The following is a 43,574-nucleotide window of genomic DNA, read 5'->3' as shown; positions in this document are numbered from 1 at the left end:
GTCTGGTGGGATCGTATTTGTTTATAACACACAGAGTAAATCCCCACCGTGGCGCTCCGCCCCGCCCCCCCTGGCACAGGACGCGGCGGGCGCCCTCCACGACCGCGGCGTCGATGAAGCGCCCGTCCGGGAGGGCGAGCGCGCCCTCGGTGGTCTCCGCGGCCTTCACGACCTCCTCGGCCGCGGCGACCTCGTCGGGGTTCGGGAGATACGCCTGCTCGATGACCGGGAGCTGGCGCGGATGGATCGCGGCCCGGCCCAGGAAGCCCAGCGAACGGCCCCGCGCACAGCTCGCCGCCAGGCTGTCCAGATCGCGGATGTCGGGGTGGACCGACTGGGCCGGGGGCGGGAGGGCCGCCGCGCGGGCGGCGACCACGAGACGGCTGCGCGGCCAGTCCAGGCCGCATTCGTCCCGTACCCCCAGATCGGCGCGGAGGTCCGCCTCGCCGAGGGCGATGCCGTGGACGGCGGGGTCGGCCGAGGCGATGGCATAGGCGTGCTCGAGCGCCAGGGCGTTCTCCAGGAGCGGGAAGAGGGGGATGCCGGGCACCGCCTCGGCGATCCGGTGGATGTCAGTGGCGTGTGTCACCTTGGGAACACGGAAGCCGCTGAGCCCGGGGAGGGGCGCAAGAGGGGGGATGTCGTGGTGTGCGTGGATGCGGACATGGACCGGGACGGGATGCGGGTCGGTCAGCAGGTCGACGGTGGCGGCCAGGGCGTATGCCTTGCGCTCCGGTGCCACCGCGTCCTCCAGATCGACGATCACCACGTCCGCGCCCGAGACCAGGGCCTTCTGGACGACGGCGGGGCGGTCCCCGGGGGCGTAGAGCCAGGTGAGGGGGAAGGGCGTACCGCTCATACGGCTCCTTCGCTGCGCAGGGCGCCGATCTCGGCCGGGGAGAGACCGAGCTCGGCGAGGACCTCGGCCGTGTCCGCGCCGTGCGGCCGGCCGGCCCAGCGGATCCCGCCGGGCGTCTCGGAGAGCCGGAAGAGGACGTTCTGCATACGGATCGGGCCCAGCTCGGGGTCCGGGACCTCGGTGACGGTGTCCAGGGCGCGGTACTGCGGATCGTCCATCACATCCCGGATGTCGTAGACGGGCGCGATCGCCGCCTCCGCCTTCTCGAAGGCGGCCATGGCCTCGTCGCGGGTGTGGCGGGCGATCCAGGAGCCGACCGCCTCGTCGAGCACGTCCGCGTGGGCGGCGCGGCTCGCGCCGTCGGCGAACCAGGGCTCGTCGATCAGCTCGGGGCGGCCGACGAGCCGCATGACGCGTTCGGCGATCGACTGGGCGGAGGTGGAGACGGCGACCCAGGAGTCGTCCGCGGTGCGGTACGTGTTGCGCGGGGCGTTGTTGCGGGAGCGGTTGCCGGTGCGGGGCTGGACGTAGCCGAGCTGGTCGTACCAGAGGGGGTGGGGTCCGATGACGGAGAGCATCGGTTCGATGATCGCCATGTCGACGACCTGGCCGCGGCCGGTCGTGGTCCTGGCGGTGAGCGCGGTCATCACGGCGTACGCCGTCGCCAGGGCGGCGATCGAGTCTGCCAGACCGAAGGGGGGAAGGGTGGGCGGGCCGTCCGGCTCGCCGGTGATCGAGGCGAAGCCGCTCATCGCCTCGGCGAGGGTGCCGAAGCCGGGACGGTGGGAGTACGGGCCGAACTGGCCGAAGCCGGTGACCCGGGCCAGGACCAACTCCGGGTTGACGGTGGACAGTTCCTCCCAGCCCAGACCCCAGCGTTCGAGGGTGCCGGGGCGGAAGTTCTCGACGATCACGTCGGCGTCGGCGGCGAGCTTCAAGAGGGTGTCGCGGCCGCCGGGGGTGGAGAGATCGAGGGTGATGGTCCGCTTGTTGCGGCCGAGGACCTTCCACCACAGACCGACGCCGCCCTTGGCCGGGCCGTGGCCACGGGAGGGGTCGGGCTTGCGGGGGTGCTCGATCTTGATGACGTCCGCGCCGAAGTCGCCGAGCATCATCGCCGCGAGAGGCCCGGCGAAGAGCGTGGCGAGATCGAGGACCCGCAGGCCCTGGAGAGGGGAAGGGGTGGCGGAGCGGGTCATACGGCGTCGACCTCCTGGCCGGTGAGAGAGCCGTGTGCCGCGTCGATCTCGGAGCGGTACGGCATCGAGGACGAGGCGCCTTCGCGCTGGACGGAGAGCGCGGCGGCGCTCGAGGCCCAGGCCAGGGCCTCGCGCACCGCGCGGCCCTCGCCGAGGGCGACCGCGAGCGCGCCGACGAAGGTGTCCCCGGCGGCGGTCGTGTCCACGGCCCGGACACGGGGGGCGGACACGGTGAACGCTTCGCTGTCGCGGGCGGCATGCAGGCTGCCGGCCGCGCCCAGGGTGATGACCACCTCGGGGACGAGGGTGAGCAGCGCGGCGGCGGCGGCATGCGGGTCCGCGATGCCGGTGAGCGCGGCGGCCTCGTGCTCGTTGGGGACCAACAGATCGGTGACGGCGAGGAGTTCGGGGGGCAGCGGCTGGGCCGGGGCGGGGGTGAGGACGGTACGGACGCCGAGCCGGCGGGCTGTGGCGGCGCCCTCCGTCACGACGGAGAGGGGGAGTTCGAGCTGGAGGAGCAGGGCGTCGGCGGTGGCGATCAGCGCCTCGTCGCCGTGGTCGAGGGAGGTGACGGTGCCGTTGGCGCCGGGGACGACGACGATCGCGTTGCCACCCTCGTCGTCGACGACGATGTGCGCGGTGCCGGAGGGGCCCTCGGCGGTGCGCAGCAGGTCGGTGTCGACCCCGGACCCCTCCAGCGCGGCCCGGAGCCGTGCACCGAAGTCGTCGGCGCCGACCGCGCCGATCATCGACACGTCGGCGCCGGCCCGGGCGGCGGCGACGGCCTGGTTGGCGCCCTTGCCGCCGGGGATCGTACGGAACTCCCGGCCGGTGACGGTCTCTCCGCGGGCGGGGGCCTTCGGGACGAAGGCGACGAGGTCCATGTTGGTGCTGCCGAGCACCACGATGCTGGTCATGGGCGTACTGCCTCCAGATACGTCAGTTCGGCCAGGGAGTCGAAGCCGATGCCGTCGAAGGACGGGATCGAGGTCGAGAGCCGGTTCTTGAGGGGGGAGGTCCAGCGCTCGGGCAGCCGGTCGGGGTGGCCGGCGAGCAGACCGGCGACGGAACCGGCGGTGGCGCCGTTGGAGTCGGTGTCCCAGCCGCCGGAGACCGCCGCGCAGATGGAGCGCGTGAAGTCGCCGTCGGCGTGGGTGAGCGCGGCGGCGAGGATGGCGGCGTTGGGGACGGCATGGACCCAGTGATACCCGCCGAGGGTGGTGTGGAGTCGGTCCACCACGGCGTCGAAGTCAGGGGTTTCGCGGGCGGATTCGATGCCGAGGCGGACGGCGGCGGCGAGCCGGGAGCGGGGCGGGACGACGGACAGTCCGGCGGCCAGGGCCCGGTGCACATCGGCCGTGCCGGTGGCGGCGGTGGCGATCGTCGCGGCGACGAACATCGCGCCGTAGATCCCGTTGGCGGTGTGGGTGAGCGCCGCGTCCCGGTAGGCCTGCGCGGCGGCGCCGGCCGGGTCGCCGGGGTGGGTCCAGCCGTGCACGTCGGCCCGGATCTGGGCGCCGATCCACTCGCGGAAGGGGTTGCGGCGGAGGGCGGTCAGCGGGGGCTCGACGCCGTCGAGGAGGTTGCGGTAGGCGACGCGCTCGGCCGTGAAGGTGCGGCCGGCGGGGAGTTCGTCGAGCCAGAGACGGGCGACGTCGGCGGTGGTGAAGTCGCGGCCGTACCGCTGGAGGAGGAGCAGGTCGAGCAGGGGGTAGTTGAGGTCGTCGTCCTCGGGCATTCCGTCGATGTTCTCGGCGAGGGAGGTGGGAGCGGAGCGACGGTTCCAGGGGTGGGCGGCGAGCAGGTCGCGGGGGACGCCGACCTCGGTGAACCAGGTCGTGAGGGGCCAGTTGCCGGCGGCGCGGGCGAGGGCGCGGATGGCGGGGAGGGGGAGCTTCTCGACGGGCTTGCCGAGCAGGCACCCGGCGGCCCGGCCGAGCCAGGAGGCGTGGAGCCGGTCGCGCAGGGTGTCGTTCCCGCCCGGGGGCGGCGGCTCTTCGTACGCGGGAGGTCTGTGGGGGGTCAGTTCCTGGATGGCGGCCAGGGCGGTGGGTTCCGTGGCGGAGAGCGCGCTCGGGAGCGTGGACAGCTCGTCCAGGAGGTGTTCCGCCAGCGGGCGCAGGTCCGGGCGCGGGGTGGGCGACGCGCCCGCCGCCAAGGGGGCGGGCCGACCGCCGGCCGCGTGCCAGCGGGAAGCGATCGCCGAGGCGTCCCGCCCGTCCTCCGCGGCCTGGCGGAGTTCGTGGCCGACGAGGTCCTCCGGCTGGACCCAGGTGACGCGCAGGTTCATCGGGCCGTGCTCGTCAGCGCCGCGTACGCCGACTCGTGCGTCCGGCGGCGGGCCGTGTCGCGGGTGAAGACCTCGCGCGTGACCGCCGTCAGCGCCTGCGCCGGGGCATGCAGATCCAGTCGGCTCGCCTCGGCCACCTGCTTGGACCAGTCGGACGGGACGGCCGGCTCTCCTCGCAGCGCACCGACGATCGCCCCCGCCATCGTCGCGATCGAGTCGCAGTCGCGGCCGTAGTTGACCGAGCCCAGGACCGTACGCCGGTAGTCGCCCTCCCCGACCAGCAGCATCCCCAGGGCGATCGGGAGCTCCTCGATGGCATGGAGCCGCGACGGGCGGCGCGCGCCCAGCGACGGCGCGCGGTACTCCGGGCCCACCGTGTCGAACGGCGCCACCGCCTTGCGGAGCGGGACGAGGGCGGTCTCGAAGTCCGTGTGCCGGGAGGCGACTTCGCACACCGCCTCGATCGCCGCCCGGGTTCCGTCCTTCGCCAGGGAGAGCGCGGTGCCCACGACCGACTCCGGGGTCGCGCCCGGCAGGCACGCCGCCGCCACCGCGGCCGCGAACACGCCCGCCGCCTCCCGTCCGTAGGACGACTGGTGCGGCGCGGAGACGTCGAGGGCCTCCGCGTACGCGCCCGCCGGGTTCGCCGCGTTGACCAGGCCGACCGGCGCCATGTACATCGCCGCACCGCAGTTGACGATGTTTCCGCTGCCCGCCTCACGCGGGTCGACATGTCCGTAGTGGAGACGGGCCACGAGCCACTTCTCGGCGAGGAAGATCCGCTGGAGCGGGAGGGCTTCGGCCTCCAGCTCCGGGATCCAGCGCGGGGTGGTGAGCAGATCGGGGACAAGGTGCTCGGCCACGGCGTACGCGTCGAGGTGGTCGCGGACCTTCTCGTACACCCTGATCAGGGCGTGGGTCATCAAGGTGTCGTCGGTGACGTGTCCGTCGCCCTTGTGGTATGGCGCGATGGGGCGGGCCGTGCGCCAGGCGTCGCCGTTCCAGGGGCCGACGATGCCGGTGACCCGGCCGCCGTGGCGCTCAAGGATCTGTTCGGGGGTGTAGCCCTCGACGGGGCCGCCGAGGGCGTCGCCGACGGCGGCCCCGAGGAGACTGCCGGTGATCCGGTCATCCAGTGTGGGTGTCATGTCGGAATTGTCCACCCGGGGTGGCCAGTTCCGTGTCTCCCAGCAGCCCGGCGAGTTCGACGAGATCCGTGCCGGCGAGGCGGGGGAGCGCGCAGCCGGCGAGCGTGCGGCAGGCGTCGCGCCAGGTGGCGGGGAGGGAGTCGGCGCCGCCGAGCGCGCCGGTGAGCGCGCCCACGAGCGCCGGGGCGGAGTCCGCGACACGCGAGAGGCAGGCGGCGGCGGGGATCGCCGCGGACGCCTCGCCGCGCGCGGCCGTGGTGAGGGCGAGGGCGACCGGGACGGTCTCGGCGGCGGCGATGCCGTAGCTGTAGACGTGGTCGACGATCTGGTGCTCCAGGAGGGGGACGAGTTCGAAGGCGCTCGTCGCGTCCTGCGCCATCTTGACGGCCTGCTGGGCGTTGCGGCCGATCTCGGTGCCGGGCGGGAGTTGGGCGAGGGCCGCCTCCACGGCCTCGTCGACGGCCGCCCCGCCGAAGGCCTCGGCGATCGCCGCGGCCATCGCCCGGGCGCCGTGGACCCCGTCGCCGTCCTGGGTGTACCGGGCGTCGAACTCGGCGAGTTCGGCGGCGGCGGCCGGATCTCCGGGGTGGACGAGGGCGAGTACGGCGGCGCGGACGCAGGCGGCGTCGTCGAAGTAGTGCGGGTTGTCGTGGCCGGTGGCGGGCGGGCGCAGTCCGGTGGCGAGGTTGCCGAGGCCGGCGCGGACGGAGATCCGGGCACGGAGGGGGAGTACGGCCGACTCGACTTCGGGGGCGCGGTCGGCGGCGGCGGCGACCTGGCTCGCGAGGGAGTTCCAGGCGAGGTCGACGGCGGCGCGGAGGCGGCGCTCCGGGGGGAGGGTGGTGAAGAGGGGGCCGGTGGCGGCGAGGACCGCCTCGGCGGTGAAGACCGCCCACTCGGCGTCGTCGGAGGGGCCGAGGCGGAGGGGCTCGGGAGGCTGGTTGAGGGCGATGGGGACGGGGAGGGTGGTGGTGGCGTTCTGTTCGGCGAAGGTGTCGAGTTCGCGGGTGAGCCGTCGGGTCCATTCGGGCATGCGGGCAGCGCGGTGCCTGGCCGCGGGCCAGCCGGCGGCGTCGCCCGCGGCGAGGCCGAGCAGGAGACCCTCGATCCTGGCGCGGACGGGGGCGGCGACCCCGTGGGCTGACCGGGCCCCATGGGCGCCGCCCTCGTCCGGGGCGTCCGGTCTCGTGGGCGGTGCCCACCCTCCCCCGGAGCCGTCTCCGGGAGGCGCCCCCAGCCCGGCGGGGCGATGGCCCACAGCGGTGGTGACGACCGCGCTCACTGCGGAGGAGGCGGGGCGATCGCCCACAGCGATGGTGCCCACGGCGGTGATGGCGGCCGTGCTCACGGCGGTGCCCGCGGAAGGGGTGGCGGGGGCCGCCGGTGCCGCGGCGCCCGAGCCGTACGCGTGGTGGGTTTCCGTCATGCCGCTTCCTCCTCGTCCGCCGTCAGGAGGTCCGCGATGTCCAGGACGTGGTAGCCGCGCATCGAGGGGAGGCAGCTGCCCGTCACCGGGGCGATCGCCGTCGCCCATTCCTCCGGGATCGCCGACACGCCCGAGGCCGCGCCCGCCAGCGCGCCCGCGACCGCCGCCGTGGTGTCGGCGTCGCGGCCCATGTTGACCGCGGTCAGGACCGCCGTACGGAAGTCGCCGCGGGCCGCCGCGAAGGCGCCGAAGGCCAGCCCGACCGCCTCCGGGGCCAGGTCCGTCCATGGGTAGCCGCCGATGACGACCGCCGAGCGGACCGTCCGTTCGCGTGCCAGCGGGTCCGGTTCGAGACGCTGCGCGGCGACCACCGCGCGGCGCATCGAGCGGGCCGTCCAGGAGTCCATCGGGACGACCGAGAGCGCCGCCGCGATGACGGAGGTCACGGACGCGCCGGTCATCGCCGCCGCGACGCCCGCCGCGACGGCCTGGCCGCCGTAGATGCCCTCGCCGTCGTGGCTGACCGTGCCGTCGATGGCGACCAGCCGGGCGGCCTCCGCCGGGCGGCCGGCCGCGAAGACGCCGAACGGGGCGGCCCGCATGGCCAGTCCGTCCGACCAGGCGTGTCGGTGCTGGGCGGAGATCGGGGCCGCCAGGCCGCGGCGGAGGTTCTCCAGCGTGCCCCGCTCGCTGAACCCCGCGCCGCGGAAGGGGCCTTCGTCGAGGTCGGCGATCCAGTGGTGCCACGCCCGTTCCACATGCTGGACGGTCAGCGCCGAGCCGTGCCGGGCGAGCAGCAGGCCCGAGAAGATCGCGTACTCCGTGTCGTCCGTGCCGGCCGGACTGTCCGTCACGAAGCCCTCGATCCGGCCCCAGCGGCGGCGGATCTCCGAGGGGCGCAGGTTCTCGGCGGGTGCGCCGAGCGCGTCTCCGACCGCGAGGCCGAGCAGCGCACCTCTCGCGCGCTCGCGCGTATCGCATCCCGTCGTTCTTGTCCGGCTCACCACATCGCACCCCTTTCACGGTTCCTGAATCTGTGCCACGTGGGGGAGGCGATGACGTCGCAGAAACGTCTCTGTCACCCGGCTGACACCACGGAAGAGTGCAGCCGAAACGGTGAGGTGGGCCTTACTAAGTACGGCCTGCCTTGCTGGCGGGCCCCTTACATCGCGCGTATTTTCGAGGTGTTGGGGGCGGCGGGTGCAACCCGGCCCGCCGGAGAGCAAGGGGAGAAGCATGTCCATCATCGAAGTCCACGCACCACTGCACGAGGCCCACCGCGACAACCACACCCACCGCGATGTGAACGGCGGCTGGTTGCGCCCGGCGGTCTTCGGCGCGATGGACGGACTTGTCTCCAACCTCGCTCTGATGACCGGTGTCGCGGGCGGCGCGGTCTCGCAGCAGACCATCGTCATCACCGGCCTCGCCGGACTCGCGGCGGGCGCCTTCTCCATGGCGGCCGGCGAGTACACCTCCGTCGCCTCGCAGCGCGAGCTCGTCCAGGCGGAACTGGACGTCGAGCGCCGTCAGTTGCGCAAGCACCCGATCGACGAGATGGAGGAGCTCGCCGCGCTGTACGTCTCCCGGGGCGTCGAGCCCGCGCTCGCCCGCGAGGTCGCCATGCAGCTCTCCCGCGACCCGGAGCAGGCGCTGGAGATCCACGCCCGCGAGGAGCTGGGCATCGACCCCGACGACCTGCCGTCGCCGACGATCGCCGCGGTGTCCTCGTTCGCCTCGTTCGCGCTCGGTGCGCTGCTTCCCGTACTGCCGTATCTGCTCGGTGCGACCGCGCTGTGGCCGGCCGTGCTGCTCGCGCTCGTCGGGCTCTTCGCCTGCGGCGCGCTGGTGGCCCGGGTGACGGCCCGCAGCTGGTGGTTCAGCGGGCTGCGTCAGCTCGTCCTCGGCGGCGCGGCCGCGGCGGTCACGTACGGACTCGGCATGCTCTTCGGGGCGGCGCTCTGACCTTCCGGCCGGACTCGGCAGGCCGTCGGCTTCGACGGTCCTGCGCTCCGATCTCGTGGCCGTACATGGGGGAGGCCCTCGTCCTGCGGCGAGGGCCTTCTCCATGCATGCTGGCTGTGACGTATATCCCCTGGGCGGATCCACCGCTCCGATGAGACACTATGCACAGCGCGACATACCTAGCCGTTACCCGGCGGTTTCGAATCCATGACCACCGGGCATGAGGCGTAAGCGCCGCGGGCAATGAGGCCCGCTCTGCGACGGGTCGCCGGAGACCCCCCGGAAGATCGATCCGTCCCCTTGGGGCACCCGTTGTCCCCATGCCACACAGGTGAACCAACACCACCGCTCTGTGTCAGCGGTGTCCGCATGTTGGAATGAGCTATCCACTTTCCGAGAAGCCAGCCATCATGTAACCTGCACGAAATTTCGCGGAGGGCCAACGTCGTCCCTCGGCTGCTGCATATGCCACGACGACGACGGGAGAGCCGATGCGTTCCGACGCCTGGTCGCCCATGGACGGTCGCCCCGCTCCGCAGGGGATGTACGACCCCCGTAACGAACACGACGCCTGTGGTGTCGGGTTCGTGGCCACCCTCACCGGTGTAGCCAGCCACGCGCTGGTCGAGCAGGCGCTGACCGTACTGCGCAATCTCGAGCACCGAGGCGCCACCGGCTCCGAGCCCGACTCCGGAGACGGCGCCGGCATCCTTTTCCAGGTCCCGGACGCCTTCCTGCGCGAGGTCACCGACTTCGACCTCCCCACCGCCGGCGCCTACGCCGTCGGCATCGCCTTCCTCCCTGCCGACGGCTCCGCACAGGCCGTCTCGCAGATCGAGACGATCGCGTCCGAGGAGGGTCTGAACGTCCTCGGCTGGCGTGAGGTGCCCGTCGCCCCCGAGCTGCTCGGCGCCTCCGCCCGCGCCACCATGCCGGTCTTCCGCCAGCTGTTCGTCGCCGACGGCAGCAGCGAGGGCATCGCGCTGGACCGCAAGGCGTTCGTGCTGCGCAAGCGCGCCGAGCGCGAGGCCGGGACGTACTTCCCGTCGCTCTCCGCCCGCACCATCGTCTACAAGGGCATGCTGACCACCGGCCAGCTGGAGCCCTTCTTCCCTGACCTGTCGGACCGCCGCTGCGCCACCGCCGTGGCCCTGGTCCACTCCCGGTTCTCCACCAACACCTTCCCGAGCTGGCCGCTGGCCCACCCGTACCGCTTCGTCGCGCACAACGGCGAGATCAACACGGTCAAGGGCAACCGCAACTGGATGGTGGCCCGCGAGTCCCAGCTCGCCTCCGACCTCTTCGGCGAGGGCAAGCTCGACCGCATCTTCCCGGTCTGCACCCCGGACGCCTCCGACTCGGCCTCCTTCGACGAGGTCCTGGAGCTGCTCCACCTCGGCGGCCGTTCGCTGCCGCACTCGGTCCTGATGATGGTTCCCGAGGCGTGGGAGAACCACGACTCCATGGACCCGGCCCGGCGCGCCTTCTACCAGTACCACTCCACGATGATGGAGCCCTGGGACGGCCCGGCCTGCGTCACCTTCACCGACGGCGTCCAGGTCGGCGCGGTCCTCGACCGCAACGGTCTGCGCCCCGGCCGCTACTGGGTCACCGACGAGGGCCTCGTCGTCCTCTCCTCCGAGGTCGGCGTCCTCGACATCGACCCCGCCAAGGTCGTCCGCAAGGGCCGCCTCCAGCCCGGCAAGATGTTCCTCGTCGACACCGCCGAGCACCGCATCATCGAGGACGACGAGATCAAGGCCGGCCTCGCCGCCGAGAACCCGTACGCCGAGTGGCTGGAGACCGGCGAGATCACGCTCGAGGACCTCCCCGAGCGCGAGCACATCGTCCACACCCACGCCTCGGTCACCCGCCGCCAGCAGACCTTCGGCTACACCGAGGAAGAGCTCCGCGTCATCCTCGCCCCGATGGCCCGCACCGGCGGCGAGCCGCTCGGCTCCATGGGCACGGACTCCCCGATCGCGGCCCTGTCCGAGCGCCCCCGGCTGCTCTTCGACTACTTCACCCAGCTGTTCGCGCAGGTCACCAACCCGCCGCTGGACGCGATCCGCGAAGAGCTGGTGACGAGCCTGCACTCCTCGCTGGGCCCGCAGGGCAACCTGCTGGAGCCGACCGCCGCGTCGTGTCGCAGCGTCACCCTGCCCTTCCCGGTGATCGACAACGACGAGCTGGCCAAGCTCATCCACATCAACGCCGACGGCGACATGCCCGGCATGAAGGCCGCGACCCTGTCCGGCCTGTACCGGGTCTCCGGCGGTGGCGACGCGCTCGCCGCCCGCATCGAGGAGATCTGCTCCGAGGTCGACGCGGCGATCGAGGGCGGCGCCCACCTGCTCGTCCTCTCCGACCGGCACTCCGACGCCGAGCACGCGCCGATCCCGTCGCTGCTGCTCACCGCGGCCGTCCACCACCACCTCATCCGTACCAAGCAGCGCACCCAGGTGGGTCTGCTGGTCGAGGCGGGCGACGTCCGCGAGGTCCACCACGTGGCCCTCCTCATCGGCTACGGCGCCGCCGCCGTCAACCCGTACCTGGCGATGGAGTCGGTCGAGGACCTGGTCCGCGCCGGCACCTTCATCGAGGGCCTGGAGCCCGAGCAGGCCATCCGGAACCTGATCTACGCCCTCGGCAAGGGCGTCCTCAAGGTCATGTCCAAGATGGGCATCTCGACCGTCGCCTCCTACCGCGGCGCCCAGGTCTTCGAGGCCGTCGGCCTCGACACCGCCTTCGTCGAGAAGTACTTCAACGGCACGGCCACCAAGATCGGCGGCGCCGGCCTCGACGTCGTCGCCAAGGAGGTCGCCGCCCGCCACGCCAAGGCGTACCCCGCCTCCGGCGTCCCCTCCGCGCACCGCGCGCTGGAGATCGGCGGCGAGTACCAGTGGCGCCGCGAGGGCGAGCCGCACCTGTTCGACCCGGAGACCGTCTTCCGCCTCCAGCACGCCACGCGCAACAAGCGGTACGACATCTTCAAGAAGTACACGGACCGGGTGAACGAGCAGTCCGAGCGGCTGATGACGCTCCGCGGGCTCTTCGGCTTCTCCTCGGGCCGCGAGGCGATCTCGATCGACGAGGTCGAGCCGGTCTCCGAGATCGTCAAGCGGTTCTCGACGGGCGCCATGTCGTACGGCTCCATCTCCCGCGAGGCGCACGAGACCCTCGCCATCGCCATGAACCAGCTGGGCGGCAAGTCCAACACCGGTGAGGGCGGCGAGGACCCGGAGCGCCTGTACGACCCGGCGCGCCGCTCCTCCATCAAGCAGGTCGCCTCCGGCCGCTTCGGTGTGACGAGCGAGTACCTGGTCAACGCGGACGACATCCAGATCAAGATGGCCCAGGGTGCCAAGCCCGGCGAGGGCGGCCAGCTGCCCGGCCACAAGGTCTACCCGTGGGTCGCCAAGACCCGGCACAGCACGCCCGGTGTCGGTCTGATCTCCCCGCCGCCGCACCACGACATCTACTCCATCGAGGACCTGGCTCAGCTGATCCACGACCTCAAGAACGCCAACCCGGCCGCGCGCATCCACGTGAAGCTGGTGTCGGAGGTCGGTGTCGGCACGGTCGCCGCCGGTGTCTCCAAGGCGCACGCGGACGTCGTCCTCATCTCCGGCCACGACGGCGGTACGGGCGCCTCCCCGCTCACCTCGCTGAAGCACGCGGGCGGTCCCTGGGAGCTCGGCCTCGCCGAGACCCAGCAGACGCTGCTGCTCAACGGGCTGCGCGACCGGATCGTCGTCCAGACCGACGGCCAGCTCAAGACCGGCCGTGACGTCGTCATCGCCGCGCTGCTCGGCGCCGAGGAGTTCGGTTTCGCGACCGCGCCGCTCGTCGTCTCCGGCTGCGTCATGATGCGCGTCTGCCACCTGGACACCTGCCCGGTCGGCATCGCCACGCAGAACCCGGTCCTGCGCGACCGCTTCTCCGGCAAGGCCGAGTTCGTCGTCAACTTCTTCGAGTTCATCGCCGAGGAGGTCCGCGAGATCCTCGCCGAGCTGGGCTTCCGTACGCTCGAAGAGGCCGTCGGCCACGCCGAGCTGCTCGACACCAGCCGCGCCGTGACGCACTGGAAGGCGCAGGGCCTGGACCTGGCCCCGCTCTTCCACGTGCCCGAGCTGCCCGAGGGCGCGGTCCGCCACGCCCTGATCGAGCAGGACCACGGTCTGGAGAAGGCCCTCGACAACGAGCTGATCGAGCTCGCCGCCGAGGCGCTCGACGCGGCGACGGCCGAGGAGGCCCAGCCGGTCCGGGCCCAGGTCGCCATCCGCAACATCAACCGGACGGTCGGCACCATGCTCGGCCACGAGGTGACGAAGAGGTTCGGCGGCGCGGGTCTGCCCGCCGACACCATCGACATCACCTTCACCGGCTCCGCCGGCCAGTCCTTCGGCGCCTTCCTGCCGGCCGGTGTCACGCTCCGCCTGGAGGGCGACGCCAACGACTACGTCGGCAAGGGCCTCTCCGGCGGCCGTGTCGTCGTCCGCCCGGACCGTGGCGCCGACCACCTGGCCGAGTACTCGACCATCGCGGGCAACACCATCGCGTACGGTGCCACCGGCGGCGAGCTGTTCCTGCGCGGCCGCACCGGCGAGCGCTTCTGCGTCCGCAACTCCGGCGCGCTGGTCGTCTCGGAGGGCGTGGGCGACCACGGCTGCGAGTACATGACCGGTGGTACGGCCGTCGTCCTCGGCGAGACGGGCCGCAACTTCGCGGCCGGCATGTCGGGCGGCGTCGCGTACGTCGTCGACCTCGACCGGGACAACGTCAACTCCGGCAACCTGTCCGCCGTCGAGACGCTCGACGACTCCGACAAGCAGTGGCTGCACGACGTCGTGCGCCGCCACCACGAGGAGACCGGCTCGACGGTCGCGGAGAAGCTCCTTGCGGACTGGCCCGCGAACGCGGACCGCTTCAGCAAGATCATCCCGTCCACGTACAAGGCAGTGCTCGCCGCCAAGGACGCCGCTGAGCTCGCCGGTCTCTCCGAGGCCGAGACCACCGAGAAGATGATGGAGGCGGCGACCAATGGCTGACCCCAAGGGCTTCCTGACCACCGGGCGCGAAGTCGCCAAGACCCGTCCGGTGGGCGAGCGCGTCAAGGACTTCAACGAGGTCTACATTCCCGGCTCCCTGCTGCCGATCATCAGCAAGCAGGCCGGCCGCTGCATGGACTGCGGCATCCCGTTCTGCCACAACGGCTGCCCGCTCGGGAACCTGATCCCCGAGTGGAACGACTACGCGTACCGCGAGGACTGGTCGCAGGCGTCCGAGCGGCTGCACGCGACCAACAACTTCCCGGAGTTCACCGGCCGCCTGTGCCCGGCTCCGTGCGAGGCGGCATGCGTGCTCGGCATCAACCAGCCGGCCGTCACCATCAAGAACGTCGAAGTCTCCATCATCGACAAGGCGTGGGACAGCAACGACGTCAAGCCGCAGGCGCCCGAGCGCCTCTCCGGCAAGACCGTCGCCGTCATCGGCTCGGGCCCGGCGGGTCTCGCCGCCGCCCAGCAGCTGACCCGGGCCGGCCACACGGTCGCCGTCTTCGAGCGCGCCGACCGGATCGGCGGACTGCTGCGGTACGGCATCCCCGAGTTCAAGATGGAGAAGCGGCACATCAACCGCCGTATCGAGCAGATGCGCGCGGAGGGCACCAAGTTCCGCACGGGTGTCGAGATCGGCCGCGACATCACGGCGACGGACCTGCGCAAGCGGTACGACGCCGTGGTCATCGCCGCGGGCGCCACGACTGCGCGTGACCTGCCGGTCCCGGGCCGGGAGCTGTCCGGCATCCACCAGGCGATGGAGTACCTGCCGCTCGCCAACAAGGTCGTCGAGGGCGACTTCGTGGCCCCGCCGATCACGGCCGAGGGCAAGCACGTCGTCGTCATCGGCGGCGGCGACACCGGCGCGGACTGCGTGGGCACCGCCCACCGCCAGGGCGCGGCCTCGGTCACGCAGCTGGAGATCATGCCGCGTCCGGGCGAGGAGCGGGCGGCCGGCCAGCCGTGGCCGACCTTCCCGATGCTGTACAAGGTCACCTCGGCGCACGAGGAGGGCGGCGAGCGGGTCTACTCCGTCTCCACCACCCACTTCGAGGGCGACGAGGACGGCAACGTCCAGTTCCTGCACCTGGTCGAGGTCGAGTTCGTCGAGGGCAAGCTGACGCAGAAGCCGGGCACGGAGCGGAAGATCCCGGCGCAGCTGGTCACGCTCGCGATGGGCTTCACGGGTACGGACGTCGAGAACGGCCTGGTCGGGCAGTTTGGTCTAGACCTCGATGAGCGGGGTAACATCGCCCGTGACGCGGACTTCGCCACCAACGTCGGTGGTGTGTTCGTGGCCGGTGACGCCGGCCGCGGCCAGTCGCTGATCGTCTGGGCGATCGCCGAGGGCCGCTCGGCCGCCCGCGGAGTCGACCGCTTCCTGACGGGCGCGAGCGACCTCCCGGCCCCGATCCGCCCGACGGACCGAGCCCTGACGGTCTGACGGTCCCGTCCCCAAGACGTCCCGTACAACGACGTACGGAACTGAGCGCGGCGCCCCCCGAATGTCCCCGACCGGACGACTGGGAGGGCGCCGCGGTGCGTCCGTCTCGCGGGGCGGGTGAGGAGGGGTACGGGCGGTCGGGCCGACGGACGGAGTCCGGCGCAGCCGGTCGAAGCCCGGGAGGCCGTCCGTGGCCGAGCGGTGCGAGTCCGGCGTCGAGGAATGGGCCCGGACGACTGGGAGGGCGCCGCGGTGCGTCCCGGCGCCCCCGGTCTACTGGCTGCTCATCCGGTGCGGGTGCGACGGGTCCGTCGGGCAGACGAAGGCGCGGTACTCGTCGCGGGCCGCCCTGATTCCCGTCGGGCCGTGGAGGGAGAAGGACCGGCTGGCGCGGGCCTCGTCGTACGGCCGCCAACTGGGCGCGCCCCCGCCCGAGTCGATCGTCAGCAGCAGCCGCATCTCCGTGCCGCACACCCCGCAGTACACCCGTATGAGATCCGTCCTGTGCCAGGAGTCCCAGCCGCCGATCTTCCAGCCGGGCGCGAGGGACAGGTCGTACTGGTACAGCGGCGCCGCGTCCCCGGCCCGCTCCGTGAACGCGTCCTCCCAGGCCTGGATCCGCTCGTCCAGCTCCTTCGGCAGGTAGTCCGCGAAGGGATAATCGACGACCCGCTCGGGGAAGAGCACGCACGGGGTCGGCAGGTACTGCGTCCGCTCCACGATCGGCGGTTCCGGCTGCTCCGGCAGAGCCTCCCGTACGTCCGCCGTCCGCCGCCAGATCAGCCGTGTCGACGGGCCGAAGTCGTGGGCGGAAGCGTCGTCATGTCCGGTGAACGGGCACCACAACACCTGGAGCAGGTCCGTCCCCGCCGGGGCGAAGGGCGCCAGGTCCGGCACGTCGCGGGCGTAGAACTGGGCGAGGGCGAGCAGCGGCAGCGGGGACCCGTCGTGCCGGTCCGGCTGGTACGCCGCGTCCGACATCTCGTCCAGCTCCACCCACTCGCCGGCGGTGTACGACGGACCGACGGCGTCGGCCGGCCGGGGCCGCGCCCATGCCGCCTCGACGATCCGCTCGTACCGCCGTGCCCGCTCCGGCCGTACGCCACGCGCCCGCCCGTGCGCCTCCCCGCACACCGGCCACGCCTCGTCCGCCGGCCACAGCAGCGGCCCGCCCACCGAGCTGTCCGCCGCTGTCGGCGTGCCCCGACGCGGATGCAGCAGGGTCGCCGTGCGGGCGTACGCGGTCAGTTCGGGGAACGGGATCGTGATGTCCAGCGGGCGGTACGGCGTGGTCGGTCTCACTCGCACAGGTTAACGAGCCACACCCGCGACGGTCTGGTGTCAACGAGCCAGGCCACCTCCCGCAGTTGATCACGTACGCTCGGCAGCAGCCGTACCGGAGGGGTCCGTACGGGAATCGGGGAGGGGGAGCCGTCCGTGGCCATGAGTCTGCGCAAGGTCGAGGAGACCGCGCCCGCGTTGGTGAGTCTCTACAAGTCGGCGGGGGTCTCCCTCCAGAAGCACGGGATGAGCGGGCAGCGCGTCGCCGTGTATCTGGTGGTCGACTACTCGGGCTCGATGAAGCCCTACTACCAGGACGGAAGCGTGCAGGCCCTGGCCGACCGGGTGTTGGGGCTCTCCGCCAACCTGGACGACGACGGGCGGGTGCCGGTGGTCTTCTTCTCCACCGACATCGACGCCGAGACCGACATCGCGCTCGCCGACCACCAGGGGCGGATCGACCGGATCGTCGCCGGGCTCGGCCACATGGGCAAGACCAGCTACCACCTGGCGATGGACGCGGTCATCGACCACTACCTCGACAGCGGGTCCACGGCCCCCGCGCTCGTCGTCTTCCAGACCGACGGCGGACCGATCAACAAGCTCGCCGCCGAACGGTACTTGTGCAAGGCGGCGAAGCTGCCGATCTTCTGGCAGTTCATCGGCTTCGGCGACCCGAGCAGCCGGCAGTTCGAATTCCTGCGGAAACTGGACGAGTTGGCCGTGCCGGCCAAGCGTCCGGTGGACAACGCCGGGTTCTTCCACGCCGGGAAGGACCCGCGCAAGGTCCCGGACGCGGAGCTGTACGACCGCATCGTCGCCGAGTTCCCCACCTGGCTCGCCGCGGCACGGGCGCAGGCCATCGTCCGGTCGTAGCGCGACGGAAAGGCGCTGGCGGGAGGGGTGTTGACCGGGTGATAGTGATGTCATGGCATCTCTTGTGCGACATGTGACGATCGACTGCGCCGACGCGTACGACTTGGCGACCTTCTGGGTCGACGTCGTGGACGGGAAGCTCGGAGAGGGGGACGTTCCGGGCGATGCGGAGGTGTTGGTCCTCACCGAGGGGGCGAACCTGCTCTTCATCCAGGTGCCGGAGAAGAAGTCGGTCAAGAACCGGGTCCACCTCGACATCCAGCCCCAGGACCGCACCCGCGACGAGGAGGTCGAGCGGCTGATCGCGCTCGGCGCGACGCTGGTCGGCGACCACCGGAACGCGGACGGGACCGGCTGGGCGACCCTGGCCGACCCGGAGGGCAACGAGTTCTGCGTGGAGCGCTCCGTCGCCGAGCGCACCGTCGAGCGCGCGGAGTAATCCAGACAGAGGATGTCCGGTATCCGGTGTTCCCTGGAACCATGGGACACACCGGAACCGTCACCTGGGCCGCCTTCGAGGCCGCCCAGCCCGAGTTCGCCGCGACCGTGCGGGAGCGCTTCGGGAAGTACACGCACCACGCCCTCGCCACCCTGCGGCGGGACGGCTCGCCCCGGCTCAGCGGGATCGAGGCGGACTTCCGCTTCGGTGAGCTGTGGCTCGGCATGATGCCCCGCTCGCGCAAGGCGCTGGACCTGCGCCGTGACCCGCGCTTCTCGCTGCTCGCCAACCCGGGCGCGGGGACGGACATGGGCGGGGGCGACGTACGGATCTCCGGGCGGGCGGTGGAGGTCACGGACGCCGAGACGGTCGACCGGTACGCGGAGGCGGCCGGTGCGCCGCTGCCGTTCCACCTCTTCCGGGTGGAGCCGGCGGAGGTGGTACGCACCTCTGTCGACGGCGAGGACCTGGTCGTCCGCACCTGGGCGGCCGGGCGGCCGGTGCGGACGATCCGGCGCGGCACGGACGACGCGCCGCCGCGCGAGGACTCATGAGCCGTCGTACGCCTCGATGACGCGGGCCCGGCACCAGGACGGGGTGCCCCAGGCGTCCCGGAGAGGACGGGCCTTGCGCAGCCAGAGGGAGAGGTCGAGCTCCTCGGTGTAGCCGATGGCGCCGTGGATCTGCAGGGCGGTACGGGCGGCGGCGTAGGCGGCCTCGCCGGCCGTGACCTTGGCGGCGGCGAGATCGGTGCTCTCGAAGGTGAGCGCCGCTCCGAAGAGGAGGGGGCGGGCGAACTCCAGGGCGAGCAGGGTGTCGGCCAGGCGGTGCTTGACCGCCTGGAACGAGCCGATCGAGGTCCCGAACTGGGTGCGCTGCTTCGCGTACGCCACGGTCCGGTCGAGGAGCGTGAGCCCGACGCCGAGCGCCTGCGCGGCGGTCGCGAGCACGGCCCAGTCGTGGGCGTGCGCGGCGGCCGCGGTCACGGCGCGTCCGGCGGCCAGCAGCTCCCCACCGGGGGCGGGCCTCGCGAGGCGGCGGGCGGGGTCCTGGGAGACGTGGACGTCCCGGTGCCCGGGGGCGATGTGCAGGTGGTCACCGCGGACGACGAGGACGAGATCGGCCCGATCGGCGTCGACCGCGCGCACGTCATGTCCAGGGGCCTGGGTCCCACCCACACCGGCGGGAGGTGTGGGCAGGGACAGGGTGGCGGTCGACTCGCCTGCGGCCATGGCCGGCAGCAGGCGTTTCGCCGGGCCCTCCTCTCCCCGCCGCGCCAGCTCCGACAGCAGCGCCGAGACGGCCACCGTCTCCACCACCGGCCCCGGTACCCCGTGCCGGCCCAGCTCCACGAACGCCGTCGCCAGTTCGACCGGCAGGGGGCCCACGCCCTCGTAGCGGTCCGGGATCGCCAGGGCGAAGACGCCGGCCTCCGCCAGGCGGGACCACAGGGCGCGGCCGGGACCGGAGTCGCCCGACGCCCATGCCCGTATCGCCGCAGGCGTCCCCGCCGCCGTCAGCATCGCGTCCAGCGAGCGCGCGAAGTCGCGCTGCTCCTCCGTCGGCAGGAATCGCATCAGCGCCGCCCCTTCGGCAGGCCGAGCAGCCGCTCGGCGATGATGTCGCGCTGGATCTCGTTGGTGCCCGCGTAGATCGGTCCCGCGAGGGAGAAGACGTATCCCTCGCCCCAATCGCCCTCCACCGACTCCCCGCCCAGCAGATCGAGCGCCGTCTCGTGCAGCGCGATGTCGTACTCCGACCAGAAGACCTTGTTCAGGCTCGACTCCGCCCCGATGGTCGCCCCCGCCGCGAAGCGCGACGCGCCGCCCGCCGTGAAGAGCTGGTACGCCCGCGCCCCGATCACCGCGTCCGCGACCCGGTCCCGGAGCCCCCGGTCCTCGCCGGTCTCGCGCCACAGCCGTACGAGACGGTCGGCGGTGGCCAGGAAGCGGCCGGGGGAGCGGAGCATCAGCCCGCGCTCGTTGCCCGTCGTGGACATCGCGATCCGCCAGCCCTGGCCCGGCTCGCCGATCACGTCCTCGTCGGGCACGAACACCTCGTCGAGGAAGAGCTCGGCGAAGGCGGGCTTCCCGTCGAGTCGTCCGATCGGCCGGACGGTCACGCCCGGCGCCCGCAGGCCGAACATCAGGTACGTCAGCCCCCGGTGCGGCCTGGCGGGGTCCGTCTCCGGGTCGGTGCGGAAGATGCCGAAGGCGCGGTCCGCGAAGGCCGCCCGCGAGGACCAGGTCTTCTGCCCGGACAGCAGCCAGCCGCCCTCGGTCCGTACCGCCCGCGAGGTCAGCGAGGCGAGGTCCGAGCCGGACCCGGGCTCGGACCAGGCCTGTGCCCAGACGACCTCGCCGGTCGCCATCGCCGGCAGCACCCGGGCCCGCTGCTCCTCCGTGGCGTGGTCGAAGAGGGTGGGCGCGAGGAGGTTGATGCCGTTCTGGGTGACCCGGCCCGGCGCCCCCGCCGCGTAGTACTCCTCCTCGAAGACCAGCCACCGGAAGATGTCGGCGTCCCGGCCCCCGTACCGCTCCGGCCAGGACACCACCGACCAGCGGTCGGCGGCCAGCTCCGCCTCCCAGAGGCGATGCGCGGCGAAGCCCTCCGCGGTCTCCAGGGACGGCAGCGGCTCCTCCGGCACATGGGCGCGCAGCCACTTCCGGGCCTCGGCCCGGAAGGCGTCCTCCTCGGCGCCGTACGACAGGTCCATCGGAGCCCCTCCCTCCAAGCTTCCCTAACAAGTGTTTGGTAGGTTAACGTACGGCCATGAGCAGCGTCGAGGAGTTCCGCGCGGAGATACGGGACTGGCTACAGGCCCACCTCGGTGGCGAGTTCGCCCGGCTGAAGGGTCGCGGCGGACCGGGCCGGGAGCACGAGGCGTTCACCGAACGCCTGGCCTGGGAACGGCACTTGGCGGCCCATGGCTGGACCTGCGTCGGCTGGCCGAAGGAGTACGGCGGCCGCGGCGCGAGCATCGAGGAACAGATCGCCTTCCACGAGGAGTACGCCCTCGCCGACGCCCCCGCCCGCGTCAACCACATCGGCGAACAGCTCCTCGGCCCCACCCTCATCGCCCACGGCACCGAGGAGCAGAAAGCCCGCTTCCTGCCCCCGATCCGCGCCGTCGAGGAGCTCTGGTGCCAGGGCTACAGCGAACCCGGCGCCGGCTCCGACCTCGCAGCCGTCCGCACCCGCGCCACCCGCGACGGGGACGCCTGGGTCGTCGACGGGCAGAAGATCTGGACCTCGCTCGCCCACGAGTCCCAGTGGTGCTTCGTCGTCGCCCGGACCGAACCAGGATCGAAGCGCCACGCCGGACTCTCGTACCTCCTCGTCCCCATGGACCAGCCCGGCGTCGAGGTCCGGCCGATCGTCCAGCTCACCGGCACCAGCGAGTTCAACGAGGTCTTCTTCGACGGCGCCCGCACCGACGCCGCGCACGTCGTCGGCGAGCCCGGCGACGGCTGGCGGATCGCCATGGCCACCCTCGGCTTCGAACGCGGTGTCTCCACCCTCGGCCAACAGGTCGGCTTCCGGCGCGAGTTGGAGGGTCTCATCGACCTCGCGCGGCGCAACGGAGCCCTCGCCGACCCCCTCGTCCGCGACCGGCTCGTCCGGGCCTGGACCGGGCTCCAGGCCATGCGGGCGAACGCCCTGCGCGGAACGGAACCCTCGATGGCCAAGCTGTACTGGTCCCACTGGCACCGCGACCTCGGCGAGCTCGCCATGGACATCTGCGGCGCCGCCTCCGCGGTCCTCGCCGCCGGGCCGTACGAACTCGACGAGTGGCAGCGGCTGTTCCTCTTCTCCCGCGCCGACACCATCTACGCCGGATCCAGCGAGATCCAGCGCAACATCATCGCCGAGCGGGTGCTCGGCCTCCCGAAGGAGCCGCGCCCATGACCCCGCCCGCGCCCGCCACCCCGCCCGCGTACGTCCCCGGCCACGGCCTGCTCGCCGGCCGCACCGCCGTCATCACCGCCGCCGCCGGAGCCGGCATAGGCGGCGCCACCGCCCGCCGCTTCCTGGAGGAGGGCGCCAGGATCCTGATCAGCGACGCCCACGCCCGCCGCCTCAAGGAGACCGAGGCCACGCTCGCCGCCGAGTTCGGCGCGGACCGGATCGACTCCCTGCCCTGCGACGTCACCGACGAGACCCAGGTCCAGCAGCTCTTCGACACGGCCGTACGCCTCCACGGCGGCCTGGACGCCGTCGTCAACAACGCCGGCCTCGGCGGCACCGCCGAACTCGTCGACATGACCGACGAGCAGTGGACCCGCGTCCTCGACGTCACCCTGAACGGCACCTTCCGCTGCACCCGAGCCGCCCTGCGCCACTACAAGGACACCGACGGCGGCGGGGTGATCGTCAACAACGCCTCCGTCGTCGGCTGGCGCGCCCAGGCAGGCCAGGCCCACTACGCCGCCGCCAAGGCGGGCGTCATGGCGCTCACCCGCTGCGCCGCCGTCGAGGCGGCCGCGTACGGGGTCCGCGTCAACGCCGTCTCCCCCTCCCTGGCCATGCACCCGCACCTGGTCAAGGTCACCTCGGCCGAGCTGCTCGCCGAACTCACCGAACGGGAGGCCTTCGGGCGGTACGCCGAACCCTGGGAGATCGCCAACGTCATCGTCTTCCTCGCCAGCGGCTACTCCTCCTACATGACCGGCGAGACCGTCTCCGTCAGCAGCCAGCACGCGTAGGACCAGAATGGACGTGTGCCGAACACTGCCAGCAAGAAGAAGACCCCGGTGAGCGCCTCGCCCGAGCGGCGCCGAGAACTCCTGGACACCGCCGCCGAGGTGTTCGCCGCCCAGGGCTACAACGCCACGACCGTACGCAAGATCGCCGACACCGCCGGAATGCTCGCCGGCAGCCTCTACTACCACTTCGATTCCAAGGAATCGATGCTCGACGAGATCCTCTCCACCTTCCTGACCGAGCTGTGGGAGGGCTACGACGCCGTCCTCGCCGCCGACCTCGGGCCCAGGGAGACCATCGAGGCCCTCGTCACCGAGTCCTTCCGGGAGATCGACCGGCACCGCGCCGCCGTCGCGATCTACCAGAAGGAGTCCCGGCACCTCAGCGCCCAGCCCCGCTTCCACTACCTCTCGGACTCGCAGGTGAAGTTCGAGAAGGCATGGCTCGGCACGCTGGAGCGAGGGGTCGAGGCCCGGGTCTTCCGCGCCGACCTCGACATCCGGCTCACCTACCGCTTCGTGCGCGACACCGTCTGGGTCGCCGCGTCCTGGTACCGCCCGGGCGGCCAGCACAGCCCGGAGGAGATCGCCCGCCAGTACCTGTCGATGGTCCTGGACGGTATCGCCGTACGTTCCTAGACGTCTGGAGGAGTTGTCATGGCCGAGGCCTACATCGTCGAAGCGGTCCGCACCCCGGTGGGCCGCCGCAAGGGAGGTCTGGCCTCCGTCCACCCGGCGGACCTCGGCGCCCATGTCCTCAAGGCCCTCGTCACCCGCTCCGGCGTCGACCCGGCCGCCGTCGAGGACGTGGTCTTCGGCTGCCTCGACACCGTGGGCCCGCAGGCCGGTGACATCGCCCGTACGGCCTGGCTGGCGGCCGGCCTCCCCGAAGAGGTCCCCGGCGTCACGATCGACCGCCAGTGCGGCTCCTCCCAGCAGGCCGTGCACTTCGCCGCGCAGGGCGTCCTCTCCGGCACGCAGGACCTCGTCGTCGCGGGCGGCACCCAGAACATGTCCATGATCCCCATCGCCTTCGCCTCCCGGCAGGCCGCCGAACCGCTCGGCCTGACCGAGGGTCCCTACGCCGGCTCCGAGGGCTGGCGGGCCCGGTACGCAGACGCGCCGGTCAACCAGTTCCACGGCGCCGAGCTGATCGCGAAGAAGTGGGGCATCACCCGCCGTGACCAGGAGGAATTCGCCCTCCGCTCGCACGAGCGCGCACTGCGGGCGATCGACGAGGGCCGCTTCGAGCGGGAGACCGTGGCCTACGGGGACGTGACCGTCGACGAGGGGCCGCGCCGGGACACCACCCTGGAGAGGATGGCGGGCCTGAAGCCGGTCGTCGAGGGCGGCACCATCACCGCCGCCTGCTCCTCCCAGGTCTCCGACGGCGCCGCGGCGATGCTCCTGGCGAGCGAGCGGGCCGTGCGGGAGCACGGCCTCACCCCGCGCGCCCGCATCCACCACCTCTCGGTCCGCGGTGAGGACCCGATCCGGATGCTCTCCGCCCCCATACCGGCGACCGCGTACGCGCTGAAGAAGGCCGGCATGACCATCGAGGACATGGACCTCGTCGAGATCAACGAGGCCTTCGCCCCCGTCGTCCTGGCCTGGCTGAAGGAGACCGGCGCGGACCCCTCCCGGGTGAACGTCAACGGCGGCGCGATCGCCCTCGGCCACCCGCTGGGCGCGACCGGCGTGAAGCTGATGACCACCCTCCTTCACGAACTGGAGCGCACGGGCGGCCGCTTCGGCCTCCAGACCATGTGCGAGGGCGGGGGACAGGCGAACGTGACGATCATCGAGAGGGTCTGAGGGCCGGCACGCGCCGTCCGGCCGGAGGCCGGCGCAGGCGCTCGAAGCCCGTGAGGCCCCCCGGGGCCGAGCGGTGCGAGGGGGCCGGTGAGAGGGAGGGGCCCATGTGCGAGGGCGGGGGGCAGGTGAACGTGACGATCATCGAGCGGCTCTGACCTCCGCACCGTCCCCGATGTGATGCTCGTCGCCGCCCCGCCCCTTCGGGTGGGGCGGCGTGCTAAGGTTCCTGAGTTGCTAGTTTTGGTACCCATGAACTTTATGTGCGCCTGACGGGAATGTTCCTTCAGGCGCGATTTTGTTTTCCGGACTCTCCGGGATGGGACCCTTACCTATTCAGGAGAAAATTATGGCCACCGGAACCGTGAAGTGGTTCAACTCGGAAAAGGGCTTCGGCTTCATCGAGCAGGACGGCGGCGGCGCCGACGTCTTCGCCCACTACTCCAACATCGCGACCTCCGGCTTCCGTGAGCTGCAGGAAGGCCAGAAGGTCACCTTCGACGTCACGCAGGGCCAGAAGGGCCCGCAGGCGGAGAACATCCTCCCGGCCTAATTGCCGGACGCGTTTCTCGCAGCCGGGACCCGCACCGCGCAGGTGCGGGTCCCGGCTCGTGCTGTGCTCAGGCCAGGAAGGCTTTTCCCATGACCCGCTCCGAAAGGCGGCCCCGTCGGGCCGCGGAATCCAGTTCCGGAACCCCGTCCGGAAACACCCGCCGCGGCTCCGCCGCCCCCAGGGGCAAGGCCAAGGGAGCCGGCCGCCGCGGACCGGCCACGCCTCCGCCGCCGCGTGAGTTCACCCTGCCCGAGACGCTGACGCCCGCGCTCCCGTCCGTCGAGTCCTTCGACGCCCTCGACATGCCGGCGGCCCTGGTCAAGACGCTGGGCGCCCAGGGCGTGACCGAGCCGTTCCCGATCCAGGGCGCCACCCTGCCGAACTCGCTGGCCGGCCGGGACATCCTCGGCCGCGGCCGCACCGGCTCCGGCAAGACCCTCGCCTTCGGCCTCGCCCTGCTCGCCCGCACCGCGGGCCGCCGCGCCGAGCCCAAGGCCCCGCTCGCCCTGGTCCTCGTGCCCACCCGTGAGCTCGCTCAGCAGGTGACCGACGCCCTCGCGCCGTACGCCACCTCGGTGCAGCTGCGGCTCGCCACCGTCGTCGGCGGCCTGTCGATCACCAAGCAGGCGAACTCGCTGCGCCGTGGCGCCGAGGTCGTCGTCGCTACGCCCGGACGGCTCAAGGACCTCATCGAGCGCGGCGACTGCCGGCTCGACCAGGTCGCGATCACGGTCCTGGACGAGGCCGACCAGATGGCCGACATGGGCTTCATGCCGCAGGTCGTGGCGCTGCTCAAGCAGGTCGAGCCGGAGGGTCAGCGGATGCTGTTCTCGGCGACGCTCGACCAGAACATCGACCGGCTCGTGAAGATGTTCCTCGACGACCCGGTCGTGCACTCCGTCGACCCCTCGGCCGGCGCGGTCACGACGATGGAGCACCACCTGCTCTACATCGCCGACGAGACCGACAAGAAGGCCGTCACGATGAAGATCGCGGCCCGCGACGGCCGCACGATCCTCTTCCTGGACACCAAGCGGTCCGTGGACCGGCTGGTCAAGCGGCTCCTCGCCAACGGCGTACGGGCCTCCGGGCTGCACGGCGGCCGCTCGCAGCCGCAGCGCAACCGCACCCTGGACCAGTTCAAGAACGGCCAGGTCACCGCGCTCGTGGCAACCAACGTGGCGGCTCGCGGCATCCACGTCGACGACCTCGACCTCGTCGTGAACGTCGACCCGCCGATCGACCACAAGGACTATCTGCACCGCGGCGGCCGCACGGCGCGCGCAGGCGAGTCCGGCAGTGTCGTCACGCTCGTGCTGCCCGAGGAGAAGCGGGACATGAGCCGGCTGATGTCGAACGCGGGCATCAGTCCCCGTACGGCACAGATCAAGTCCAGCGACGAGGAGCTGACGCGGCTCACCGGCGCCCGGGAGCCCTCCGGCATACCGATCGTCATCGAGGTCCCGCAGCCGACCCAGCCGGCGGCCGCCCGCAACGGCGGTCAGCGCTCGCGCCGCGGTGGCGGCGGTGGCGGCGGCCGTACCCGCTCCCAGGCCAACGGCCGTACGGGCACGGGCGGTTCGACCTCCCGCACCGGCGCGGGCGGTTCGACCTCCCGCACGGGTACGGGCGGTTCCGCCCCCCGCACGGGCACGGGCGGTTCGGCCACCCGTACCCGCAGCGGTGGCGGTGCCGGCGGCAGGGGCCGCCGGGGCGGCGGCGCCGCCTAGGGGCGTGCCCTAGTCGACGAGCCGGTCCTGGAGCCGCGACAGTGTGCGCAGCTCCAGGCCCAGGCCGTCGGTGAGGTACCGGAAGAGAGTGCCGTACGCGGTCCTCACCTCGTCGAGCGCGGTGTTCAGATACGCGGTCCGCACCTCCTGGAGGGGGATGATCAGGTCCGGGTTCTGCATCAGCCCGCCCTGCTTCAGCCCCTCCCGCACCTTCGCGTCGTACGCGGCACGGAAGGTGTTGGACGCCAGGTAGTCGCCGACGGCCGTCGCCTCCGGCACGCCCAGGGCCGTCAGCAGGAGATAGCTCGTCCAGCCCGTGCGGTCCTTGCCCGAGGTGCAGTGGTAGAGCGAGGGTGTCGAGCCGAGGCCGGCCAGCTCGCGGAGCGTGAGGCCGAGCTGGGCGCGGTTCGCCGCGCTGGTGACGAACGAGCGGTACACCTCGTTCATGAACGCGGCCGCCCGCCCGCCGCCGAGCATCTGCTCCTGGCGCACCGGGTCGCGGGAGCCGATCGCCGCGAGCAGCTGCCCGAACAGGCCGTTGTCCGTGACCGGCCGCGACACCGGGACGACCCCGGCCGGGAGCCGGTCCGCGCCGTCGTACTGGACCTCCAGCGGGATCCGGAAGTCGACGGCCCGCCCCAGGCGCAGCCCGGCGAGGGTCGTCACATCGGAGTCGGTGAGCTTGCCCAGGGCATCGGCCCGGTACACCAGGCCGTGCCGCACCCGGCCGCCGGTGTAGGTGAGGTAGCCGCCCAGGTCACGGACGTTGACCGCGCCCTGGAGCGGGATGTGGCGAACGGCCGTGGCGCGGAGGCGGCTTCCGGTCGCCGCCACGGCAGGGGCGGTGGCCGCCGCGAACGCTGCGGCGGTGGCGGTGCTCAGCAGTGCGCGTCTCGACAGAGGCATGACTGAACTCCCGTGAGGGGATGAGGGATCACCCTGGTGTTGGCAGGGTGCGGAGCACGTGCTCGGCCTCGGACATGACCCGCAGGACGAGTTCCTCGCAGCTCGGGAGGTCCTCGATCAGCCCCGCGACCTGTCCGGACGCCATGACACCGAGGTCGGTGCGGCCCTCGACCATGGACGCTTTGAGGAGCATGGGGGTGTTCGCGGCGAGCAGGACCTGGCTCCACGACAGGTCCTTGCCGTGTTTCATCGCGAGACCGTCGCGGATCATCCGCGACCACGAAAGCCCCGAGATCCGGCGGAAGCCGGCCGCGCGGCGGACGGCCTGCGCCAACGCCCGTACCCGGCCCGCCCGTTCGAGTGCGGCGACCATCTCCGTACGGAGCATCCGGTGCGGGAGTCCGTCGACGGCGGTCGTCACCGTCACGTCCTTGACCGTCGCGGCCAGGTATCTCTCCTTGACGGCGTCGGGGACGGTCGAGTCGGAGGTGAGCAGGAAGCGGGTGCCCATCGCGATGCCGGCCGCGCCGTAGGAGAGCGCGGCCACCAGGCCCCGGCCGTCGTGGAAGCCGCCGGCCGCGATCACCGGGATGTCGACGGCGTCGACGACCTGCGGCAGCAGGACGGTCGTGGCCACCTCGCCGGTGTGCCCGCCGCCCTCGCCGCCCTGCACGATCACGGCGTCCGCGCCCCAGGCCGCGACCTTCTCGGCATGCCGCCGGGCCCCGATGGACGGGACCACGACCACGCCCGCGTCCTTCAGCTCGGCGATCAGTTCCCGGGACGGGGCGAGGGCGAAGGAGGCCACCCGTACGCCTTCGTCGACGATGATCCGCACCCGCTCGCGGGCGTCGCCCGCGTCCGCGCGGAGATTGACGCCGAACGGCCGGTCCGTACGCGTCTTCACCTCACGGACCGCCGCACGCAGCTCCTCGACGGTCATCGTCGCCGAGGCGAGGATGCCGAGGGCGCCGGCGTTCGCGGAGGCAGAGACCAGCCGCGGCCCGGCCACCCAGCCCATGCCGGTCTGCACGATCGGGTACCGGACGCCGGTCAGCTTGGTGAGCGCCGTCTCCATCAGACCCGGACCTCCCGGTCCCGCAGCCCCTTCGGGTCGATCACCTCGCGGATCAGCCGCAGCTCCTCGGCGGTCGGCTCACGGGTGTGCGGGACGTCGTCCCCGATCACCAGGTCGAAGCCGGTGGCCTGGCGGACCTGGTCCACGGTGACGCCCGGGTGGACCGAGGCGAGCCGCATCGAGCGGTCGGGCGTCTCGAAGTCGAAGACGCCGAGGTCGGAGACGACCCGCGGGATCCGGTGGAAACGGCCGGCCCCGGCGGCGGCCGCGCGGTCGTAGCCGACGCCGCTGACCATGTCCACGCGCTCGACGAAGACCCGGGGCGAGTGCTTGGGGATCCAGTAACTCACCGGATTGTTCAGGGTGTTGACGGGGGCTCCGCGGACACCGAGGAGCTGGCGGGCGGGCCGGGACCAGTCGCCGATGCAGGAGATGTTCTGGTTGCCGTGCCGGTCGATCTGGCTCGCGCCCATCATGACGTGCCGCTTGCCGCCGGTGACCATCATGAGGTGGCGGCGGTACGGCAGCCAGCCCTCGACCTGCCCGTCGAGACCGACGAGCATCGCCTCGCCGTCGGTCAGCAGCAGGTCGGGGGAGAAGGAGCGTTTGGCGAGCCGGGCGCCGAAGGAGGAGACCGGGGCCATGGCGGCGGCGAGGATCTCGCCGTTGTCGCGCCAGGCCTCGGCGCAGGCGACGACGCAGTACTCGGCGCGGGTGACGGTCGTGGTCGTGGTCACTGCTGCTCCTCGTGCCAGGTGCGTACGGCCTGCTGGTAGTCGTCCTCGCTCTTCCCGGAGAGGAACCGTTCGGCGAACTCCGGCCAGGGGGTGGTGGCGTACAGCTTCTGGAAGGGCTCGTCGCGGGTGTAGTCGGGGGCGCAGGAGGTGAAGTGGGCGCCGTTCGGTGCCTCGACGACACCGGTGACGCTGTGCCGGCCGACGAGCAGGGACTGCGGGGCGGTGTCGGCGTCGAACCGCTCGACGATCCGTTCGCAGGAGATGTACGCGGTGTCGGCGGCCTCGCAGAAGAGGTCGTCGAAGTACGGGTCGGGGCCCAGGTACTGGCCGTTGCCGAGCCGGTCGGCGCGGTTGAGGTGGACGAAGGCGGCGTCCACGCGCAGGGCCGGCACGGCGACGAACGTCTCCCCGTCCTCGTAGGGCGAGGTGACCGTCCGCAGCTCGGGGTTGACCCTCATGACGTCCGAACCGAGCCCGGCCCGTACGGGCAGGAAGGGCAGCCGGTTGGCCGCGGCATGCAGGCCCCACATGAACATGGCCTCGTCGAGCTCCGTCAGCTCGAAGGCGCCGCGCTCGCGGGCGGCGCGGAAGTTCGGTTCGAGGGGGATCGAGTCCAGGGTGGTGAAGGCGGCGACGAGCTTGCGGATCCGGCCGGCGGCGGCCAGCAGGCCGACGTCGGGGCCGCCGTAGGAGACCACGGTGAGATCGGTGATCTCGGACCGGAGCAGCGCTCTGACCAGGGCCATCGGCTTGCGGCGTGAGCCCCAGCCGCCGATGCCGAGGATCATGCCGCTGCGCAGGCGCCCCACCACCTCGTCGGGGGTCATCGTCTTGTCGGTCACGAGCCGGCCTCCCTGGCCTCGTCCTTGCCGAAGGTGTCGCGGACGCGGTCGGCGACCCCGCTGAGGTTGGCCTCGAAGGTGAAGCCCTGCTCGAAGCGGTAGCTGCGGCGCACGTCCACGGGGTCGATCCCGTTGATCGCCGCCTTGGCGAGCCGGATCAGATACCCGTCCTTCCGGGCGATCTCGGCCGCCAACTCCAGCGTCGCGTCCAGGAGTTCCTCACGCGGCACGACCTTCCAGACCGAGCCGTGGGCATGCAGCTCGGCGGCGGTGGCGGTGCGGGAGGTGTAGTACAGCGCGCGCATCAGATGCTGGGGCACGAGCCGGGCGAGATGGGTGGCGGCGCCGAGTGCGCCCCGGTCCAGCTCGGGCAGCCCGAAGGTGGCGTCCTCGGAGGCGACGATCGCGTCCGCGTTGCCGACGAGCCCGATCCCGCCGCCCAGGCAGAAGCCGCCGACTGACGCGACGACCGGCACCTCGCACTCGTAGACCGCCGCGAACGCCTCCGCGCAGCCGCGGTTGGCGCCGATGAGGCTGCTGTGCCCCGCGTCCCGCTGCATCTCCTTGATGTCGACGCCCGCGTTGAAGCCCCGGCCGGCGGCGGCCAGCACGACACAGCGGACCTCGGGGTCCCGGCCCGCCGCGCGGACCGCGTCGGCGAGGTCGTACCAGCCCTGTACGGGAAGGGCGTTGACGGGTGGGAAGTCGACGGTGACGCGTGCGATGCCCTTGCCCGGGCTTGAGGTGGAGACACCCATGAGCGGATCAGCTACCTTTCCACCAAACATTTGTTAGGTGACTGCTTGGTGAGGAAAGGTAGCAGCCGATGGAGCTGGACGGGAGGGTCGCCGTCGTCACCGGCGGCACGCGCGGGGTCGGCGCGGGCATCGCCCGGGCGTTCCTCAGGGCGGGCGCGCGGGTGATCGTCTGTGCCCGCAGACCCCCGGACGAGCCCGTGCGGGACGGGGGTCGCGAGGCCGTCTTCACCCCCCTCGACCTGCGGGAACCCGCGGAGGTCGGCGCCTTCTTCGCGGGCGTCGACGAGCGGTACGGACGGCTGGACGTCCTGGTCAACAACGCCGGCGGAACGCCGTACCGGCTCCTCGGCGAGGGGGACGCCGAACGGCACGCGCGGGTCGTGGAGTTGAACCTCATCGCCCCGCTGACCGTCTCCCTCGCCGCGTACGAACTGCTGCGGGCCTCCCGCGGCGCGATCGTCATGATCGGCAGCGTCAGCGGGACCCGGCCCTCGCCCGGCACGGCCGCGTACGGCGCCGCGAAGGCCGGCCTGGAGAACCTGGCCCGCTCGATGGCCGTGGAATGGGCCCCCGAGGTGCGGGTGAACTCCCTCGTCCTCGGCATGGTCCGCACGGAGCTGTCCCACGTCCACTACGGCGACGAGGAGGGCGTCGCCGCCGTCGGGGCGACCGTGCCGCTCGGCCGGCTCGCCGAGCCGGCGGACGTGGGGGAGGCGGCCGTCTTCCTGGCCTCCGACCGGGCCGCGTACGTCTCGGGGGCCTCGCTCCTGGTGCACGGGGGCGGCGAGCGCCCCGCGTTTCTGGATGCCGCAACTGTCAACAAGGAGAGCTGAGATGGGAATCTGTGACGGCCGGGTCGTGATCGTGACGGGCGGCGGACGGGGGCTGGGGCGCGCCCACGCCCTGGCCTTCGCGGCGGAAGGGGCCAAGGTCGTCGTCAACGACCTGGGGGTCGGGCTCGACGGCTCGGCGGGGACGGATTCGCCCGCCGGGCAGGTGGTGGAGGAGATCCGCGCGGCGGGCGGCGAGGCCGTCGCGCACGGCGGCGACGTCGCCACGGAGGAGGGCGCGGCCTCGCTGGTCGCCGCGGCCCTGGACTCCTTCGGACGGCTCGACACCCTGGTCAACAACGCGGGATTCCTGCGCGACCGGATGCTCGTCAACCTCGGCGAGGACGACTGGGACGCGGTCATGCGCGTCCATGTGAAGGGCCACTTCCTGCCGCTGCGGCACGCGGCCGCGCACTGGCGGGCGGAGACGAAGGCGGGGCGCGAGCAGGCGGCCCGGGTCGTCAACACCACCTCGGGAGCAGGGCTGTTGGGCAGCGTCGGGCAGGGTAACTACGCGGCCGCCAAGGCCGGCATCGTCGGCCTCACCCTGGTCGCGGCGGCGGAGATGGGACGCTACGGGATCCAGGTCAACGCGATCGCCCCGGCGGCCAGGACGCGGATGACGGAACAGGCGTTCGCGGGCCTGGAGGGCGTACCGGAGGACGTGTCGCCGCTGGTGGTCTGGCTGGGCTCGGCGGCCTCGGCGGGTGTGAGCGGCCGGGTCTTCGAGGCCGAGGGCGGCCGGATCACCGTCATGGAGGGATGGCGGCCCGGACCGACGGCCGACAAGGGGGCCCGCTGGAGCCCGGCGGAGGCGGGGGAGACGGCGCTGAAGCTGCTGGCGGAGGCGGAGGTGCCGCGGCCGGTGTACGGCTCTAGTCGGTGAGGCGCTTCGTCGCGGCGCGCTGGCGGTCGGTCGCGCCGGTCAGGAAGCGGGTGACGGTGAGCAGCTCCTCGGTGGTGAACTCCTCGTAGAGTTCGTGCACTTCGCGCGCCCAGTCATCGAAGAGCGGGGCGAGCTCGGCCAGCTTCTCGGGCCGCGGCTCGATCAGCACCCGGCGCTTGTCCGTCGGGTGCTTCACTCGGCGCACGAAGCCCTTGCGCTCCAGACGGTCGACGAGCCCCGTCACGGAGGCGGGCGCGAGGCCGGAGTGCTCGGCCAGCTCCTTCGCGGTGAGCGCGCCGTGGCGCTGGAGGAGGTCCAGGGTCTTGGTCTCGGTGGGGCCGAGGTCCTGCTTGGCCGCGACCGCCGTGTGGAAGGCGACGGACGCGGCGCTGGAGTCGCGTCCGGCGACGGTGAGGGCGGCGATGACCTCGGCGCGCTGGTTCTGCTCGCTCATGGCCTCATCCTAGCAAGTATTTCGTTCGCCCGAACGAAAGACTTGCGATCACGGACGGGCGTGTGCCAGATTTTATTTCGTTAGGTCGAACGAAATAAATCCCGGGAAGGGGCGCGCGATGTCCGCGACCACCGTCTCCACCACGACCAGCGGTGACTCCGTCGCCGTCCACCCGCGCCGCTGGGCCGCAGCCGTCGTCATGATGGTCGCCGCCCTGATGGACCTGATCGACGTCACCATCGTCAATGTCGCCCTGCCGTCCATCGGGCACGGGCTCGGCGCCTCCGAAAGCGCGCTGCAGTGGACCGTCTCCGCCTACCTGCTGGGCTTCGCGGCCACCCTGATCGTCGCCGGGCGGCTCGGCGACCGCTACGGACGCAAGGCGCTCTTCCTCGCCGGCACGGCCGGCTTCGGGCTCGCGAGCCTCGCCTGCGGAATCGCCCAGACGCCGGGCCAGTTGATCGCCGCGCGGGCCGTGCAGGGCGTGACGGCGGCCGTCCTGATGCCGCAGGTCCTCGGCTCCTTCCACGCCCTCTTCCAGGGCAAGGAGCGCGGCAAGGTCTTCGGGATGTACGGGGCCGTGGCCGGCTTCGCCTCCGCCGTCGGTCTGCTTCTGGGCGGGGTGCTGACGGACGCCGACCTCTTCGGGCTCGGCTGGCGGAGCATCTTCCTCGTGAACGTGCCGGTCGCCGTCGTGACCCTGGTCGCGGCCGTGGTCCTCGTGCCGTCCACCCGGGAGCGTTCCGCCGCCCGCCCGCCGCTGCTCGGCAGCCTCGTCCTCGCCGCCGGTCTCGTCGCGATCGTGCTGCCGCTGGTCCAGGGCCGCGAACACGGCCGGCCGCTGTGGGGCTGGCTGCTCCTCGGTGGCGGCGTCCTCGCGGTGACGCGGCTCGCCGCGCGCGGGTCGGTGCTGCCGGGGCGGACCTTCCGGGTGCCGGCGTTCTCGTACGGGCTCGCGGTCCAACTGCTCTTCGCCCTCGGGATGCAAGGCTTCTTCCTGGTCTTCGCGATCTGGCTGCAGGGCGAGCAGGGGTACGCGCCGCTGGAGGCCGGCCTGCTGATGGTCGCCTTCTCGGCCGGCGGCTTCCTCACCGCCCCGGCGGCGGACCCGCTGGCGGCCCGCTTCGGCCGGTTCGTACCGGTGGCGGGCGCGGTCCTGATGGCCGTCGGCTACGCCTGGGTCTGGTACGCGATGAGCGCGGCGGCCCCCGTCCACACCGGCGCCTGGCCGCTGGTCCCGGGCCTCGTCGTCGCCGGCGCGGGCCTCGGCTTCCTGGTCGTGCCGCTGGTCACCATCGTCCTGTCGTCGGTGCCGGGGGAGATGGCGGGCGGTGCGTCGGGCGTCTTCTCGACGGCGCAGCAGTTCGGCGGCGCGCTGGGGGCGGCGGCCATCGGTACCGCGTACTTCGCGGACCTGTCGGTGGGGGCGGCGATGCCGTGGGTCGTCGCGACCTACGCGGCGGCGGCCCTGCTGAGCCTCCGCCTCCCGCGCGGGGGAGCGGCCGCGTCCTGACCTCGGCCGGCCCGTCCGGCGCGGGGGAGCGACGGCCTCCTGACGCATGCGCCCCCGAAGCCCTCGTGCTCCTCGCCTCAGGTGCCCGAGGGCTTCGGGGCGATCTGGCCCGCGGCGATCGCGGCGAGGGCGAGGGCGAAACCGACCAGTTGGACCGGGCCGAGGGACTGGCCGAGCAGCAGCGCGCCCAGCAGGGCGGCCACGATCGGCGACAGCAGGACGAGGACGGCGACGGACGTGACCGGCAGGGTGGTCACGCCCCGGACCCACAGGACGTACGAGAGCAGTCCGCCGATCAGGCCGAGCCAGAGATAGCCGAGCACGGCGCTCGTGTCGACGGCGGGCGGCGCGCCCTCGAACAGGAACGTCACCGGCACCAGGAACAGGCCGCCCGCGGCGAGTTGCCAGCCCGCGAAAGCTGTCGGGCCGACGCCGTCCGGGCGTCCCCAGCGCTTGGTGAGCGTCACCCCGAGCGCCATCGAACCGGCGCCGCCGAGACCTGCCAGGATCCCGACCGCGTCGAACCCCGCGTCAGGGCCGACCACCACCAGACCGACGCCCACGACACCGGCGATCCCCCACACGAAACTCCGGGCCGACGGGGGCTGACGCAGCACCGCCACGGCCAGGACCGCGACGATCAAAGGCTGAGCCGCACTCAGCGGGGCGGCCACACCGCCGGGCAGCCGTTCGGCGGCGACGAACAACAGCGGGAAGAGCGCACCGATGTTGAGCACGCCCAACGCAGCGGCCCTCGGCCACCACGCCCCGCGGGGCAGTGTGCGGGTGATCGCCAGCGCGATCAGGCCCGCGGGCAGGGCGCGGAGGAGTCCCGCGAACAACGGGTGGCCCGGGGGCAGGAGTTCGGTGGTGACCACGAACGTGGTCCCCCAGACCATGGGCGCGGACGCGGTCAGGGCAGTGTCGGCAAGACCTGCCGGGCTCGATGACGTCACCAGGTTCTTCACGCGATCCAGCTTCGGCGCCGGTGATCAATGAGTCCAATGCATGTTTGTCACCGGATCCATCGTGATTCACGATGGATCCATGGAGCTTCAGCAGATGCGGTACGTCATCGCCGTCGCGGAGACGAGCAGCTTCACCCGCGCCGCCGAGCGGTGCCTCGTGGTCCAGTCCGCCCTCAGTCATCAGATCGCGCGCCTGGAACGGGAGCTCGGCGCCCGGCTCTTCGACCGCACCAGCCGCCGCGTGCGGTTGACGCCGGCCGGGGAGGCGTTCCTGCCGGCGGCCCGGCAGGCCGTGAACGCCGCCGAGCGCGCCGCCGCCGAGGTCGCCGCGGCCGTCGGCGAGATCCGCGGCCGGCTCGCCATCGGCGTGATCCCCACCGTCGCGGCCTTCGACATCCCGGCCGCACTGCACGCCTTCCGCCGGCGCTATCCCCAGGTCCGCATCGGTCTGCACGTCGGCGCCAGCGAACTCCTCGTCGAGCTGGTCAAGGAGGGCGCGCTCGAGATCGCCTTTCTCGGCCTGCCCCCGTCGGCCCGGCCCGAAGGGGTCGGCTCCAGGCTGCTGGCCCACGACCGGCTGGTCGCCGTGGTCGCCCCCGGCCATCCGCTCGCGGGGGAGACCGAGGTCGACCTCGCCCGCCTCTCCTCCGAGGTGTTCGTGGACAAGCCGGCGGGAACGGCCGGACGGCTCCAGTCCGACCAGGCGTTCGCCGCGGCCGGAGTCCACCGCGAGGTCGCCTTCGAAGTGACCGACGCCGGGTTCACGACACGGCTCATCCACCAGAACCTCGGCATCGCCCTCCTTCCCTCGGCCTACACCCCGCACCTCACGGGCGTCGTCACGGTCCCGGTTAGCGACGCGCCGGCCCGGAACGAGCACCTCATCTGGAACCGCTCCACCCTCACCCCCGGGGCGACGGCCTTCCTCGCGGAGCTGGACATCGTGATCGACCAGGGGGCAGAGGGTTCCTGACGCGGTGTCCGAGTGGGCGTGGCGTACGCGTGAGGGGCGCACACGCCGTCCCCACATCGGTCGGAGGAAGTTAACGTCCGGAGAAATGAAGGGAGTTGGGGTGTCCGGATCTCGTCTACGCGCGTCATCATCGGCGTCATGCGAATCCCCCCACGATTCACCGTCATCGGCGGCGCCGCCGCCCTCGTCTCGACCCTCCTCCTCGGCGCCCCGGCCGGCGCGGCCGTCGCCCCGCCCGCCCCGGTGCCGGCCGCGTCCGCCTTCTCGGCCGCCGCCGTCGGCGAGATCTGCTACTCCGACCTCCCCTCCCAGGCCCACGACACCCTCCGCCTGATCGAGCAGGGCGGCCCCTTCCCCTACCGCCAGGACGGCAGCGTCTTCCAGAACCGCGAAGGCATCCTCCCGTCCCACTCGGTCGGCTACTACCACGAGTACACGGTGAAGACCCCGGGCTCCTCCACCCGCGGTGCCCGCCGGATCGTGACCGGCGACTCGTACCAGGAGGACTACTACACGGCCGACCACTACGCCTCGTTCGACCTCGTCGACCACGGCTGCTGAGCCACCCGACCCCATCAGCCCCCGGTTCGCGGCCGGTCCTCCCCCATGCCGGCCGGTCGCGGACCGGGCAGGACGCGTCCATGACGGCTCGCCCGCGACGAGGACGAGCCTCGCCGCCCGGCACCCCGCCCTCCCGCATGACGTCCTGCTCGCTGAAGCGGTTCTCCCCGTTCGCCGTGGCGGGGCGGCGCGGCGGCGCCGTCCACCCTGCCGTAACCCCGCGGCCACTCCGGGCTGCGAGGCTCGCGTCTGAAAGGAAGTTGTCTGTACAACTTGGAGATCCCTCGATGGTGTCACTCACCTCCGCACCGCCGTTCTGGCTGCGCGACAACTGCCCCTGCCCGGACTGCCGCGCCCCCCGCAACGGCCAGAAGCTGTTCCAGATCACCGAACTGCCCGCCGCGCTCGCCGTCGACGCCGTCCACGACACCCGCACCCCCGACGGCGCCCCCGCACACGAGGTGGTCTGGGCCCCCGACGGCCACCGGTCCGTCTACCCCGAGACCTGGCTGGACGCCCACCTCCCGGGCACCCCCACGGCACCCGGCGACGGCCGCACCGAGGACGACAAGGAACCGTGGGCCGCGAGCCGCTTCGACGGCGGGCTCCCCGAGGCCGACTGGGACGCGTACACCGCCGACGCGGCCGTCCGGGCCGCCGCCCTCGACTCGGTCCTGCGCCTCGGCTTCGTGCTGCTGCGCGGAGTCCCCGTCCGCGACCGCCAGGTCCTCGACGTGGCCCGCACCTTCGGCTACGTACGGGAGACGAACTACGGCGAGCTCTTCGAGGTACGGGTCGAGGCCGACCCCAACAACCTCGCCTTCACCGGCGCCCGCATCACCCCGCACACCGACAACCCGTACCGTGACCCCGTCCCCACCCTCCAGCTGCTGCACTGCCTCACCAACGCGGCCCGGGGCGGCGACTCCGGTCTCGTCGACGGCTTCCACGCTGCTGCGCTGCTGCGCGCCGAGGCCCCGGAGGCGTACGAGATCCTCACCCGCGTCCCCGTACCCTTCGCCTTCGCCGACGAGCGCACCGAGCTCCGCGCCCACCGGCCGCTGATCGGTGTCGACCCGGCCGGCCGGATCCGCGAGATCCGCTTCAACAACCGCTCCATCGGCACCCTGCGACTCCCCGCCGACGTGCTCGAAGCCTTCTACGCCGCCTACCGGCGCTTCGGCGACCTGCTGCTCCGAACGGAGCTTCAGCTGGACTTCCGGCTCGCCCCCGGCGACTGCCTGATCTTCGACAACACCCGGCTGCTGCATGCCCGGACGGCCTTCGCCGAGTCCGGCGACCGCCACCTCCAGGGCGCCTACGCCGACATCGACGGCCTCGCCTCCACCCTCGCCGTCCTGCGCCGGGAGGCCAGGTGACCACCGCGAACCCGCTCGACACCCTCGCCGCCCTCTTCGAAGGCGAAGGCAGCGCCGAGTACCTCGGCGAGGCCGTCACCCAGGCCGAGCACATGCTCCAGGCCGGCGCCCTCGCCGAGGCGGCCGGTGCCCCGCCGCACCTGATCGCCGCCGCGCTCCTGCACGACGTCGGCCACTTCCAGGGGGCGGTCACCGGCCGCGACCTGATGGAGCACGGCACCGACAACCGGCACAGCCACACCGGCGCCGACTGGCTCGACCAGTGGTTCGGCCCCGAAGTCACCGAGCCCGTACGGCTGCACGTCGCCGCCAAGCGCTACCTCTGCGCCGTCGAGCCCGGCTACTTCGACCTGCTCTCCGAGGCGTCCGTGCACACCCTCGCCGTCCAGGGCGGCCCGATGACCGAGGCGCAGGCGCGCGCCTTCGAGGCGCACCCGGGGGCAGCCGATGCCGTCGCCGTGCGCCGCTGGGACGAACAGGCGAAGGACCCGGAGCTGCCGACCCCCGGATTCGCGCACTTCAGGCCCTTGCTGGCCGGGCTGCTCCTCACGAGCTGAGCGCTCACGGGCCGAGCGCTCACGAGCCGAGCGCTCACGAGCCGAGCCGACGCCCCAGCGCGCTCGTCCCCGTCGAGCTCTGCATCGTGAACGCCACCGTCCCCGGCAGATAGCGGTCCTGCGACCACTCCACCGGCGCCCCCGTCGGGTCGGTGGAGTGCCGTCGCTCCCGCAGCAGCGACTCCCCGGCCCGGCAGCCGAGCAGCTCCGCGTCGTCGGCGTCGGCGGGCACCAGGTCGATGGTGTGCCGGGCGTCCGCGAACAGCACGCCGTGCAGCTCCAGTTGCTCCGAGTGCGAGACCGTGTCCAGCGGCATCCGGGCCACCAGCTCCCCGATCCGCTCCGGATACGTCGTACGCTCCACCATCACCGGCGTGCCCGCGAGCGTCCGCAGCCGCCGCACCCGGTAGACCGGCGAACCCTCCTCGACGCGCAGCTTCTCGGCCTCCTCCGCGTCCGCGGGGACCCGGTCGACGGCCACGATCCGGCCCCCGGGCTCCTCCCCGAGCGAGCGCGCCCAGCGCGTGAACGAGCGCAGCTCGCCGAAGCTGTGCAGTCGAGGCCCGCCGAGGACCACCCGGCGCGAACCGCGCCGCGAGGTGATCAGCCCGTCGGTCCGCAGCGCGGCGAGCGCCTGACGGACCGTGCCCCTGGACACGCCGTAACGGCGGGCCAGTTCGTCCTCGGCGGGCAGCTTCGCCCCCGAGCCGTACTCGCCCGCCGTGATGGCGGTCCGCAGATCGGCGGCGACCTTCAGATAGAGCGGTGTCCTGCCGCGTGCCTCACTCACAGGCCAACCCTGTCATGGCCCGTACTCACCGGACCAGGGAGATCAACAACTCGGGATCCACCTCGGTCAACGAGTCCGCCAGCGTGACGCCTTCGGTGCCGGCGAAGTCCTCCAGGGGCTCCGTCGACGGCACGGCGAGCACCCGGCAGCCCGCGGCGACCGCGGAGGCGACCCCCGTCGGACTGTCCTCGACGGCCACGCACCGCGCCGGTTCGGCGCCGAGAGCCACCGCCGCCGCCAGATAGGGATCGGGCTCCGGCTTCGTCCGTGCGGTGTCCTCGGCGCCGAACAGCGCGTCGAAACGGTGTCCGTCCAGGGTGCCGGCGACCTGGGCGACGACCGCCCGCGGCGAGGCGGACACCAGCGCCGTCGGGACCCGGCGCGCGCGCAGCGCGGCAAGCAGGCGCAGCGCGCCCGGCCGGGGCGCCGCGGCGATCGTGAGCCGCGCGGCGAAGTCCGCGCCCAACTCGGCCGCGAGCTCCGCCGCCGGCGCGTCCAGGTACTCCTGGAGCATGGCCGCGGCGTCCTCCACCGAGCGGCCCGTCACCGCCGTACGGCGCTCGGCGCCGAGGACGCGGCCCCGGCGCACGGCCGCGGCCTCCACCACGTCCAGCCAGACGCCCTCGGTGTCGACGAGCGTTCCGTCCATGTCGAAGAGGACCGCCTGCAGCCCGGTCACGCCTCGCCGTCCCAGGAGGCGAGGAGCACGGGTCGCTGCCGCGGAGTCACGGTGACGGCAGCGCCCGGGGTCAGCCCGGCCGCCGCGTGCGTGGGCACGTCCGCCTTGACGTCCGTACCGTCGGGCAGGGTGATCCGCAGCCGGGTCGTGGGGCCGTGGAAGGCGGAGCCGGTGACATGGGCGGAGCCGCCCGCGGTCACCTCCAGCGCCTCCGGCCGCAGCAGCACCCGTACGTCCCCCGTACCGCCCGGACCCTCGACCGGCAGCCGTGCGCCGAGCACCTCCACCACGTCGTCGCCGGCGACCCGGCCGGAGACCCGGTTCATGGTGCCGACGAACTCGGCGACGAAGCCCGTCGCGGGACGCTCGTACAGCTCCGTCGGGGAGGCGCACTGCTCCAGCCGGCCGCCGTTCATCACCGCGACCCGGTCGGCCATCGACAGCGCCTCCTCCTGGTCGTGGGTGACGAACACGGTGGTGATGCCCAACTCCAGCTGGAGCCGGCGGATCTCCTCCCGTAGCGTCAGCCGCACCCGTGCGTCGAGCGCCGACAGCGGCTCGTCGAGCAGCAGCAGCCGGGGCCGGAGCGCGAGCGCGCGGGCCAGCGCGACCCGCTGCTGCTGACCGCCGGAGAGCTGGTGCGGGAAGCGGTCGCCGTGGCCGGCCAGACCGACGAGTTCGAGCAGCTCGGCCGCGCGGGCCCGGCGCTCGGCCGTCCGCACCTTGCGCATCCGCAGCCCGAAGGCCACGTTGTCGGCGGCCGTGAGATGGGGGAAGAGGCTGTACGACTGGAAGACCATCGCCGTGTCACGGCGGTCGGCGGACACCGGCACGATGTCCTCTCCGTCGAGCAGCACCCGGCCCTCGTCGGGCCGCTCGAAGCCGGCCAGCACGCGCAGCGCGGTCGTCTTGCCGCAGCCGGACGGACCGAGCAGCGCGAGGAGTTCGCCGGGGGCGACATCGAGATCGAGGCCGTCGAGCGCGACGGCGGAGCCGAAGGACCGGCGCAGGCCACGGATCTCGAGAGCGGCGCCGGTGCGTACCGGCTGGTCGAGCACGGTCATCGGGAGGTCTTTCCTTCGGAAGTACGGGAAGGGCGCGGTGTACGGCGGCGGTTGCCCACGGTCGTCAGGGCGAGGAGCAGCACCCAGGTCAGCAGCAGGCTCAGCAGCGACACGGCCACCGAGAGCCGGGCGTCCGAGCCGGACGCCTGCACGATCCACACCGCGAAGGGCTGGAAGCCGAGCAGCGAGGCGACCGTGAACTCGCCGAGGACCAGCGCCAGCGTCAGGAACGAGGCGTTCAGCAGGGCGCCCCGCAGATTGGGCAGCACGGCCGAGACGAGCGCCCGAGGCCAGGAGGCCCCGCAGTCCCGCGCAGCCTCCACCAGGGTGCGCACGTCCACGGAGCGCAGTCCCGCGTCGAGCGCCCGGTAGACGAAGGGCAGCGCCATCACGGCGTACGCGAGGACGAGGACGACGGGGAAGTCAGGGTTCTGCACGGCCACGAACGTCTGGTACAGCGGGGTCGTGGACAGCTTCTCCGGACCCCAGCGCAGTACGGTCCCGAGCCCGGCGGTCAGCGCCACCGGCGGTACCACCAGCGGCAGCGTGCACACGACCTCCAGGACCGGCCGCAGCCGGGGCGCCGAGAGCCGGGCCGCGACCGCCGCGGGGATGGTGATCAGCAGCACGAGGGCGACGCTCGCCGCCGCCAGCCCGAGCGACAGCAGCAGACTGCCGCCGAAACCGGGCGCCGCGAAGATCCGGGTGTACGAGGAGAGGGTGAGCCCCTGCCCGGGGATGTCCACGGTGAACACGGCGGAGGCGAGCAGCGGGACGAGGAAGTAGACCCCGGCGAGCAGCAGCACCAGGGGACGTCCTAGGCGAGCCATCGGGTGCTCCTTCGCTGGAGGGGGAGGTGGACGGCCATCACGAGGGCCGCGACCACGACCATGTCGAGGCTCAGCGCGAGGGCGACGTTCTCCTGGCCGACGAGGACGTTGCCGGAGAGCGCGTCCGCGATCTGAAGCGTCACCAGCGGCACGGAGCTGCCGACCATCGCCGCGGCCGTCGCGTACGCGGCGAACGCGCTGCCGAAGAGCAGCACGAACCCGCCGAGGAGGGACGGCAGCAGCACCGGAAGGCCGACATGGCGCCAGTACTGCCATGCCGAGGCGCCGCAGTCGCGGGCCGCCTCCCGCCACTGGACGCGCAGTCCGTCGAGCGCGGGCGCCACGGTCAGCACCATCAGCGGGATCAGGAAGTACAGATAGGTCAGGGCGAGGCCCCAGAAGCCGTACAGCGACCAGCCGTGCTCGGCGAGGCCCAGGCTCGTGGTGAGCACTCCGGCGTTGCCGAGGGTGGCGACGAACGCGAAGGCGAGCGGCACGCCGCCGAAGTTGGCGAGCACCCCGGAGGCGGTGAGCACGGCCTCCCGCAGGGCCCGGCCTCGGGAGGAGACCACGGCCTGGGCGAGGAGCAGTCCGAAGAGGGTGCCGCCCGCCGCGGTGAGCGCGGACAGCTCGATGCTGCCGAGCAGGGCGGTGCGGTACGCGCCGTCGACCGACCGGGTCACGTTGTCGAGGCCGTACCCGCCGTCGGCGACGGTGAAGGCACCGTCGGCCATGGCGAGCGCCGGCAGCCCGAAGGCGACGCCGACGACGAGGAAGAGCGGCAGGGCGGCGAGCCAGCCGCCGGGACGCGGGCGGCGCCGGGCCCGCCGCGCGGGGGCGGTGGCGGCAGGGGCCGCGGGGGAGCCGCCGGTCATGGGGGAACCGGCGACCCCGGTCGTCCCGGGGCCGGCGCCCGCCGGGGCCCCCCCGCCCGGCGCGCCGCCGGCGGGCCCCGGCCGGCCCGTGGCTGAGTGGGGAGGTAAA

At 72.6% G+C, this 43,574-nt stretch carries 41 protein-coding genes; 19 read left to right on the top strand and 22 right to left on the bottom strand.

Annotated elements, in window-relative coordinates; all coding sequences use genetic code 11:
* From ACFVZW_RS18020 to ACFVZW_RS17990, 7 genes are all read right to left on the bottom strand, one after another.
* A partial coding sequence (locus ACFVZW_RS18020; RefSeq protein WP_384522300.1) for an HpcH/HpaI aldolase/citrate lyase family protein occupies positions 1-859 on the bottom strand: 859 nt, incomplete at its 3' end.
* Positions 856-2,058 carry a CaiB/BaiF CoA transferase family protein gene (locus tag ACFVZW_RS18015; protein WP_384522298.1) on the bottom strand — a complete coding sequence of 401 codons (1,203 nt, stop codon included), beginning with the start codon at positions 2,056-2,058 and terminating at the stop codon, positions 856-858. The genes ACFVZW_RS18015 and ACFVZW_RS18020, both read right to left, overlap by 4 nt.
* Complete coding sequence (gene rbsK / locus ACFVZW_RS18010; protein WP_384522296.1) at positions 2,055-2,975, bottom strand: ribokinase; 921 nt, start codon at positions 2,973-2,975, stop codon at positions 2,055-2,057. Before rbsK ends, ACFVZW_RS18015 begins: the two co-directional genes overlap by 4 nt.
* Positions 2,972-4,348, bottom strand: coding sequence for an ADP-ribosylglycohydrolase family protein (locus ACFVZW_RS18005; protein WP_384522294.1), 1,377 nt, complete (start codon positions 4,346-4,348; stop codon positions 2,972-2,974). The genes rbsK and ACFVZW_RS18005 overlap by 4 nt, the downstream gene beginning before the upstream one ends.
* Entirely contained in the window at positions 4,345-5,496 is a 1,152-nt protein-coding gene (locus tag ACFVZW_RS18000; RefSeq protein WP_384522292.1) for an ADP-ribosylglycohydrolase family protein, read from the bottom strand. The genes ACFVZW_RS18005 and ACFVZW_RS18000 overlap by 4 nt, the downstream gene beginning before the upstream one ends.
* Positions 5,477-6,922, bottom strand: a complete 1,446-nt coding sequence (locus ACFVZW_RS17995) for an ADP-ribosylglycohydrolase family protein (protein WP_384522290.1) — start codon at positions 6,920-6,922, stop codon at positions 5,477-5,479. Before ACFVZW_RS17995 ends, ACFVZW_RS18000 begins: the two co-directional genes overlap by 20 nt.
* Positions 6,919-7,926, bottom strand: a complete 1,008-nt coding sequence (locus ACFVZW_RS17990; protein WP_384522288.1) for an ADP-ribosylglycohydrolase family protein — start codon at positions 7,924-7,926, stop codon at positions 6,919-6,921. The genes ACFVZW_RS17995 and ACFVZW_RS17990 overlap by 4 nt, the downstream gene beginning before the upstream one ends.
* Positions 7,927-8,158: 232 nt before the next feature.
* On the opposite strand from ACFVZW_RS17990, the gene ACFVZW_RS17985 reads away from it, so the two are divergent.
* From ACFVZW_RS17985 to ACFVZW_RS17975, 3 genes are all read left to right on the top strand, one after another.
* Entirely contained in the window at positions 8,159-8,887 is a 729-nt protein-coding gene (locus ACFVZW_RS17985; protein WP_329121707.1) for a VIT1/CCC1 transporter family protein, read from the top strand.
* Positions 8,888-9,378: 491 nt separating this feature from the next.
* Positions 9,379-13,938 (top strand): glutamate synthase large subunit, encoded by a 4,560-nt coding sequence (gltB, locus tag ACFVZW_RS17980; RefSeq protein ID WP_384522286.1) that lies wholly within the window; start codon positions 9,379-9,381, stop codon positions 13,936-13,938.
* Positions 13,931-15,391: a glutamate synthase subunit beta gene (locus ACFVZW_RS17975; protein ID WP_384522284.1), complete on the top strand. Its 1,461-nt coding sequence runs from the start codon at positions 13,931-13,933 to the stop codon at positions 15,389-15,391. The genes gltB and ACFVZW_RS17975 overlap by 8 nt, the downstream gene beginning before the upstream one ends.
* A 273-nt stretch (positions 15,392-15,664) precedes the next feature.
* Here ACFVZW_RS17975 and ACFVZW_RS17970 read toward each other — a convergent pair whose 3' ends face one another.
* The gene (locus tag ACFVZW_RS17970) at positions 15,665-16,693 is read right to left on the bottom strand and encodes a hypothetical protein (protein ID WP_384522282.1); all 1,029 of its coding nucleotides are present in this window, start codon (positions 16,691-16,693) and stop codon (positions 15,665-15,667) included.
* Between the two features lie 141 nt (positions 16,694-16,834).
* On the opposite strand from ACFVZW_RS17970, the gene ACFVZW_RS17965 reads away from it, so the two are divergent.
* The 3 genes from ACFVZW_RS17965 to ACFVZW_RS17955 are packed head-to-tail and all read left to right on the top strand — an operon-like array spanning position 16,835 to position 18,541.
* A complete protein-coding gene (locus tag ACFVZW_RS17965; protein ID WP_384522304.1) occupies positions 16,835-17,548 on the top strand; it encodes a VWA domain-containing protein in 714 nt (237 codons plus the stop codon).
* A 52-nt stretch (positions 17,549-17,600) separates the two neighbouring features.
* Positions 17,601-17,987, top strand: a complete 387-nt coding sequence (locus tag ACFVZW_RS17960) for a VOC family protein (protein ID WP_384522280.1) — start codon at positions 17,601-17,603, stop codon at positions 17,985-17,987.
* Positions 17,988-18,028: 41 nt separating this feature from the next.
* Positions 18,029-18,541: a pyridoxamine 5'-phosphate oxidase family protein gene (locus tag ACFVZW_RS17955; protein WP_384522278.1), complete on the top strand. Its 513-nt coding sequence runs from the start codon at positions 18,029-18,031 to the stop codon at positions 18,539-18,541.
* On the opposite strand, the gene ACFVZW_RS17950 is transcribed toward ACFVZW_RS17955, so the two are convergent.
* Positions 18,536-19,564, bottom strand: coding sequence for an acyl-CoA dehydrogenase family protein (locus ACFVZW_RS17950; RefSeq protein WP_384522276.1), 1,029 nt, complete (start codon positions 19,562-19,564; stop codon positions 18,536-18,538). The genes ACFVZW_RS17955 and ACFVZW_RS17950 overlap by 6 nt on opposite strands.
* Positions 19,564-20,703, bottom strand: a complete 1,140-nt coding sequence (locus ACFVZW_RS17945) for an acyl-CoA dehydrogenase family protein (RefSeq protein WP_384522274.1) — start codon at positions 20,701-20,703, stop codon at positions 19,564-19,566. The genes ACFVZW_RS17950 and ACFVZW_RS17945 overlap by 1 nt, the downstream gene beginning before the upstream one ends.
* Positions 20,704-20,759: 56 nt before the next feature.
* Here ACFVZW_RS17945 and ACFVZW_RS17940 point away from each other — a divergent pair, with 56 nt between their 5' ends.
* The 6 genes from ACFVZW_RS17940 to ACFVZW_RS17915 all read left to right on the top strand — a co-directional run bounded on the left by ACFVZW_RS17940 (position 20,760) and on the right by ACFVZW_RS17915 (position 26,785).
* The gene (locus ACFVZW_RS17940; RefSeq protein WP_384522272.1) at positions 20,760-21,896 is read left to right on the top strand and encodes an acyl-CoA dehydrogenase family protein; all 1,137 of its coding nucleotides are present in this window, start codon (positions 20,760-20,762) and stop codon (positions 21,894-21,896) included.
* A complete protein-coding gene (locus ACFVZW_RS17935; RefSeq protein WP_384522270.1) occupies positions 21,893-22,693 on the top strand; it encodes an SDR family oxidoreductase in 801 nt (266 codons plus the stop codon). Before ACFVZW_RS17940 ends, ACFVZW_RS17935 begins: the two co-directional genes overlap by 4 nt.
* 15 nt (positions 22,694-22,708) lie before the next feature.
* Positions 22,709-23,329 (top strand): TetR/AcrR family transcriptional regulator, encoded by a 621-nt coding sequence (locus ACFVZW_RS17930; protein WP_384522268.1) that lies wholly within the window; start codon positions 22,709-22,711, stop codon positions 23,327-23,329.
* Between the two features lie 18 nt (positions 23,330-23,347).
* Positions 23,348-24,505, top strand: coding sequence for an acetyl-CoA C-acetyltransferase (locus ACFVZW_RS17925; RefSeq protein WP_384522266.1), 1,158 nt, complete (start codon positions 23,348-23,350; stop codon positions 24,503-24,505).
* Positions 24,506-24,851: 346 nt separating this feature from the next.
* The gene (locus ACFVZW_RS17920; RefSeq protein ID WP_005318814.1) at positions 24,852-25,055 is read left to right on the top strand and encodes a cold-shock protein; all 204 of its coding nucleotides are present in this window, start codon (positions 24,852-24,854) and stop codon (positions 25,053-25,055) included.
* 89 nt (positions 25,056-25,144) lie between these two features.
* A complete protein-coding gene (locus ACFVZW_RS17915; RefSeq protein WP_384522263.1) occupies positions 25,145-26,785 on the top strand; it encodes a DEAD/DEAH box helicase in 1,641 nt (546 codons plus the stop codon).
* Positions 26,786-26,794: 9 nt separating this feature from the next.
* Here the strand turns inward: ACFVZW_RS17915 and ACFVZW_RS17910 are convergent, their stop codons facing one another.
* Genes ACFVZW_RS17910 through ACFVZW_RS17890 form a run of 5 tightly spaced genes read right to left on the bottom strand, consistent with a single transcriptional unit; the run spans position 26,795 to position 31,106 of the window.
* Positions 26,795-27,691, bottom strand: coding sequence for a tyrosine-protein phosphatase (locus ACFVZW_RS17910; RefSeq protein WP_384522261.1), 897 nt, complete (start codon positions 27,689-27,691; stop codon positions 26,795-26,797).
* 28 nt (positions 27,692-27,719) lie between these two features.
* Positions 27,720-28,769: an NAD(P)H-dependent flavin oxidoreductase gene (locus tag ACFVZW_RS17905; RefSeq protein WP_384522259.1), complete on the bottom strand. Its 1,050-nt coding sequence runs from the start codon at positions 28,767-28,769 to the stop codon at positions 27,720-27,722.
* Positions 28,769-29,506 (bottom strand): CoA-transferase subunit beta, encoded by a 738-nt coding sequence (locus ACFVZW_RS17900; RefSeq protein WP_384522257.1) that lies wholly within the window; start codon positions 29,504-29,506, stop codon positions 28,769-28,771. Before ACFVZW_RS17900 ends, ACFVZW_RS17905 begins: the two co-directional genes overlap by 1 nt.
* A complete protein-coding gene (locus ACFVZW_RS17895; RefSeq protein ID WP_384522255.1) occupies positions 29,503-30,348 on the bottom strand; it encodes a CoA transferase subunit A in 846 nt (281 codons plus the stop codon). The genes ACFVZW_RS17900 and ACFVZW_RS17895 overlap by 4 nt, the downstream gene beginning before the upstream one ends.
* On the bottom strand, positions 30,345-31,106 hold the full coding sequence (locus tag ACFVZW_RS17890; RefSeq protein ID WP_384522253.1) for an enoyl-CoA hydratase family protein: 762 nt from the start codon (positions 31,104-31,106) through the stop codon (positions 30,345-30,347). Before ACFVZW_RS17890 ends, ACFVZW_RS17895 begins: the two co-directional genes overlap by 4 nt.
* Positions 31,107-31,174: 68 nt before the next feature.
* On the opposite strand from ACFVZW_RS17890, the gene ACFVZW_RS17885 reads away from it, so the two are divergent.
* Both ACFVZW_RS17885 and ACFVZW_RS17880 read left to right on the top strand, forming a co-directional pair.
* The gene (locus ACFVZW_RS17885; RefSeq protein WP_384522252.1) at positions 31,175-31,939 is read left to right on the top strand and encodes an SDR family oxidoreductase; all 765 of its coding nucleotides are present in this window, start codon (positions 31,175-31,177) and stop codon (positions 31,937-31,939) included.
* Between the two features lies 1 nt (position 31,940).
* Complete coding sequence (locus ACFVZW_RS17880) at positions 31,941-32,822, top strand: SDR family oxidoreductase (RefSeq protein ID WP_384522250.1); 882 nt, start codon at positions 31,941-31,943, stop codon at positions 32,820-32,822.
* Here ACFVZW_RS17880 and ACFVZW_RS17875 read toward each other — a convergent pair.
* On the bottom strand, positions 32,812-33,276 hold the full coding sequence (locus ACFVZW_RS17875) for a MarR family winged helix-turn-helix transcriptional regulator (RefSeq protein WP_384522248.1): 465 nt from the start codon (positions 33,274-33,276) through the stop codon (positions 32,812-32,814). The genes ACFVZW_RS17880 and ACFVZW_RS17875 overlap by 11 nt on opposite strands.
* A 118-nt stretch (positions 33,277-33,394) precedes the next feature.
* Between ACFVZW_RS17875 and ACFVZW_RS17870 the strand changes: the two genes are divergently transcribed.
* Positions 33,395-34,789, top strand: a complete 1,395-nt coding sequence (locus tag ACFVZW_RS17870) for an MFS transporter (RefSeq protein WP_384522246.1) — start codon at positions 33,395-33,397, stop codon at positions 34,787-34,789.
* Positions 34,790-34,866: 77 nt separating this feature from the next.
* On the opposite strand, the gene ACFVZW_RS17865 is transcribed toward ACFVZW_RS17870, so the two are convergent.
* A complete protein-coding gene (locus ACFVZW_RS17865; protein ID WP_384522302.1) occupies positions 34,867-35,688 on the bottom strand; it encodes an EamA family transporter in 822 nt (273 codons plus the stop codon).
* A gap of 148 nt (positions 35,689-35,836) precedes the next feature.
* Between ACFVZW_RS17865 and ACFVZW_RS17860 the strand changes: the two genes are divergently transcribed.
* The 4 genes from ACFVZW_RS17860 to ACFVZW_RS17845 all read left to right on the top strand — a co-directional run bounded on the left by ACFVZW_RS17860 (position 35,837) and on the right by ACFVZW_RS17845 (position 39,227).
* A complete protein-coding gene (locus ACFVZW_RS17860; RefSeq protein WP_384522244.1) occupies positions 35,837-36,730 on the top strand; it encodes a LysR family transcriptional regulator in 894 nt (297 codons plus the stop codon).
* Between the two features lie 138 nt (positions 36,731-36,868).
* On the top strand, positions 36,869-37,291 hold the full coding sequence (locus ACFVZW_RS17855; protein WP_384522242.1) for a ribonuclease domain-containing protein: 423 nt from the start codon (positions 36,869-36,871) through the stop codon (positions 37,289-37,291).
* A gap of 287 nt (positions 37,292-37,578) precedes the next feature.
* Positions 37,579-38,670 carry a TauD/TfdA family dioxygenase gene (locus ACFVZW_RS17850; RefSeq protein WP_384522240.1) on the top strand — a complete coding sequence of 364 codons (1,092 nt, stop codon included), beginning with the start codon at positions 37,579-37,581 and terminating at the stop codon, positions 38,668-38,670.
* Positions 38,667-39,227: a phosphonate degradation HD-domain oxygenase gene (locus ACFVZW_RS17845; RefSeq protein ID WP_384522238.1), complete on the top strand. Its 561-nt coding sequence runs from the start codon at positions 38,667-38,669 to the stop codon at positions 39,225-39,227. Before ACFVZW_RS17850 ends, ACFVZW_RS17845 begins: the two co-directional genes overlap by 4 nt.
* 34 nt (positions 39,228-39,261) lie before the next feature.
* On the opposite strand, the gene ACFVZW_RS17840 is transcribed toward ACFVZW_RS17845, so the two are convergent.
* Genes ACFVZW_RS17840 through ACFVZW_RS17820 form a run of 5 tightly spaced genes read right to left on the bottom strand, consistent with a single transcriptional unit; the run spans position 39,262 to position 43,465 of the window.
* Entirely contained in the window at positions 39,262-40,017 is a 756-nt protein-coding gene (locus tag ACFVZW_RS17840; protein WP_376442084.1) for a GntR family transcriptional regulator, read from the bottom strand.
* Between the two features lie 25 nt (positions 40,018-40,042).
* On the bottom strand, positions 40,043-40,696 hold the full coding sequence (locus ACFVZW_RS17835; RefSeq protein ID WP_384522235.1) for an HAD family hydrolase: 654 nt from the start codon (positions 40,694-40,696) through the stop codon (positions 40,043-40,045).
* On the bottom strand, positions 40,693-41,760 hold the full coding sequence (locus ACFVZW_RS17830; protein ID WP_384522233.1) for an ABC transporter ATP-binding protein: 1,068 nt from the start codon (positions 41,758-41,760) through the stop codon (positions 40,693-40,695). The genes ACFVZW_RS17835 and ACFVZW_RS17830 overlap by 4 nt, the downstream gene beginning before the upstream one ends.
* Positions 41,757-42,590 carry an ABC transporter permease gene (locus ACFVZW_RS17825; RefSeq protein WP_384522231.1) on the bottom strand — a complete coding sequence of 278 codons (834 nt, stop codon included), beginning with the start codon at positions 42,588-42,590 and terminating at the stop codon, positions 41,757-41,759. The genes ACFVZW_RS17830 and ACFVZW_RS17825 overlap by 4 nt, the downstream gene beginning before the upstream one ends.
* The gene (locus ACFVZW_RS17820; protein ID WP_384522229.1) at positions 42,578-43,465 is read right to left on the bottom strand and encodes an ABC transporter permease; all 888 of its coding nucleotides are present in this window, start codon (positions 43,463-43,465) and stop codon (positions 42,578-42,580) included. The genes ACFVZW_RS17825 and ACFVZW_RS17820 overlap by 13 nt, the downstream gene beginning before the upstream one ends.
* Positions 43,466-43,574 lie beyond the last annotated feature (109 nt).

The sequence above is a fragment of the Streptomyces sp. NPDC059567 genome, from assembly GCF_042735655.1.
In the GTDB taxonomy this organism is placed as follows: domain Bacteria; phylum Actinomycetota; class Actinomycetes; order Streptomycetales; family Streptomycetaceae; genus Streptomyces.
The sequence above is the reverse complement of the archived record's forward strand: the minus strand, read 5'-3'. Positions and strand labels throughout refer to the sequence as shown.

Excerpts from the sequence above, each read along its gene's own strand:
- ACFVZW_RS18015 (WP_384522298.1), bottom strand. The coding sequence starts at position 2,058 with ATGACCCGCTCCGCCACCCCTTCCCCTCTCCAGGGCCTGCGGGTCCTC.
- rbsK (WP_384522296.1), bottom strand. The coding sequence starts at position 2,975 with ATGACCAGCATCGTGGTGCTCGGCAGCACCAACATGGACCTCGTCGCC.
- ACFVZW_RS18005 (WP_384522294.1), bottom strand. The coding sequence starts at position 4,348 with ATGAACCTGCGCGTCACCTGGGTCCAGCCGGAGGACCTCGTCGGCCAC.
- ACFVZW_RS18000 (WP_384522292.1), bottom strand. The coding sequence starts at position 5,496 with ATGACACCCACACTGGATGACCGGATCACCGGCAGTCTCCTCGGGGCC.
- ACFVZW_RS17995 (WP_384522290.1), bottom strand. The coding sequence starts at position 6,922 with ATGACGGAAACCCACCACGCGTACGGCTCGGGCGCCGCGGCACCGGCG.
- ACFVZW_RS17985 (WP_329121707.1), top strand. The coding sequence starts at position 8,159 with ATGTCCATCATCGAAGTCCACGCACCACTGCACGAGGCCCACCGCGAC.
- gltB (WP_384522286.1), top strand. The coding sequence starts at position 9,379 with ATGCGTTCCGACGCCTGGTCGCCCATGGACGGTCGCCCCGCTCCGCAG.
- ACFVZW_RS17975 (WP_384522284.1), top strand. The coding sequence starts at position 13,931 with ATGGCTGACCCCAAGGGCTTCCTGACCACCGGGCGCGAAGTCGCCAAG.
- ACFVZW_RS17965 (WP_384522304.1), top strand. The coding sequence starts at position 16,835 with ATGAGTCTGCGCAAGGTCGAGGAGACCGCGCCCGCGTTGGTGAGTCTC.
- ACFVZW_RS17960 (WP_384522280.1), top strand. The coding sequence starts at position 17,601 with ATGGCATCTCTTGTGCGACATGTGACGATCGACTGCGCCGACGCGTAC.
- ACFVZW_RS17955 (WP_384522278.1), top strand. The coding sequence starts at position 18,029 with ATGGGACACACCGGAACCGTCACCTGGGCCGCCTTCGAGGCCGCCCAG.
- ACFVZW_RS17950 (WP_384522276.1), bottom strand. The coding sequence starts at position 19,564 with ATGCGATTCCTGCCGACGGAGGAGCAGCGCGACTTCGCGCGCTCGCTG.
- ACFVZW_RS17945 (WP_384522274.1), bottom strand. The coding sequence starts at position 20,703 with ATGGACCTGTCGTACGGCGCCGAGGAGGACGCCTTCCGGGCCGAGGCC.
- ACFVZW_RS17940 (WP_384522272.1), top strand. The coding sequence starts at position 20,760 with ATGAGCAGCGTCGAGGAGTTCCGCGCGGAGATACGGGACTGGCTACAG.
- ACFVZW_RS17935 (WP_384522270.1), top strand. The coding sequence starts at position 21,893 with ATGACCCCGCCCGCGCCCGCCACCCCGCCCGCGTACGTCCCCGGCCAC.
- ACFVZW_RS17925 (WP_384522266.1), top strand. The coding sequence starts at position 23,348 with ATGGCCGAGGCCTACATCGTCGAAGCGGTCCGCACCCCGGTGGGCCGC.
- ACFVZW_RS17920 (WP_005318814.1), top strand. The coding sequence starts at position 24,852 with ATGGCCACCGGAACCGTGAAGTGGTTCAACTCGGAAAAGGGCTTCGGC.
- ACFVZW_RS17915 (WP_384522263.1), top strand. The coding sequence starts at position 25,145 with ATGACCCGCTCCGAAAGGCGGCCCCGTCGGGCCGCGGAATCCAGTTCC.
- ACFVZW_RS17910 (WP_384522261.1), bottom strand. The coding sequence starts at position 27,691 with ATGCCTCTGTCGAGACGCGCACTGCTGAGCACCGCCACCGCCGCAGCG.
- ACFVZW_RS17905 (WP_384522259.1), bottom strand. The coding sequence starts at position 28,769 with ATGGAGACGGCGCTCACCAAGCTGACCGGCGTCCGGTACCCGATCGTG.
- ACFVZW_RS17890 (WP_384522253.1), bottom strand. The coding sequence starts at position 31,106 with ATGGGTGTCTCCACCTCAAGCCCGGGCAAGGGCATCGCACGCGTCACC.
- ACFVZW_RS17885 (WP_384522252.1), top strand. The coding sequence starts at position 31,175 with ATGGAGCTGGACGGGAGGGTCGCCGTCGTCACCGGCGGCACGCGCGGG.
- ACFVZW_RS17880 (WP_384522250.1), top strand. The coding sequence starts at position 31,941 with ATGGGAATCTGTGACGGCCGGGTCGTGATCGTGACGGGCGGCGGACGG.
- ACFVZW_RS17875 (WP_384522248.1), bottom strand. The coding sequence starts at position 33,276 with ATGAGCGAGCAGAACCAGCGCGCCGAGGTCATCGCCGCCCTCACCGTC.
- ACFVZW_RS17870 (WP_384522246.1), top strand. The coding sequence starts at position 33,395 with ATGTCCGCGACCACCGTCTCCACCACGACCAGCGGTGACTCCGTCGCC.
- ACFVZW_RS17865 (WP_384522302.1), bottom strand. The coding sequence starts at position 35,688 with ATGGTCTGGGGGACCACGTTCGTGGTCACCACCGAACTCCTGCCCCCG.
- ACFVZW_RS17860 (WP_384522244.1), top strand. The coding sequence starts at position 35,837 with ATGGAGCTTCAGCAGATGCGGTACGTCATCGCCGTCGCGGAGACGAGC.
- ACFVZW_RS17855 (WP_384522242.1), top strand. The coding sequence starts at position 36,869 with ATGCGAATCCCCCCACGATTCACCGTCATCGGCGGCGCCGCCGCCCTC.
- ACFVZW_RS17850 (WP_384522240.1), top strand. The coding sequence starts at position 37,579 with ATGGTGTCACTCACCTCCGCACCGCCGTTCTGGCTGCGCGACAACTGC.
- ACFVZW_RS17830 (WP_384522233.1), bottom strand. The coding sequence starts at position 41,760 with ATGACCGTGCTCGACCAGCCGGTACGCACCGGCGCCGCTCTCGAGATC.
- ACFVZW_RS17825 (WP_384522231.1), bottom strand. The coding sequence starts at position 42,590 with ATGGCTCGCCTAGGACGTCCCCTGGTGCTGCTGCTCGCCGGGGTCTAC.
- ACFVZW_RS17820 (WP_384522229.1), bottom strand. The coding sequence starts at position 43,465 with ATGACCGGCGGCTCCCCCGCGGCCCCTGCCGCCACCGCCCCCGCGCGG.